The organism is Arthrobacter sp. NA-172 (assembly GCF_043952055.1).
Lineage (GTDB): Bacteria > Actinomycetota > Actinomycetes > Actinomycetales > Micrococcaceae > Arthrobacter.
The window spans coordinates 743318-800988 of the sequence record NZ_JBINOT010000001.1; the positions used below are offsets into that span (position 1 = coordinate 743318).

At 63.9% G+C, this 57671-nt stretch carries 47 protein-coding genes, 9 pseudogenes and 1 riboswitch; of the genes and pseudogenes, 16 read left to right on the top strand and 40 right to left on the bottom strand.

Annotated features, from left to right (window positions below; translation table 11 throughout):
• Positions 1 to 152 precede the first annotated feature (152 nt).
• From aceE to fabF, 6 genes are all read left to right on the top strand, one after another.
• Positions 153 to 2936, top strand: a complete 2784-nt coding sequence (aceE, locus tag ACF0H6_RS03765) for a pyruvate dehydrogenase (acetyl-transferring), homodimeric type (protein ID WP_395248513.1) — start codon at positions 153 to 155, stop codon at positions 2934 to 2936.
• Between the two features lie 206 nt (positions 2937 to 3142).
• Positions 3143 to 4387 carry a PucR family transcriptional regulator gene (locus ACF0H6_RS03770; protein ID WP_395248514.1) on the top strand — a complete coding sequence of 415 codons (1245 nt, stop codon included), beginning with the start codon at positions 3143 to 3145 and terminating at the stop codon, positions 4385 to 4387.
• Between the two features lie 88 nt (positions 4388 to 4475).
• Positions 4476 to 5405, top strand: coding sequence for an ACP S-malonyltransferase (locus tag ACF0H6_RS03775; protein WP_395248515.1), 930 nt, complete (start codon positions 4476 to 4478; stop codon positions 5403 to 5405).
• A complete protein-coding gene (locus ACF0H6_RS03780) occupies positions 5402 to 6463 on the top strand; it encodes a beta-ketoacyl-ACP synthase III (protein WP_395248516.1) in 1062 nt (353 codons plus the stop codon). Before ACF0H6_RS03775 ends, ACF0H6_RS03780 begins: the two co-directional genes overlap by 4 nt.
• Before the next feature lie 108 nt (positions 6464 to 6571).
• Entirely contained in the window at positions 6572 to 6814 is a 243-nt protein-coding gene (locus ACF0H6_RS03785; RefSeq protein WP_395248517.1) for an acyl carrier protein, read from the top strand.
• Positions 6815 to 6952: 138 nt separating this feature from the next.
• The gene (gene fabF / locus ACF0H6_RS03790; protein ID WP_395248518.1) at positions 6953 to 8188 is read left to right on the top strand and encodes a beta-ketoacyl-ACP synthase II; all 1236 of its coding nucleotides are present in this window, start codon (positions 6953 to 6955) and stop codon (positions 8186 to 8188) included.
• A gap of 184 nt (positions 8189 to 8372) precedes the next feature.
• On the opposite strand, the gene ACF0H6_RS03795 is transcribed toward fabF, so the two are convergent.
• The 6 genes and pseudogenes from ACF0H6_RS03795 to ACF0H6_RS03820 form a co-directional block, all read right to left on the bottom strand.
• Positions 8373 to 8876, bottom strand: coding sequence for a DUF3145 domain-containing protein (locus ACF0H6_RS03795; RefSeq protein WP_265980849.1), 504 nt, complete (start codon positions 8874 to 8876; stop codon positions 8373 to 8375).
• 304 nt (positions 8877 to 9180) lie between these two features.
• Positions 9181 to 10107 (bottom strand): tyrosine recombinase XerC, encoded by a 927-nt coding sequence (locus tag ACF0H6_RS03800; RefSeq protein ID WP_395248519.1) that lies wholly within the window; start codon positions 10105 to 10107, stop codon positions 9181 to 9183.
• A 176-nt stretch (positions 10108 to 10283) separates the two neighbouring features.
• A complete protein-coding gene (locus ACF0H6_RS03805) occupies positions 10284 to 10694 on the bottom strand; it encodes a hypothetical protein (RefSeq protein ID WP_395248520.1) in 411 nt (136 codons plus the stop codon).
• A 32-nt stretch (positions 10695 to 10726) separates the two neighbouring features.
• Positions 10727 to 11953 carry a DNA-processing protein DprA gene (gene dprA, locus ACF0H6_RS03810; protein ID WP_395248521.1) on the bottom strand — a complete coding sequence of 409 codons (1227 nt, stop codon included), beginning with the start codon at positions 11951 to 11953 and terminating at the stop codon, positions 10727 to 10729.
• A gap of 11 nt (positions 11954 to 11964) precedes the next feature.
• A complete protein-coding gene (locus tag ACF0H6_RS03815; RefSeq protein ID WP_395248522.1) occupies positions 11965 to 13506 on the bottom strand; it encodes a YifB family Mg chelatase-like AAA ATPase in 1542 nt (513 codons plus the stop codon).
• A pseudogene (locus tag ACF0H6_RS03820) lies at positions 13507 to 13864 on the bottom strand (YraN family protein).
• 318 nt (positions 13865 to 14182) lie between these two features.
• Between ACF0H6_RS03820 and ACF0H6_RS03825 the strand changes: the two are divergent.
• Together ACF0H6_RS03825 and ACF0H6_RS03830 are read left to right on the top strand one after the other, a co-directional pair.
• Complete coding sequence (locus tag ACF0H6_RS03825; RefSeq protein ID WP_395248523.1) at positions 14183 to 14767, top strand: dihydrofolate reductase family protein; 585 nt, start codon at positions 14183 to 14185, stop codon at positions 14765 to 14767.
• Positions 14768 to 14812: 45 nt separating this feature from the next.
• Complete coding sequence (locus tag ACF0H6_RS03830; protein ID WP_395248524.1) at positions 14813 to 15361, top strand: dihydrofolate reductase family protein; 549 nt, start codon at positions 14813 to 14815, stop codon at positions 15359 to 15361.
• Here the strand turns inward: ACF0H6_RS03830 and ACF0H6_RS03835 are convergent.
• From ACF0H6_RS03835 to ACF0H6_RS03845, 3 genes are read right to left on the bottom strand one after another with little or no spacing between them, the layout of a single operon-like run.
• A complete protein-coding gene (locus ACF0H6_RS03835) occupies positions 15358 to 16239 on the bottom strand; it encodes an SDR family NAD(P)-dependent oxidoreductase (protein WP_395248525.1) in 882 nt (293 codons plus the stop codon). The two genes, ACF0H6_RS03830 and ACF0H6_RS03835, sit on opposite strands and share 4 nt — an antisense overlap.
• Positions 16240 to 16285: 46 nt before the next feature.
• Positions 16286 to 17305 carry an MFS transporter gene (locus ACF0H6_RS03840; protein WP_395248526.1) on the bottom strand — a complete coding sequence of 340 codons (1020 nt, stop codon included), beginning with the start codon at positions 17303 to 17305 and terminating at the stop codon, positions 16286 to 16288.
• On the bottom strand, positions 17206 to 17889 hold the full coding sequence (locus ACF0H6_RS03845) for an MFS transporter (RefSeq protein ID WP_395248527.1): 684 nt from the start codon (positions 17887 to 17889) through the stop codon (positions 17206 to 17208). Before ACF0H6_RS03845 ends, ACF0H6_RS03840 begins: the two co-directional genes overlap by 100 nt.
• Positions 17890 to 17959: 70 nt before the next feature.
• Between ACF0H6_RS03845 and ACF0H6_RS03850 the strand changes: the two genes are divergently transcribed.
• The gene (locus tag ACF0H6_RS03850; RefSeq protein ID WP_395248528.1) at positions 17960 to 18433 is read left to right on the top strand and encodes a MarR family winged helix-turn-helix transcriptional regulator; all 474 of its coding nucleotides are present in this window, start codon (positions 17960 to 17962) and stop codon (positions 18431 to 18433) included.
• 186 nt (positions 18434 to 18619) lie between these two features.
• On the opposite strand, the gene ACF0H6_RS03855 is transcribed toward ACF0H6_RS03850, so the two are convergent.
• The 12 genes and pseudogenes from ACF0H6_RS03855 to ACF0H6_RS03910 form a co-directional block, all read right to left on the bottom strand.
• The gene (locus ACF0H6_RS03855) at positions 18620 to 18964 is read right to left on the bottom strand and encodes a DUF2469 domain-containing protein (RefSeq protein WP_028267525.1); all 345 of its coding nucleotides are present in this window, start codon (positions 18962 to 18964) and stop codon (positions 18620 to 18622) included.
• A gap of 80 nt (positions 18965 to 19044) precedes the next feature.
• On the bottom strand, positions 19045 to 19788 hold the full coding sequence (locus ACF0H6_RS03860) for a ribonuclease HII (protein WP_395249871.1): 744 nt from the start codon (positions 19786 to 19788) through the stop codon (positions 19045 to 19047).
• The gene (gene lepB / locus ACF0H6_RS03865) at positions 19788 to 20762 is read right to left on the bottom strand and encodes a signal peptidase I (protein WP_395248529.1); all 975 of its coding nucleotides are present in this window, start codon (positions 20760 to 20762) and stop codon (positions 19788 to 19790) included. The genes ACF0H6_RS03860 and lepB (ACF0H6_RS03865) overlap by 1 nt, the downstream gene beginning before the upstream one ends.
• Positions 20763 to 21440 carry a signal peptidase I gene (gene lepB / locus ACF0H6_RS03870; RefSeq protein ID WP_395248530.1) on the bottom strand — a complete coding sequence of 226 codons (678 nt, stop codon included), beginning with the start codon at positions 21438 to 21440 and terminating at the stop codon, positions 20763 to 20765. It lies immediately after the preceding gene.
• Between the two features lie 79 nt (positions 21441 to 21519).
• Positions 21520 to 21879 carry a 50S ribosomal protein L19 gene (gene rplS, locus ACF0H6_RS03875; protein ID WP_395248531.1) on the bottom strand — a complete coding sequence of 120 codons (360 nt, stop codon included), beginning with the start codon at positions 21877 to 21879 and terminating at the stop codon, positions 21520 to 21522.
• 280 nt (positions 21880 to 22159) lie between these two features.
• Positions 22160 to 22984: a tRNA (guanosine(37)-N1)-methyltransferase TrmD gene (trmD, locus tag ACF0H6_RS03880; protein WP_395248532.1), complete on the bottom strand. Its 825-nt coding sequence runs from the start codon at positions 22982 to 22984 to the stop codon at positions 22160 to 22162.
• The gene (gene rimM / locus ACF0H6_RS03885) at positions 22985 to 23548 is read right to left on the bottom strand and encodes a ribosome maturation factor RimM (protein ID WP_395248533.1); all 564 of its coding nucleotides are present in this window, start codon (positions 23546 to 23548) and stop codon (positions 22985 to 22987) included.
• Between the two features lie 128 nt (positions 23549 to 23676).
• The gene (locus ACF0H6_RS03890; protein ID WP_028267532.1) at positions 23677 to 23919 is read right to left on the bottom strand and encodes an RNA-binding protein; all 243 of its coding nucleotides are present in this window, start codon (positions 23917 to 23919) and stop codon (positions 23677 to 23679) included.
• A 1-nt stretch (position 23920) separates the two neighbouring features.
• Complete coding sequence (gene rpsP, locus ACF0H6_RS03895; protein ID WP_284984616.1) at positions 23921 to 24343, bottom strand: 30S ribosomal protein S16; 423 nt, start codon at positions 24341 to 24343, stop codon at positions 23921 to 23923.
• Positions 24344 to 24537: 194 nt separating this feature from the next.
• Positions 24538 to 24982, bottom strand: a pseudogene (locus tag ACF0H6_RS03900) (hypothetical protein).
• A gap of 135 nt (positions 24983 to 25117) precedes the next feature.
• Complete coding sequence (locus tag ACF0H6_RS03905) at positions 25118 to 25990, bottom strand: VOC family protein (protein ID WP_395248534.1); 873 nt, start codon at positions 25988 to 25990, stop codon at positions 25118 to 25120.
• A gap of 77 nt (positions 25991 to 26067) precedes the next feature.
• Positions 26068 to 27159, bottom strand: coding sequence for an amidohydrolase family protein (locus ACF0H6_RS03910; protein WP_395248535.1), 1092 nt, complete (start codon positions 27157 to 27159; stop codon positions 26068 to 26070).
• A gap of 77 nt (positions 27160 to 27236) precedes the next feature.
• Positions 27237 to 27344: riboswitch (TPP riboswitch) on the top strand.
• Here ACF0H6_RS03910 and thiC point away from each other — a divergent pair.
• Positions 27340 to 29170: pseudogene (thiC, locus tag ACF0H6_RS03915) on the top strand (phosphomethylpyrimidine synthase ThiC). Its footprint overlaps the riboswitch before it by 5 nt.
• Here thiC and ACF0H6_RS03920 read toward each other — a convergent pair.
• Together ACF0H6_RS03920 and ffh are read right to left on the bottom strand one after the other, a co-directional pair.
• Positions 29171 to 29920, bottom strand: coding sequence for an alpha/beta hydrolase (locus ACF0H6_RS03920; RefSeq protein ID WP_395248536.1), 750 nt, complete (start codon positions 29918 to 29920; stop codon positions 29171 to 29173). It lies immediately after the preceding pseudogene.
• Between the two features lie 62 nt (positions 29921 to 29982).
• Positions 29983 to 31549: pseudogene (gene ffh, locus ACF0H6_RS03925) on the bottom strand (signal recognition particle protein).
• A gap of 151 nt (positions 31550 to 31700) precedes the next feature.
• Here ffh and ACF0H6_RS03930 point away from each other — a divergent pair.
• Positions 31701 to 33101 (top strand): glucose-6-phosphate dehydrogenase, encoded by a 1401-nt coding sequence (locus ACF0H6_RS03930; protein ID WP_395248537.1) that lies wholly within the window; start codon positions 31701 to 31703, stop codon positions 33099 to 33101.
• A 101-nt stretch (positions 33102 to 33202) separates the two neighbouring features.
• On the opposite strand, the gene ACF0H6_RS03935 is transcribed toward ACF0H6_RS03930, so the two are convergent.
• Positions 33203 to 33541: a P-II family nitrogen regulator gene (locus ACF0H6_RS03935; RefSeq protein ID WP_028264639.1), complete on the bottom strand. Its 339-nt coding sequence runs from the start codon at positions 33539 to 33541 to the stop codon at positions 33203 to 33205.
• Positions 33538 to 34879, bottom strand: a pseudogene (locus ACF0H6_RS03940) (ammonium transporter). Before ACF0H6_RS03940 ends, ACF0H6_RS03935 begins: the two are co-directional and overlap by 4 nt.
• 223 nt (positions 34880 to 35102) lie before the next feature.
• On the opposite strand from ACF0H6_RS03940, the pseudogene ACF0H6_RS03945 reads away from it, so the two are divergent.
• A pseudogene (locus tag ACF0H6_RS03945) lies at positions 35103 to 36325 on the top strand (MFS transporter).
• On the opposite strand, the gene ftsY reads toward ACF0H6_RS03945, so the two are convergent.
• From ftsY to coaD, 7 genes are all read right to left on the bottom strand, one after another.
• Positions 36322 to 37545: a signal recognition particle-docking protein FtsY gene (gene ftsY / locus ACF0H6_RS03950; protein WP_395248538.1), complete on the bottom strand. Its 1224-nt coding sequence runs from the start codon at positions 37543 to 37545 to the stop codon at positions 36322 to 36324. The pseudogene ACF0H6_RS03945 and the gene ftsY overlap by 4 nt on opposite strands.
• Before the next feature lie 20 nt (positions 37546 to 37565).
• The gene (smc, locus tag ACF0H6_RS03955; RefSeq protein WP_395248539.1) at positions 37566 to 41150 is read right to left on the bottom strand and encodes a chromosome segregation protein SMC; all 3585 of its coding nucleotides are present in this window, start codon (positions 41148 to 41150) and stop codon (positions 37566 to 37568) included.
• A 147-nt stretch (positions 41151 to 41297) separates the two neighbouring features.
• Positions 41298 to 42323, bottom strand: a complete 1026-nt coding sequence (mutM, locus tag ACF0H6_RS03960) for a bifunctional DNA-formamidopyrimidine glycosylase/DNA-(apurinic or apyrimidinic site) lyase (protein WP_395248540.1) — start codon at positions 42321 to 42323, stop codon at positions 41298 to 41300.
• A gap of 6 nt (positions 42324 to 42329) precedes the next feature.
• Positions 42330 to 43079, bottom strand: a complete 750-nt coding sequence (gene rnc / locus ACF0H6_RS03965) for a ribonuclease III (protein WP_395248541.1) — start codon at positions 43077 to 43079, stop codon at positions 42330 to 42332.
• Between the two features lie 24 nt (positions 43080 to 43103).
• Positions 43104 to 43307: a 50S ribosomal protein L32 gene (gene rpmF, locus ACF0H6_RS03970; RefSeq protein ID WP_028264646.1), complete on the bottom strand. Its 204-nt coding sequence runs from the start codon at positions 43305 to 43307 to the stop codon at positions 43104 to 43106.
• 32 nt (positions 43308 to 43339) lie between these two features.
• On the bottom strand, positions 43340 to 43867 hold the full coding sequence (locus ACF0H6_RS03975; protein ID WP_395248542.1) for a YceD family protein: 528 nt from the start codon (positions 43865 to 43867) through the stop codon (positions 43340 to 43342).
• 131 nt (positions 43868 to 43998) lie between these two features.
• Positions 43999 to 44499 (bottom strand): pantetheine-phosphate adenylyltransferase, encoded by a 501-nt coding sequence (coaD, locus tag ACF0H6_RS03980; RefSeq protein WP_395248543.1) that lies wholly within the window; start codon positions 44497 to 44499, stop codon positions 43999 to 44001.
• Between the two features lie 249 nt (positions 44500 to 44748).
• On the opposite strand from coaD, the pseudogene ACF0H6_RS03985 reads away from it, so the two are divergent.
• Positions 44749 to 45863, top strand: a pseudogene (locus tag ACF0H6_RS03985) (aminotransferase class I/II-fold pyridoxal phosphate-dependent enzyme).
• A gap of 2 nt (positions 45864 to 45865) precedes the next feature.
• Positions 45866 to 46654 carry a spermidine synthase gene (locus ACF0H6_RS03990; RefSeq protein WP_395248544.1) on the top strand — a complete coding sequence of 263 codons (789 nt, stop codon included), beginning with the start codon at positions 45866 to 45868 and terminating at the stop codon, positions 46652 to 46654.
• Between the two features lie 25 nt (positions 46655 to 46679).
• On the opposite strand, the gene rsmD is transcribed toward ACF0H6_RS03990, so the two are convergent.
• The 4 genes and pseudogenes from rsmD to thiL all read right to left on the bottom strand — a co-directional run bounded on the left by rsmD (position 46680) and on the right by thiL (position 51623).
• On the bottom strand, positions 46680 to 47246 hold the full coding sequence (rsmD, locus tag ACF0H6_RS03995; protein WP_395248545.1) for a 16S rRNA (guanine(966)-N(2))-methyltransferase RsmD: 567 nt from the start codon (positions 47244 to 47246) through the stop codon (positions 46680 to 46682).
• Between the two features lie 51 nt (positions 47247 to 47297).
• Positions 47298 to 49559 carry an ATP-dependent DNA helicase RecG gene (locus tag ACF0H6_RS04000; protein WP_395248546.1) on the bottom strand — a complete coding sequence of 754 codons (2262 nt, stop codon included), beginning with the start codon at positions 49557 to 49559 and terminating at the stop codon, positions 47298 to 47300.
• Positions 49549 to 50587: pseudogene (locus ACF0H6_RS04005) on the bottom strand (DAK2 domain-containing protein). Before ACF0H6_RS04005 ends, ACF0H6_RS04000 begins: the two are co-directional and overlap by 11 nt.
• Positions 50588 to 50609: 22 nt before the next feature.
• Complete coding sequence (thiL, locus tag ACF0H6_RS04010; RefSeq protein ID WP_395248547.1) at positions 50610 to 51623, bottom strand: thiamine-phosphate kinase; 1014 nt, start codon at positions 51621 to 51623, stop codon at positions 50610 to 50612.
• A gap of 153 nt (positions 51624 to 51776) precedes the next feature.
• On the opposite strand from thiL, the gene ACF0H6_RS04015 reads away from it, so the two are divergent.
• Positions 51777 to 52283 carry a DUF3515 family protein gene (locus ACF0H6_RS04015; RefSeq protein ID WP_395248548.1) on the top strand — a complete coding sequence of 169 codons (507 nt, stop codon included), beginning with the start codon at positions 51777 to 51779 and terminating at the stop codon, positions 52281 to 52283.
• A 2-nt stretch (positions 52284 to 52285) separates the two neighbouring features.
• On the opposite strand, the gene ACF0H6_RS04020 is transcribed toward ACF0H6_RS04015, so the two are convergent.
• The 4 genes and pseudogenes from ACF0H6_RS04020 to murA all read right to left on the bottom strand — a co-directional run bounded on the left by ACF0H6_RS04020 (position 52286) and on the right by murA (position 56672).
• Entirely contained in the window at positions 52286 to 53494 is a 1209-nt protein-coding gene (locus tag ACF0H6_RS04020; protein WP_395248549.1) for a D-alanine--D-alanine ligase family protein, read from the bottom strand.
• Between the two features lie 2 nt (positions 53495 to 53496).
• Positions 53497 to 54550 (bottom strand): annotated as a pseudogene (locus ACF0H6_RS04025) (NAD(P)H-dependent glycerol-3-phosphate dehydrogenase).
• A complete protein-coding gene (locus ACF0H6_RS04030) occupies positions 54547 to 55335 on the bottom strand; it encodes a lysophospholipid acyltransferase family protein (RefSeq protein WP_395248550.1) in 789 nt (262 codons plus the stop codon). Before ACF0H6_RS04030 ends, ACF0H6_RS04025 begins: the two are co-directional and overlap by 4 nt.
• An 11-nt stretch (positions 55336 to 55346) precedes the next feature.
• Positions 55347 to 56672 (bottom strand): UDP-N-acetylglucosamine 1-carboxyvinyltransferase, encoded by a 1326-nt coding sequence (murA, locus tag ACF0H6_RS04035; RefSeq protein WP_395248551.1) that lies wholly within the window; start codon positions 56670 to 56672, stop codon positions 55347 to 55349.
• 743 nt (positions 56673 to 57415) lie between these two features.
• Between murA and ACF0H6_RS04040 the strand changes: the two genes are divergently transcribed.
• Positions 57416 to 57667 carry a hypothetical protein gene (locus ACF0H6_RS04040; protein ID WP_395248552.1) on the top strand — a complete coding sequence of 84 codons (252 nt, stop codon included), beginning with the start codon at positions 57416 to 57418 and terminating at the stop codon, positions 57665 to 57667.
• The last annotated feature ends 4 nt before the right edge of the window (positions 57668 to 57671 follow it).

Sequence of the window (57671 nt, forward strand, 5' to 3'; positions counted from 1 at the left end):
AAGACTTTGGCTGCAGGGCAACCGCCCGCCGCGAATAGCGCAGCTTGAGCTCATGAGAACCTGCCCGGCGCACATGACCGGGCTGTTGTAACCGATATGTCGCACACGCCGCGTTCATGACGGGCAGTTACCCTGCCGGACCTGAGGCGACGATGAATGCGCCAAAAGAGAGGTTGGACGTGGCTGCAGGAGAAGAGACCTCACACATCCTTAGCGGGTTGACTTCCCAGCTGCCTGATCGTGATCCGGAAGAGACTGCCGAGTGGGTTGAGTCTTTGGATGCGTTGATCAGGGAGCAGGGCACGGAGCGGGCGCAGTTCATCATGCGCAGCCTGCTTCAGCGGGCGGGGTCCCAGTCGGTGGGGGTGCCGATGGTGACGACCACCGATTACGTGAACACGATCCCGGCGGACCAGGAACCGGAGTTCCCTGGCAACGAGGAGTTCGAGCGCCGGTACCGGGCGTACATGCGCTGGAACGCGGCCGTGATGGTCCACCGGGCGCAGCGGTCCGATATCGGGGTGGGCGGGCACATCTCGACCTATGCCGGGGCCGCGACCTTGTACGAGGTCGGCTTCAACCACTTCTTCCGCGGCAAGGACCACCCCACGGGCGGGGACCAGGTGTTCTTCCAGGGACACGCGTCCCCGGGCATGTACGCCAGGGCGTTCATGGAAGGCCGGCTGTCCGAGGAGGACCTGGACGGGTTCCGGCAGGAAAAGTCCAAGGAAGGCCACGCTCTCTCGTCCTACCCGCACCCGCGCCTGATGCCCTCGTTCTGGGAATTCCCGACCGTGTCCATGGGCATCGGGCCGATGAACGCGATCTACCAGGCCCAGTCCAACCGCTACCTGCAGGACCGGGGCCTGAAAGACACCTCGGGCCAGCAGGTCTGGGCGTTCCTGGGCGACGGGGAAATGGACGAGCCCGAGTCCCGCGGCCTGCTCCAGCTCGCCGCGAACGAGAACCTGGACAACCTGAACTTCGTGATCAACTGCAACCTCCAGCGCCTGGACGGCCCGGTCCGGGGCAACGGGAAGATCATGCAGGAACTCGAAGCGTTCTTCCGCGGCGCGGGCTGGAACGTGATCAAGGTCGTCTGGGGCCGGGAATGGGATGACCTGCTGGCCAAGGACACCGACGGGTCCCTGGTGAACATCATGAACGAAACCGTCGACGGGGACTACCAGACCTACAAGGCCGAATCCGGCGGGTTCGTCCGGGAACACTTCTTCGGGAAGACCCCGGCCACCAAGGACATGGTCGCGGACCTCTCCGATGACCAGATCTGGGGCCTCAAACGCGGCGGACATGACTACCGCAAGGTCTACGCCGCGTACAAGGCAGCGACCGAGTTCAAGGGCAAACCCACCGTGATCCTGGCCAAGACCGTCAAGGGCTACGGACTCGGACCCCACTTCGAGGGCCGCAACGCGACCCACCAGATGAAGAAACTCACCATGGCAGACCTCAAGGCCTTCCGTGACCACCTGCGCATCCCCATCACCGACGAACAACTCGACACCGACCTCTACCGGCCCCCGTACTACCACCCGGGCATGGACGCCCCGGAAATCAAGTACATGATGGACCGCCGGGCCGCGCTGGGCGGATCCGTTCCGGAACGCCGCTCCACCCACGTGCCCGTGGTGCTGCCGGAGGACAAATCGTACGAGGTCGCCAAACGCGGCTCGGGCAAGCAGCAGGCCGCCACCACCATGGCCTTCGTGAGACTCCTCAAGGACCTCATGCGGGACAAGGGCTTCGGGAACCGCTTCGTTCCGGTGGTGCCGGATGAATCCCGCACCTTCGGCATGGACGCGTTCTTCCCCACCGCGAAGATCTACAACCCCAAGGGCCAGAACTACCTCTCCGTGGACCGGGACCTCGTCCTGGCCTACAAGGAATCCCCCCTGGGACAACTCATCCACCCCGGCATCAACGAAGCCGGAGCCGTCGCGGCCTTCACCGCTGCCGGCACCGCCTACGCCACCCACGGCGAACCCCTCGTGCCGATCTACGTGTTCTACTCCATGTTCGGCTTCCAACGCACCGGAGACTCCTTCTGGGCCGCCGCGGACCAAATGACCCGCGGCTTCATCATCGGAGCCACCGCAGGACGGACCACCCTCACCGGCGAAGGACTCCAACACGCCGACGGCCACTCCCCCCTGCTCGCCTCCACCAACCCCGCGGTCCGCACCTACGACCCCGCCTACGGCTACGAAATCGCCCACATCATGCGCGACGGACTGAACCGCATGTACGGGCCGGACTCCGAAGACCGCAACCTCATGTACTACCTCACCGTCTACAACGAACCCATCACCCAGCCCGCGGAACCGGAAAACCTGGACACCGAAGGCGTCCTCAAGGGGATCTACCTGCTGAACCCGGCCGAGCCAGCTGGCCTGGACGATAAGCGACCACGGGCTCAGATCCTCGCCTCCGGCGTCTCCGTCCCGTGGGCACTGGAAGCCCAGCGGATCCTGGCCCAGGACTGGGGCGTCTCCGCCGACGTCTGGTCCGTGACTTCCTGGAACGAACTCCGACGCGACGGACTCGCCGCCGAAGAACACGCCTTCCTGAACCCCGGCGAAGAACCCCGGACCCCCTTCGTCGCCCGGCAACTCGCCGGCGCCACGGGACCGGTCATCGCCGTCACCGATTACATGAAGGCCGTCCCGGACCAGATCCGCCAATTCATCCCCAACGAATTCGCCTCCCTCGGCGCCGACGGCTTCGGATTCTCCGACACCCGCCAAGCCGCACGGCGCTTCTTCAAAAACGACACCCACTCCGTCGTCGTGAAGGCACTGCAGCTGCTCGCCCGCCGCGGCGAAGTAGATGCCCAGGCACCGGCGCAGGCAATCGAAAAGTACCGTCTTCTCGATGTCAATGCCGGCACCACCGGCGGGGCCGGCGGCGAAAGCTAAGCTTCGGTCGAGCAAAACGAACGCAGCGCCCGACGGCGGTCCGCACCAAACGGTGCGGGCCGCCGTCGGGCTTTAACAACCCCCGCAGTGTTCCCACCACCGAAGCACAGCGCCGAGCGGCCCAGGAAGTCGCGTGACGTGTACCAATCGCAGTTGTAGCCTTCGCACAAATGGAGCTTGTGGATGATGGGCCGTATGCTCAAGGAATGTCAGAGCCGATTCAAACCCCCGCAAAACGTAAAGCGGCTGCGCGTGCGGTATCGCCGGAAAAGGCGGAAACCCTGAAACGGCTGCGTGCCAATGTGGGCCAACTGTCCACCACCACCATGCGGAAGCTCGAAAAATCGCTGCCTTGGTACAGCCGGCTCAGCTCCGACGAACGCTCGGCCCTGGGCTTGGTTGCCCAAAACGGAATCGCGGCTTTCGTCACATGGTACGAACGCCCCAGCTCGCCGTCGTGGATCCTGACGGACGTATTCGGCAATGCTCCCACCGAGCTGACCCGCTCCATCAGCCTGCAAAAAGCCCTGCAGTTGATCCGGATCGTGGTGGAGGTGGTGGAGGACCAGGTGCCCGTGATCGCGCCCGAGTCCGATCAGCCTTCCCTCCGCGAAGCAGTCTTGCGCTATTCGCGCGAGGTGGCGTTCGCCGCCGCGGACGTCTACGCCCGCGCAGCAGAATCCCGCGGATCCTGGGACACCCGGCTCGAAGCCCTGATTGTCGACGCCATCCTTCGCGGGGAGAATACTGACGCGCTGCGCTCCCGAATAGCGGCCCTCGGGTGGAAGGCTCAGGAGCGCTTCACCGTGATGGTCGGAAATTCACCGTCGGAACCGAGCGCCAGCTACGTGAGCGAGTTGCGCCGGACCGCCGGACGCTACGCCGAGGACGCGTTGGTTGGCATCCAGGGCGATCGCCTGATCCTGATTCTGGGTGGCCTGCAGGACCGAGACACTGCCTATGTGAAGCTGAGCGAGTTGTTTGCCCCCGGTGCTGTGGTCTATGGACCGGAGGCCGGTTCCCTGCTGGAGGCAAGCAGTTCTGCCCAGGCCGCGTTTGCCGGCCTCACGGCAGCCAAGGCTTGGCCTTCCGCTCCGCGACCGGTGGCCGCGGATGATCTGCTCCCGGAACGCGTCGTCTCGGGCGACGATGCTGCGCGCCGTTCCCTTATCAAGAACATCTACCGGCCGCTTCTTGCGGCTTCAAACGGGCTCGTTGAGACGCTCAGCACCTATTTGGAGCTCGGCCATTCCCTCGAAGCAACGGCCCGCGAGCTGTTCGTCCATGCCAACACGGTGCGGTATCGCCTCAAGCGGGTCTGCGACGTTACGGGATGGGATCCGCTCCTCCCCCGTGAGGCTTTTGTGCTCCAGACAGCCTTGGTTGTAGGGCGGCTTTCGGCTCAGCCGAAGGTCACCCCGGAGCGTCACGGTTCCCGATCGGCGGGTTGAACCGTTGTAGACTTCCTACAAACTGACCCAGTGAGCTTGGTGCATGCAAACACCGGTAGTTCACGCGGCAATTTGGAAAGCTGGTTACGTGCTTGCAATCGTCTGCCCTGGACAGGGCTCCCAGACCCCTGGATTTTTGGCCCCTTGGCTGGAGCTCCCTTCCGTAGAAGGCCATTTGGCCTCCCTGAGCGAAATCGCAGGCATCGACCTCAAGGCCCACGGCACCACCTCCGATGAAGAGACCATCAAGGACACCGCCGTCGCGCAGCCGTTGATCGTCGCTGCCGGACTTGTGGCTGCGACGTCGTTGTTCGACGTCGAACTCAGCACCCTTCCGATCGTGCTTGCCGGCCACTCTGTCGGTGAGATCACGGCCTCGGCTCTTGCCGGTGTCCTCAGCGAAGAAGAAGCGATGACGTTCGTCCGCGAGCGTGCCAACAACATGGCCGCTGCGGCCGCTGTGATGCCCACCGGGATGAGCGCCGTCGTCGGCGGTGACCCTGCCGAGGTGCTGGCCGCAATTGAGGCCGCGGGGGCAACTCCCGCGAACGTCAACGGCGCCGGGCAGACCGTTGCCGCAGGCACCTTCGAACAACTTCAGGCACTCGCTGACAACCCGCCGGCGAAGGCCAGGGTCATCCCGCTGAAGGTGGCCGGGGCGTTCCACACCTCCCACATGGCTCCGGCCGTGAGTGCGCTTGAAGCACTCAGGCCTTCACTCAAACCACAGGCCCCCACGGTCCCCCTGCTCTCGAACTTCGATGGCCGGGAAGTCACGGACGGTGGCGCCGCCGTCGAAAGCCTCATCGCCCAGGTCTCCCGCCCGGTGCGTTGGGACCTCTGCATGGAGAACTTGCTCCAGCGCGGCGTCACGGGACTCATCGAGCTGGCCCCGGCCGGCACGTTGGCAGGCCTGGCCAAGCGCGGCATGCCGGGCGTCAAAACCGTAGCCGTCAAGACCCCGGATGACTTGTCCGCGGCACTTGCACTCTTCGCAGAACTGGAGGGAGAAGCATGAGCACCCCCGTACTCAAGCAGGCACCGACCAACGAATATTCACGCATCGTAGGCATCGGCGCATACCGCCCGGACATCATCGTCACCAACGACGATGTCTGCCAATGGATCGATTCCTCGGACGAGTGGATCCGTCAACGTACCGGAATCGTGACGCGTCACCGCGCCGCAGCCGATGTCAGCGTCATCGACATGGCCGAGGGAGCTGCCCGCGAAGCACTCAAGCACGCCGGCATCGAAGCGTCCCAGCTGGGTGCAGTCATCGTTTCAACCGTCACGCACCCTTATGCCACGCCTTCCGCGGCCGCGGCCCTCGCTGACCGTTTGGGCGCGACGCCTGCGCCCGCGTTCGACATCTCCGCCGCATGTGCCGGCTACTGCTACGGCATTGCCCAGGGCGATGCCCTTGTGCGTTCAGGCGCAGCCGAATACGTTCTGGTAATCGGCGCCGAGAAGCTCTCGGATGTCATCGACAATCACGAGCGCACCATTTCCTTCCTCCTCGGCGACGGCGCCGGCGCCGTGGTCATCGGCCCGTCCGCTACGCCCGGGATCGCCCCCTCGGTCTGGGGATCCGATGGCAGCAAGTGGAACGCCATCGGCATGACCCACTCCCTCGACGACGTGCGGAAGCTCGGCGAGACTGCACGCCATTCGGACGAATCCGACGATCAGGCCATCATCTCGGCAACGCAGGATATTTGGCCGACGCTCCGCCAGGACGGCCAGACGGTGTTCCGCTGGGCTGTCTGGGAAATGGCGAAGGTTGCCCAGCAGGCATTGGACGCCGCCGGAATTGAAGCCAGCGATCTGGCAGCTTTTGTCCCGCATCAGGCGAACATGCGGATCATTGATGAGATGGTCAAGAAACTCAAGCTTCCTGAGACGGTAGTGGTTGCGCGCGACATCGCGGATGCGGGCAACACCTCAGCAGCTTCCATTCCGCTGGCAACCCACCGCCTCCTGCAGGAGAACCCAGGCCTCAGTGGTGGCCTGGCCTTGCAGATCGGCTTCGGCGCCGGCCTGGTGTTTGGCGCCCAGGTCATCGTGCTTCCGTAGTCCCGGACCACGCCTACTTTCCAATTGAATAGAGCTTGAGACCCAAACCGTGTCCGCGGTTTGCCCCATTTCCGGCAATAGCCGGCACAACAAGAAAAGGAGCCAACAATGGCTAGCAACGAAGAAATCCTGGCCCTGGCTGAAATCGTGAACGAAGAGACCGGCCTCGCCACCGAAGCCGTCGAGCTGGACAAGTCCTTCACTGAGGACCTGGACATCGACTCCATCTCCATGATGACCATCGTCGTCAACGCCGAAGAGAAGTTCGGCGTGCGCATCCCGGACGAAGAGGTCAAGAACCTGAAGACCGTCGGCGACGCCGTCAACTTCATCTCCAACGCGCAGGCCTAGTCTGGCCTCAACTGTGCCGGACTTCGGGTGCGCCCTGTTGCATCCGAAGTCCGGCACAGCTGCTTTATCTTCTTAAGTTTTTCCGCCTCCCCAGTGAGAACAGCATGTGGGTTGGCTGATCCGACAGAGAGTGATCGCATGGCACGCAAAGTAGTCATAACCGGTCTGGGCGCCACCACGCCCATCGGCGGCGACGTCCCCACGATGTGGAAGAACGCGCTCAAAGGGGTCTCCGGTGCCCACACACTCGAAGACGAGTGGGTCGCCAAGTACGACCTTCCGGTCCACTTTGCCGCCAGGTGCTCGACGCCGGCGCTTGAGGTCCTGAGCCGCGTCGAAGCCAAGCGCATGGACCCGTCCACGCAGTTTGGCGTCATCGCCGCGCGCGAAGCTTGGGCCGACTCGGGCATCACCGAGATCGACCACGACCGTCTTGCAGTTGCATTCGCAACTGGCATCGGCGGCGTGTGGACGCTCCTGGACGCCTGGGACACTCTCAGGGAAAAGGGTCCCCGCCGGGTCCTGCCCATGACGGTCCCAATGCTGATGCCCAATGGTGCCGCCGCCGCTGTCAGCCTTGACCTTGGCGCGCGTGCCGGTGCCCACACTCCGGTTTCTGCTTGTGCCTCCGGCACCGAAGCCTTGCACATGGGCCTCGACCTCATCCGCTCAGGCAAGGCCGACGTCGTCGTGTGCGGTGGCGCCGAAGCCGCCATTCACCCGATGCCCCTCGCCGCCTTCTCCTCGATGCAGGCGCTGTCCCGCCGCAACGACGATCCCGAGCACGCTTCGCGGCCGTATGACCGCGACCGTGACGGTTTCGTCATGGGCGAAGGCGCCGGCGCCCTGGTCCTGGAAGCCGAGGAGCACGCCATCGCCCGCGGTGCTCGCATCTACGCCGAGCTCGCCGGTACCTCTGTCACTGCCGATGCCTACCACATCACCGCACCGGACCCCGAAGGCCTGGGCGCGACCCGGGCCTTGAAGGCCGCCATGTTCGATGGCCGTATCCAGGCCGAAGACATCGTGCACATCAACGCCCACGCCACATCCACCCCCGTGGGTGACAAGCCCGAGTACACGGCGCTCCGTGCCGCCCTGGGCGCCCACGTAGACAATGTGGCGGTATCTGCCACCAAGTCCCAGATGGGGCACCTGTTGGGTGCTTCAGGGGCCGTGGAAGCGGTACTGACTGTGCTGGCTGTGTACGAGCGTCAGGCTCCGCTGACCATCAACCTCGAAAACCAGGATCCGGAGATCCCGCTCGACGTCGTCACGTCCGCTCGCACTTTGCCCGCCGGTGACATCGTTGCGTTGAGCAACTCGTTCGGCTTCGGCGGCCACAACGCCGTCATCGCCGTCCGTAGCATCTGACAGCAGCTGGCGGTTTAACTTACGGATTGACGGAACGCTTCGACGCAAGGTTCGACGCAGAGAGGAGGGCCCCACCGCACGGTGGGGCCCTCCTCTCTGCTATGGAAAGACCTGACTATGGTCCTCGGCCTGGGGCTTGGGCCGGCTGTTTAGTTTGTTTAGTTGCCTTAGTTGGCTTAGTTGGTTAGCCGACTTGGTGGAGCCAGCGAACTGGTGCACCCTCAGCGGCATGCCGGAAGGGCTCGAGTTCTTCATCCCAGGCCTCGCCGAGGGCCAAAGAAAGCTCGTGATAGACAGCCGCGGGGTCTCCTGCTGCCGATTCATAGGCGTAGCGGATCCGGTCCTCGGTCACCATGATGTTCCCGTGGACGTCGGTGACGGCGTGGAAAATGCCGAGTTCCGGCGTATGCGACCAACGCGCACCGTCCACGCCTTGGCTGGGCTCCTCCGTCACTTCGTAGCGAAGGTGCGCCCACCCGCGCAGAGCCGACGCCAGTTGGGCCCCCGTTCCGGGGACTCCCGCCCAGGACAGCTCGGCCCGGAACATTCCAGGCGCGGCCGGTTGAGGGGTCCACTCAAGATCGGTCCGCTTGTCAACGACCGATCCGATGGCCCACTCAACGTGAGGGCACAACGCAGTAGGGGCCGAATGCACGAACAAAACACCCCGGGTTGTTGCAACAGACATTCCATCCTCCATAGCTGTAGGTACGTCTTCCCCAACGACCTCTGCTTGCTCTGCTTGGATGAAATTTTACTGCGCGGGTGCCGCGTCTCTCCGGTTGCCCTACCTATCTATGATTTTCACTGTCCACGACTTTTTGCGCAGTACATGATTTCTCGCGCAGTTGAAGAACGTTCAAGTTTGAGTTGAAAGTTCCCCGACATTGCTTTCATTTTGCCGTACGGACTGGAATTACGCCAGTGCGATTCACGGACGGGCGGATTTCCTCCCTTGGGACTCATCGAAGTGCTGCATGGTTTTCAGGTCCCTAAGCACGGGGATGGGCTTGCTGATAGCTCTTGCGAAGCCGGTCCACAGAAACGTGGGTGTAGATCTGGGTTGTCGCGAGGCTGCTGTGTCCCAGAATTTCCTGAACCGCACGCAAGTCCGCCCCACCGTCGAGCAGATGGGTGGCCGCGGTGTGGCGCAGCGCGTGGGGCCCTTTCGCCGCGGTATCCCCCAGCGCCGTGAGGAGGCGGTTGACCACCGTGCGCGCCTGGCGTTGGTCGATCCGGTTACCCCTTGAACTGAGAAAGAGTGCCGGTCCGCTGCGCTCAGTCACAAGCTGCGGACGGCCACGGCGAAGCCAGTCGTCGACGGCGAGCGCAGCCGGCACCCCGTAGGGCACCGTCCGTTCCTTGTTTCCTTTACCGAGCACGCGAAGAGTCCGGCGGTCCTGATCGAGATCATCGATATCCAAGCCGGCGAGTTCGCCGACCCGGATCCCCGTGGCGTAGAGAAGTTCGACGACGGCACGGTCTCGCAACGACATGGCGGAACCATCTTCGGCCGCCTCGGAAAGGTTTTCGAAGATTCTTGAAACCTGCTGCTGATGAAGCACGCCGGGAAGCGTGTGGTCGCGTTTGGGGGCTTGGAGACGGAGGGCAGGGTCGGCGGTGATCAACTCTTCCCTCAGCGCCCAGGAGGTGAAAGCACGGGCCGTAGCGGCATGGCGGGCGAGAGTCGCCCTCGACCGGCCGGCTTCACTCTGTGCACCCAGCCAGCGACGTAGAGTGCCGAGCTCCAACGCCGCCAACGATTCCACGCCTTCCGCGCCTGCGAAGCGCAAGAGACTCTCGACGTCCGCGATGTAGGCCCTCACTGTGTGGGCGGACCTAGCGCGTTCGCCCTCGAGGTAACGACGGAAGTCCTCCACGGACCCGGCGAGCACTTCGGGGAGCGGTTTCTCTTGCACCCTTACTACTGTGCCAGCCGCGGGGCAGGGTGGGTGGCATCGCCACGTCGGTTCCCTCAGCGATGCCGATGCCGTTCGCCACCTCCCGGCCGCTTCCGAGCATTCTTCAAGACAAGACGGATTCATTGTGAATCTCGAAAAGCGCCTCCCAGGCCTGCTGCTGGGCCTGGGTCATATCAGGCAGTTGAACCGGCAATTGCTCTCCTGGCCAGATTGCGTGCGGCCGCCAGCTCGCGAACGCCGACGCGTTCCGAGAGGTCTGCGGCCAGGGCCAATATGGGGACTTCATTGAAATCGAAACCGATGCCGCCGTCGTAGGCGTGCAGTACGACATTGGCCGGGGTGCCCGGTGGCGGATCGACGAGAAGATAGTCATCCATCACCGCGGGAGCCACAGAATCGCGGACGTAGACCTCGGCCTCGTTGCCGGCGAGCAGCCCAGAGCTGGGATGAGATACCCCGGACAACATGACGCGAGGGTCGTTACGTAAGTCCGCGAGGTCGGCCTGGTTGATGTCCAGCTCCACCCGGCGGGCCCGCCGGGGAAGCCACGCCTTCAGTAGAGGCAACGGATCCTCGAGAGCCATCAGCCGCCCGATACGTTCATTCAGCCGCCTTTTCAAGCACGCTTCCCGGACCGCTTCCACGCACCACTCACCGATACCGCCAAGCCCAGCAATCCGAGCCGTCCCAGGCCAGCCCTGACGGACTCTGGGCTGAGTCCTGCGACAACTGAGAGCTTCTCTACCGAGCTTGTGGAGCGGACGGGCAGCGCATCCAACAAGATCAGGTCTTCGAGCGTGAGTCCGTCGTGGTCGGAGGCAGCTGTCTCCTTTTCTCCGGCGAGCCCTTCACCGCTGGAACCCGCCAGTTCAGCGATCTCGCCGACATCCGTGACGCATACTGCCCCGCCGTCCCGGAGTAGCCGGTGGCATCCTGCTGAGTTGGCACTGTGAATGGACCCTGGGACCGCGGCGACTGCCCGGCCGATGGATTCGGCATGATGAGCTGTATTCAGTGCACCCGAACGCCAGCGGGCCTCCACCACTACAGTCACAGCTGCGAGCGCTGCAATGATCCGATTCCGCTGGAGAAACCGATAACGGGTTGGAGCAGATCCCGGGGGCACTTCTGCGATGACCGCGCCTTGGTTGGCCACCGCACGCAGCAGATCTTCATTCCCGGAAGGGTAGTACCGGTCCACTCCGCCCGCCATGACGGCGATGGTGGGCATGTTGTTTGTGCCACCGGACAACGCACCGCGGTGGGCATGGGCGTCTATCCCGTACGCGCCGCCAGACACGACCGTAAATCCGCGCTGGCCCAGCCCGTAAGCGAAGTCACCTGTCACGGAGGCCCCGTAGCTGGTGCTGTCCCGCGAGCCCACAAGTGCTACGACCCGCCGCTCTGGCGGAAATTCCAGTTCGTGCCCCCGCCACCACAAACACATCGGTTCATGCAGGCCCAGATCGGCCAGCTGCTCGGGCCACATAGGATCACCCGGGATCATCAACCGGCCACCCAGTCGTTGCATGGTGGCCAGATCCCGCTCGGGAGCCAGATCCGGGATTCGCGGAGCCCACCTGCGCAATGCCGCAGCCAATCCGGCACCGGCGGCGGAAATCCCGCTATCAACCAGCAATGACGTGACTTCCTGCTCAAGGTCGGATCCGAAAGCGAGCTCACCCGTGGCTATCCTGAGACCGTCAACGGCCCCCGCGGCCTGAACCAGGGCGAGCCCGCACGCATCTTGCGGCTCCATCAGCCGCGACAGTGCTGCCCGGGCAACGCGCTCTCCAGCCTGGCCGGGCGGGTTCAGGGCAGCTTGCGGATCGGGTTCGGTCATGATGTGTCCTTTCATGCGGCTGCAACCGCCTGACGCAAGCCGAGAGCCTGCCCTATGTCGTCGTTATGGGGCTGGTCCCGATGACCTAGATCCGCGAGGGTCCAGGCCAAGCGCAGGACACGGTCGTAGCCCCTCGCGGTGAGGATTCCGCGCTCCAGCGAGGTGTCCAGAATCTTCGTGGTCGCCGGGGGCAGGCGCAGTTCGCCTCGCAGGACACGCCCCGGGACCTGGGAGTTGGTTTCCATGCCGAACCGCAGTAGGCGTTCGCGTTGCCGGGAACGGGCGGCGTCGACTCTAGCCGCCACAGTAGCTGTGTCCTCCTCCGCACCGGACTGCCCAAAGTCCGCAAGGGATACCCGTTCCACCTGAAGCTGGATGTCCACCCGGTCCAGCAGTGGTCCAGACATACGCCCGAAGTAGCGGCGCCGCATCACAGGAGTGCACGTGCAATCAACGCCCTTTCCCGTGGCCTTTCCACAAGGGCAGGGATTCGCGGCAAGGACCAGTTGGAAGCGTGCGGGGTAGGCCGCTGTACCCGCTGAGCGGTGTATGACCAATTCCCCGCTCTCCAGGGGTTGCCGCAGGGCGTCCAGGACGCGGCGCTCGTATTCCGGGGCCTCGTCAAGGAACAGGACGCCACGGTGGGCTCGAGACGCCGCTCCCGGCCGTGGCAGGCCGGAGCCGCCACCAATGATGGCAGCTGCCGTCGCACTATGGTGGGGATTCTCAAATGGCGGGCGCCGCAGCAGCCGCACCGAGTCAACGTGCACGGCCGAGAGGGAATGGATCGCCGTAACCTCCATCGCCTCCCGATCACCAAGATCCGGCAGGAGCCCCGGAAGCCTCTCCGCAAGCATGGTCTTGCCCGCCCCCGGCGGCCCGCAAAGCAGGACATGGTGCGCCCCGGCCGCCGCAACTTCCAGGGCACGCCGGGCATCACCCTGCCCGGAGACATCGCAAAGATCCGGAACAACCCGCAACTCGGCATCCCCACCTCCCGTGGCTTCACCATCCGCCGGATCGTAGTCCAGCGCCAAGTCCTGCGGATCAGCCCCGAAATCGAACGCAAGGCGCGCCAAGGTCTTGTAACCGCGGACCAAAGCCCCGGGAACCAGCCGCGCCTCGGCGACGTTCGCCTGGGCCACCACAACCTCGTTGTGTCCCGTTTGAACCGCGGCCATGACTGCCGGCAGGATGCCGCGAACCGGCCTCAACCTGCCATCCAGCCCCAACTCGGAGATGAAGACCGCGCCTTCCGTCGAACGAATATCACCAGCAGCGCGCAACACTGCCATGGTGATCGCAAGGTCGAATCCCGAGCCGCGCTTCGGAAGCGACGCCGGAATCAGGTTTGCCGTGATCTTTCGACGGCTCAACGGAATGCCCGAATTCTGGGCCGCGGAGCGAATGCGTTCCTTGGCTTCATTCAGGGACGCATCCGGCAAGCCCAGGATCACGAAGTTCGGGAGAGTTTGACCAATGTCAGCCTCGACCTCAACGATGTAGCCGTTCAGGCCCAGCAGCGCCACGGAATAGCTCCGGCCCACGCCCACCTAGCCCACACCCCTGAGGTGCTCAAGCCGCGGCTCGCCCACGCCGTCGTCGACGACTCCCACGACATCAACCCGGCGGCGCAAGGCTCGCAGCTCATGCTCGCGGCACCACGACAGGGCCAGACGGTGCAGCCGCGCAAGCTTGGCCTCATCGACAGCTTCGAAGGGATGCCCAAATGCCAGATTCTTCCGGGTCTTGACCTCGGCAATCACCAAAGTGTCGCCGTCAAGAGCCACGATATCTATCTCGCCCTCGGAGCATCTCCAATTGCGATCAACAATCCGCATTCCCTGGCTTTTCAAGGAACCCGGCAGCCAGCGTTTCACCGTGCCGGCCCAACAAGTCTTTGGCTTTCATGACCACCTCCGCTACTAGCGTGGAGGTGCGGACAATCCAACGACAGGGCCCAGTTTGGCTATGTGGGAAACTCGCTCAAAGAGGCGATGTGGAGGAAAAGTTGAGCAATTCCCATCGCGCGTCGAACCTCGGTCACATCAAGTTAGGAGGCCCTCGTGGCCGGGCGCCTGCTTGGCGGCAAGTCAGCCACAGTTCCGTCCATACCCAGCCAAGGTCAAGCGTGCTTCACTTCTTAAGATGCATATCGTGTAATCAGCCGGCCCGCCGGACTCCCCCGGTACGCGTCCCACCCCACCAAATCAGAATCAGGAGACCATCATGACTGCCATCTACACCTGGGACGTGTTCACCACCCTCGACGGCTTCGGCTCGTACAACGTCCACGGCGACTGGGGCGGTTACTGGGGCAAACAAGGTCCCGAGTTCCTGGATCGCCGCGCCGCGCAGTACGGCGAGGAACTGCGGTTGGTCCTCGGCGCGAACACGTTCCGGATGTTCCAGCGGTTCCTCGGAACGCTCACCCGGGATTCAGAAGCGACCGACCCCGTGAACACCAGGATGAAGCACCAGCCCACGACCGTGCTCTCGTCCACCCTGGAAGAGCCTCTCGACTGGCCCGATGCGACTCTGGAACGCGGCGACGCCGTCGATGTAGTCGCACGGCTCAAAGCTGAATCCGAGATCCCGCTACGCTCGCACGGCAGCCTCTCGCTGAACCGTACCCTCATGGCCGCGGGCCTCGTCGACCGGCTTCAGGTGACGATCTTCCCGGTGATCAGCGGCCAGACCGGAGACGCACCGATCTTCGCCGGTGCCGCCGACTTCGACCTGGAACTGATCGAAAGCTGTACCCTCGACGGCCGCACCCAGGAACTCCTCTACCATCCCAACCGGCATCACTGACAAAACACCGCGAGGAGAATCACCATGGGCAAAACCGTCCTGTACATGTCGATGTCTCTTGACACCTACATCGCAGGTCCCGACGACGGCCCGGACAACGGGCTCGGAACAGGCGGTCTCCGACTTCACGAGTGGCTGGGCGAGCCCGTCTCCGGCTATCCCCACTTCGACCCGCCGGGGGCCAGCGGGCAGGTCCTCGCCGAGTCAATGGCGACCGGCGCGGTCGTCGTCGGCCGCAAGACCTTTGACTACGCCGGCCACTGGGGCGGCGACCACCACGGCGTGCCCATCTTCGTGCCCACCCGTGGCCCCTTGCCCGAGCCGCAGAGCGGCTGGGTCCACTACGTTCACGACCCGGCCGCAGCGGTCCGCGAGGCCAAGGCGGCCGCCAGCGACCGGGACGTGATGGTGCACGGAGCCGGGCTCGCCCAGTCGCTTCTCCGCGAGGGCCTGCTCGATGAACTGGAGATCCATCTGATCCCGGTGCTGCTCGGTGGGGGGCTGCGGCTGTTCGGAACAGAACGCGTCGAACTGGAGCTGACGCGTGTAATCGACGCACCCGGCGTCACGCACATGCACTACCGGGTGGCTTAGCGCCTCCTGGGATCGTCGGCTTGGGCTTGGAGGAGCTGTTCGGTCGCGCCCCAGAGCTTGGCACGTGTCGCGGCGTGGTCCGCCGGCGGGGTCGGGCTGATCTGTTGCGGACCTCTGACGGTCCAGTATTCACCGGTCCTTGACCCGAATGCGGGATCCGTCGCCATCGTCACGATGAGACCTGCACCGCGAGACGGATCGCCGACGCGTAGGAGCTTCAGGACTCGCTCGATGGCAGGAGCGCCGGGCACCTCGCGTCCGAGGCCGGTGACGTTGAAGCCGGGGTCGAGGCAGTTCGAGGTGATTGCCGTCCCTTCGAGGCGGCGGACGAGCTCGAGCGTGAACATGATGTCGAGGAGCTTGCTGCGGCCGTAGTGCTCGGATGAGCCACGACGGGTGAACGGGACGACCCGGGTGAGGTCGTCCGGAATCTCGAGTGTGCCGTGGCGGCGGGACGCCTCGGAGGCGACGGTCACGACGCGGGCGGCAGGAGCCGCCATGATCGCGGGCAGGAGCGTTCGGGTGAGCAGCCAGGGTGCGAGGTAGTTCACCGCGACCATCTCGGAGTAGCCGTCGGGGCTGGTGCGGGACTCGAAGGCGTGCACCCCGGCGTTGTTGATGAGCACGTCCACCTTCGGGTGGTCGCGAGCGATCTGCTCTCCCACGCGACGGACATCGGCTATGCGTGCGAGATCGGCCTGGTAGAGGTGGAGCTCGGCTCGTGGCACCGCCGCAAGGATCCGCTGCCTGGTCTGGTCTGCCTTGTCGGGGTTGCGCGCAGGCAGGACCAGCCGCGCTCCTTGCTTCGCGAGTTCGATGGCGGCAAGTTGGCCGAGGCCGCTGGTGGCCCCGGTGAGGACGATGGTCTTGGTCAGCATGTGCGGGTCTTCCTGGTGAGCGTTGGCTGCGGCGTGGTCGGAGGGTTCAGTCGACGAGGAAGGGGTGCTCGGCCTCGACGAGTTCGGCATCCCCCTCGTGAAGGGCGCGCGACCGGACGACGAGCGCGACTGCTGCGCCGAGGACGCAGATCCCGGCGGCGATGAGCATGGTCGCGTGCATCCCGGTCAGGAACGCGTCATGGGAGAGGCGGGTGATGACGTCTAGGACGTCGACAGGGGATCCGGGCGGGACCGGGGCGACTCCCCCGGCCACCGCGGTACTGCCGAGCTTCTCGAGCGGGGCGGTGAGCTGGCCGGGCAAGCCGGAGGCGTCGAGGCGGCCGCCGAACGAGGCAGCGGTGACGGCGGCCATAATGCCTCCTAGTACGGCGACCCCGAGTGCCGCGCCGAATCGGCTCGCGGTCTGCTGGACGCCGGAGGCGGGCCCAGCGAGCTCGACGGGCGCGTTCCCGACCGTGGCGTTGACGGTGCTAGTGACGAGCAGGCCGAGCCCGAGACCGACGAGCGCCAGTCCCGCCGCCATCAGCGGATAGCCGCCCCCCGCCTGCGGGAAGGAGAGCGAGACCAGCCCCGCCGCCAGCAGCACGCTCCCGATCACGAGCGACCAGCGGTCCCCGATCCGGCCGATCACACGTCCGGAGACGATCGCGGAGACCAGCATCGCGATCCCGAGAGGCAGCAGCCAGATCCCGACGGTCGTCGCTGGGATCTTCTGGATCTGCAGCCAGAACAGCGAGACAAGGAACAGTCCACCGTTGAGGGCGAAGAACGCCAGCACGCTGAGCACCGACCCGGCCGCAAATGACCTGTCGGCGAACAGAGACAGCGGCACTAGCGGATCGGCGGCGCGCCGCTCGACCAGGAGGAACGCGACGAAGGCGATGACCGAGACCGCGAACAGGATCAGCGTGCTGGGCGCCGCCCACCCGGTGGCGGGCGCGTCGATCAGCGCGTACACGAGCGCCGTGAGGGCGAGGACGAGCAGGACCGTGCCGGCGTAGTCGAAGCGGCCGGAGGTCGGGATCCGCACCTCCCGGAGCAGCACCAGCCCCAGGCCAGGCAGACGATCGCGACCGGGACGTTGACGAACATCGTCCCCCGCCATCCCAGGTACTGCACGATGAGTCCGCCCAGGATCGGACCGGCGGCGATCGAGAGCCCCTGCACGGAGTTGAAGATGCCGATCGCGGTCGGCAGGCGGTGCTCGGGGAAGTTCGCCCGCAACAGCGACAGGGCGTTGGTGGTGAGGAAGCCGCCGAAGACGCCCTGCAGCGCGCGGAGCGCGACGATGAGGACGACCGGGGTCACGAAGCCCGCGAGCAGCGAGGTCAAGCCGAACCCTGCGATCCCGATGAGGAACACTCGTCGGCGGCCGAAGCGGTCGCCGAGCTTCCCGGCCAGCACCAGCGTTCCCGTCAGGCCAAGCAGGTAGGCGCTCGTGATCCACTGCAGGTCGCCCAGGCCGATCTTCAGATCGCTTGCGATGTCTCCATTGGCGACGGCGAGGATCGTCGTCGCCAGGCCCGGCATCAAGGCCCCGAGGGTGACCGCGATCAGCGAGAGCCAGCCCGCGCGTTCAGTCAACGGCGAAGGCGAAGCATCGAGCGTAGTGGATGGACGACTCGACATGGGGCTCCTCGACGACGGGACGGACCACTATATAGTGGGGATATCCCAACCATATGGAAGTGATGGAGAAATGTCCACTAAATCGGAGGCGTCGTCCGTCGATCCGGAGCGTCGGAAGCGAGAGCTGGCCCTCGGCGTCGAGCTCAATGCCCTGCTCAGCGCGTCCCGCGCGCTCACCGAGCGCAGCGCCGCGGCGTTCCACCCCGAGCTGCAGCCCGCCGCGTTTCACCTCGCCCGATGGCTCCATGCCTACGGACCGGCGAACCCGAGCACGATCGCCGGGGCGGTGGCCATGGACCGCAGCTCGACGAGCAACCTCATCGGTCAGCTCAAGCGACATGGACTCCTCGTGAGCGAACCCGATCCGAAAGACCGCAGGAGCGTCCTCGTGGCGCTCACCGCCGAAGGCGTCGAGCGGGTGACGGAGGCCCTCGATCTGCGCGGCTCGACCTTCTTCGCGCGCACCGCGTCCTGGTCATCCGAGGAACTCGTCTCCTTCACCGCGCTGCTGCACAAGTTCAACGCCGCAGACGAGAGCCACTGATCATCCGTCGCGCCAACAGCATGTGCTGGATCTGGACGAACCCGCTGCTTGGCTCCTCGGCGGCGTCTGGTGTCCACTCGCCGGCGATCAGGCACTCTGGAGGTGCGGAGAATCCAACGACAGGGGCCAGTTTGGCTATGTGGGAAACTCCGTCAGAAAGACGATGTGGAGGAGAAGTGGAAACTCCTAGTTGCCCAGGTTTCCAAGGTCGCCGAGGTCGCCGTCTTTCGGCAGGGAAAGTTCCTCGTTGCGCGGCAGTTCCTCGACGTTGACGTCCTTGAACGTAATGACCCGCACGTTCTTCACGAATCGGGCCGAACGGTAGACGTCCCAGACCCAGGCATCCTGCAGCGTCAGATCGAAGTAGACCTCGCCGTCGGCGCTGCGAGCCTGCAGGTCAACGTGGTTTGCCAGATAGAACCGGCGTTCGGTCTCGACAACGTAGCTGAACAAACCAACGACGTCGCGGTATTCGCGGTAGAGCTGCAGCTCCATGTCGGTTTCGTAGTTCTCAAGATCCTCGGCACTCATAGATCCATCTTGCACTATAGAGCGGTCACGCGCCGCCACGGCTGGGCGGGCGGCATCCAGGCCGGGGAAAAGATGGGGGGCTAGATCAGGTTCCAGCTGGTCCGGTGGTACGGCGTTGGACCCGCCAAGCGGAGAGCATCCCGGTGGAACGACGTCGCGTAGCCCTTGTTCTCGTTCCAGCCGAAGGCCGGGAATTCCTCATGCAATCCGACCATGATCCGGTCCCTCGCCACCTTGGCCAGCACACTGGCGGCCGCTACGCTGAGGCAGCTCATGTCGGCCTTCACGCGGGTGTGAACGGGCGCCTCGCACGCCGGCCCGGCGGCCTCTGCGTCGGCGTCGAACAAGGAACCTTGGGTCTGCGGCGACAGCCAGTTGTGGCTCCCATCCAGCAGGACCATGTCCGGGTGCACGCCTGCGGCCAAGATCTCGAACCAGGCACGCGTGCCGGCGAGGCGCAAGGCCCCGATAATTCCCAGCGCGTCGATCTCCGCCGAACTTGCGTGGCCAACTGCCGAGCAAAGGGCCCAGGCACGGACCAAGGGTTCCAGCCGCTCGCGGTCCTCGGGCTTGAGAAGCTTGCTGTCACGGACATCGGCCAGCAATCCGTGGTCCCGGAGGTCGACGACGGCGATTCCCACCGACACCGGTCCGGAGAGGGCTCCCCGGCCTACTTCATCGACACCGGCGAGGAGCGTGACTCCAGGAGCCAGGAAACTCCGTTCGACGTCTAGCGTCGGAAATTCAGGAGCTTGCTTTGTCCGCGCAGCGGGTTTTCGCTGCGTTCGAACCCGCGTTGCCGCTCCTGTCCCCACGGAAGCCATCATTTACCCGCTGGAGCCGTGGGCGAAGCCGTGTTCTCGGGCGACGGCGCCGGAACGTTGCGGAAGACATCCGAGTGGTTGTCGAGGACCTGCCAACGGGTGACCGGCCAGGCAATGACTGTGGCTTTGCCCTCCACGTCCGAGATGTTGATGAAGCCACCATTGACAGCCTGGTGTTCGCGGGAATCGGCCGAATTATTTCTGTTGTCACCCATGACCCAAATTTTCCCAGCCGGCACCACAACATCAAAGGACTTGGCCAAGGGAACCTGGGCAGGGTTGATATAGCTTTCGTCCAGAACCGTGCCATTGACGCTGACCCGGGCCGAGCTGTCACAGCAGGAGACCGTGTCCCCCGGCAGGCCGATCACACGCTTGACGAGGTGCTGATTGGTTTCATCCGGGAGCAACCCGACGAAGACCATGCCGTCCTGGAACCACTTGAACGGCCCGGGCGCTGCCTTTTGCGTGGGCGGCAGCCATCCCTGCGCGTCCTTGAAGACGACCACGTCGCCACGTTGCAGTGCGAAAGGCTGCGGGACCAGCAGGTTAACGAAGATTCGGTCGTCGACGTCAAGCGTGTTGACCATGGACTCCGAAGGGATGAAGAACGCACGGAAGAGGAAGGTCTTGATGAGGAAGGACAGCACGATGGCGATGACCACCACGGTGCCGATTTCCCGCAGCCAGGCAAGGAGCGGACTGCCGTTGGTTTTGCCGGCGGCTTCAGACCCGTTGCTTTCGCCGGACCCCGGCCGTATACCTTGCCGCAAACCGCGCCGCGCCGCCCGGCGCGGAGACTCTGATTCAGCGGGAAGAGCAGCCTCCGGGGCCACGTGCCCTTCGTGGGCCGGCACCGTGCGAGCCGGATCGGCGTCGTCGGCTGCAAGTTCCTTGGCGGGAGCAGACGGTCCGTCCAGGAGCCGGGCGTCGTCGTCGTGCCGTTCTGGCGTCCCGGGAGTTGTCTCCGGCATCTATTGTCCGTTCTTCGAGGTTGTACCGGCCTGCGCAGGGCGAGGCAGTTCTGCAAATCTATCAAGCGGCCAGATAATCCGGACCGGACGCCCGATGACACGCTCCAGCGGCACCATTCCTCCACCAGGCGCGCCCAGCAGACTGCGGGAATCGGCGGATCGTGAACGGTGGTCCCCCATGAGCCACAGTCGATCATTGGGGACAATGACATCGAATTTCTGCTCGCTCGGCGTGTCGCCGGGATACAGATAGGGTTCCTCAATCGGCTGACCGTTGACTGTGAGTTTGCCGTCTGTGTTGCAACACGTGACGTGGTCACCGGGAAGGCCGATGACGCGCTTGACGTAGGTGGTGTCACTTCCCGTTAGGCCCAGCCAATGGCCGGTTGCGGCCACTGCGTCGGCCAACGGGCCTTTCCCGCTGTTCAGAGGCGCAAAGGTACCCCTGCCATCAAAAACCACGACGTCCCCGCGGCGGATAGGGTCTGCGGCGAAGTCGGTTCGCGACACCAGAATACGGTCCCCTGTGCCCAGAATCGGCTCCATGGACTCCGACGGGATGAAGTAGACGTCGATCCACAAGGACCTGACAAGGCCGCTGATGGCCACGGCCAGGACGAAGGCGAGCAAAACAAAACGCCAGCCCTGTTTCCGGGGCTGGCGTCTTGCGTGGTCCATGATTCGTTTCCTGTTGCGTTGCGGATTTCTCCGGCGCAAACCGGACACGAATCCAGGGACCCGCTGTTGGTCGAAAGACCTACTTGGCGGTGGTGAAGTCGCGCTTTTCCTTGATCTTCGCGGCCTTACCGCGCAGTGCGCGCATGTAGTAAAGCTTGGCGCGACGGACGTCACCCTTGGTGACGACCTCGATCTTTTCGATGATCGGGGAGTGTACCGGGAAGGTACGCTCTACGCCGACACCGAAGGAAACCTTACGGACGGTGAAGGTCTCGCGAACGCCGTCACCCTGGCGACCGAGGACGAAGCCCTGGAATACCTGGACACGGGTGTTCTTGCCTTCGATGATGTTCACGTGAACCTTGATGGTGTCACCCGCGCGGAACGCGGGAACATCGCTACGCAGCGAAGCTGCATCTACGTTATCGAGGATATGCATTGATCCACTCCTGGTGAACGCCACAGGTCATCCACTTTGGGTCACGGCGGGCAAGCCCGGGGCGCATGGCCATCCGGAAATTACCGCCGAAGATTTTCAAAGCCCGGTCCCACCACTGATTGGCAGTTCCGGGTTGTCAGGCTGTTGGCTACGCTCCCCCTGTGGCAGGTGCGAACCCAGTAGACACAAGGGTTAATTCTGCCATACGCCGGGAGTTCCGGCCAATCCCGCCTGCGCGGCCCGGCTGCCACAGCAAAGCTTGCGCTCGACGGCCGATCGCTCAGGCCGGAAGGTCGCCGTCCGGGCGTCGCCGCAACTGGCCGTCGACGACGTCGTACCCCAGTTCCCCGAAAGCCGAACGGTCCGCGCGGGTCAGCCTGCCGGCGTCGAACTCCGGCAACAAATCGGGGCGTCGCTCTGCCGTGCGGCGGTACTGTTCGTGGCGGCGCCACTGCGCGATTTTGCCGTGGTTGCCGCTCAGGAGGACGGCTGGCACCTCACGGTCCCGCCACGAGGAAGGCTTCGTGTAAACCGGGTACTCCAGCAGGCCGTCCGAGTGGGATTCCTCCACCAAGGATTCGGGGTTGCCGACGACGCCGGGAAGCAAGCGACCGATGGCCTCGACCATAGCCAGGACTGCGACCTCGCCACCGTTGAGGACATAGTCGCCCAAGCTGACCGGACGGACCGTGAAGTGCTCGTCCGCCCACTCGATGACGCGTTCGTCGATGCCTTCATAGCGGCCGCAGGCGAAAACGAGCTGCTCTTCTTCAGCGAGCTCATACGCAAGGGCCTGGTTGAAGCGCTCCCCCGCGGGCGACGGGACAATCAGGACCGGCTTCTTCGTTGGCTCGTCTTGGGAATTCGCGGGCATTTGGGAAGCAGCAATGGATTCCAAGGCCTGGGCCCAGGGCTCGGGCTTCATGACCATGCCTGCTCCCCCACCGTACGGGGTGTCGTCCACAGTGCGGTGCTTGTCCGTGGTGAAGGTCCGCAGATCATGGACATTCAATTCCAGGAGCCCGTCTTGGCGGGCCTTGCCTATGAGGGAAAGCTCAAGGGGCGCCAGGTACTCGGGAAAGATGCTGACGACGTCGATGCGCATTTAGGCGTCGCCCTCTGTTTCGGTACCTTCCGCGGATTCATCCTCATCGGAGGCACTCGTGTTCAGCTCGAAAAGGCCCGGCGGAGGGGTGAGCAGCACGTACCCTGCCTCGATGTTGACCTCGGGCACGATCTCGTCGACGAAAGGCACCAGGATTTCCTTGCCGTCCGTCCCTTCAATGACCAGGAGATCCTGGACAGGCATGGTGTTGAGCCCGGTCACCTTGCCGACGGATTCCGAACCGACACGGGCGTCCAAGCCAACGAGCTCGTGCTCGTACCAGCCTTCGTCATCATCCTCGTCCAGCTCTTCGGTCTCGATGAACAGCTTGGCGCCCCGGATTTCCTCGGCCTGGTTGCGCGTGGAGATCTCTTCGAAGCCGAGCAGCAGGATGTCCTTGTTCCACCGGGCGCTGCTGATGGTCAAAGGACCGGCTTTTGCTGGCTCCACCACGAATTCGGTCCCTGGGACAAAACGATCGCCGGGCGCGTCGGTGAGCACCTGGACGGTGACCTCGCCGCGGATTCCGTGGGGCTTGCCGATTCGGGCAACCTGGAGCTGCATGGGGTTCCTCTGATTTCTTCGCTGAGCCGGCTACGGGACCTCGGCTGGAGTTTGGTGGTAAAACAATCCGGCCCCTCCACCATAATCTGGTGAAGGGGCCGGATCTAAGACAAGTATTGCTGAGCGCGTTACCGGCGACGGTCGGTGTCGACGACGTCGACCCTGACCTGCTCGCCGCCTGCCAGTGCCGCAATCACAGTGCGCAATGCGCGTGCGGTGCGACCCTGGCGACCGATCACCCGTCCGAGGTCGTCCTGGTGAACACGCACCTCGAGGGATTCCCCGCGGCGGTTGTTCTTGGCACTGACCTTGACGTCCTCAGGGCTGTCAACGATCCCACGGACCAGGTGCTCGAGCGCTTCTGCCAGCAATTTACTCAGCCTCGGTGGTCTCTGCTTCAGCGTCAGCGGGAGCTTCAGCGGCTTCCGACTGCTTGGCCTTCTTGGTGATGGCTTCCGGGATGATGACGGAACCCTTCTCCGGAGCAACGAAAGCAGGCTTGGCGACCTTGGTCTTCAGCGTGCCTTCCTGGCCCGGGAGACCCTTGAACTTCTGCCAGTCACCGGTGATCTTGAGGATCGCAGCAACCTGCTCGGTCGGCTGGGCGCCGACGGACAGCCAGTACTGTGCACGCTCGGAGACAACCTCGATGTACGAGGGCTCTTCGGTGGGGTGGTACTTGCCGATTTCTTCAATCGCACGGCCATCGCGCTTGGCGCGGGAGTCCATGACGACGATGCGGTAGTACGGTGCGCGCATCTTACCGAAGCGCTTAAGGCGAATCTTTACGGCCACTTTTGTGGTCACTCCTGTTTCTGAAACGGGGTTGAGCCCGTCGTTCTGCACCCGTGGGGCGGGCCATACTTGAGGGTTCCAAGGACAAGATGCACACACGGAGAGAGGGGCCGCGCGGATCGAGTACCTGTCCATTGTGCCAGATGGCGGACAGTATTTCGAACTACGCTCCCGTATGGCGGGTTGGTTCCGGGTTACTGCCCGGCGGACCAGACGTAGAGACCGGCGCGATCGGCCTTCTCTACATCGCTGGCGAGTGCCGCCAACTGCTGGACATACATGCGGGACTGCTGGGAATCGAAGGGCATGTCTTCCTGGGCCGCCCAACTTTCGGCAACGTCGTCGAGGACGCTTCCTTCACCTTCAGTCTCATAGCTGAGAAGTTCGGACAGGGCACGGACCATGGCTTCGGGGACGCCCAGCAATGCATCACTGGTCACATCCACCAGGGCGAGCTCGTAGTCGGCCCCCGCCGCGTGTACTGCAGTGCCGGCCAGGTCCGCCCAACTGTTCTACTTCAAAATCACTGATTCCAGGGATCCGTACTGCGGCGCCGGAGACATCGCCGCCCTTCTCCAGGGCGGATGCCCTTTGGAGTGCTTCCTCGTGGGTGGCAACAAAGATTTCAGCAAAGCCCATGAAAACTACCCTCATTCATTCGTGCCAACGGTGCTGCGGCGCGGCTGCAGAGACTGCCGCCGAGCCATCAGTGCCAAGTCTAACTTGCGAGGGGTCCCCGGCTGAGCGGAGCGAAGTTGGGGAGCAAGTTGGACGCTAGCGGACGGCGACCCGCAGCCGGTTGCGCCACGGGTCCTCGAAGCGCAACTCCTGGCCGGTGTGGTGGGACGCAATGCCGGCGACCTTGAGGCGGTCGGCGAGCGCGCCAACGTCGTCGCCTGACGGCACCTCAATGACCACTTCGCCGAGGCCCAGCGTGTCCTTGCGGGGACCAGCACCGCGGCTGTTCCAGACATTCATGGCCATGTGGTGGTGGTAGCCGCCCGCGGAAACGAACAGTGCCTGCCCGTGCCAGCCGGCCGTCTTCTCGAAGCCCAGAGTATCGACATAGAAATTCTGAGCGATCTGCACATCACCCACCTGGAGATGGACATGCCCGACGCCGGCGCCCGACTCGTGCTGGCCGGTCACGGCAGCCTCGCTCAGGTACTGCTCAAGGTAACGCTGTGGCGGGAGGGGCAGGCTGTCCATGACGACCGATGTACCGTTCCACTCCCAACCTTCCCGGGGCTTGTCGTAGTAAAGCTCGATGCCGTTGCCCTCGGGATCGGTGAAGTAGAAGGCCTCGCTGACCAGATGGTCTGCGCTACCGACGAAGGCCTGGGGTTCGTACTGCGCGGCGGAGGCAACAGTGGCCGCGAGTGAGGATTGGTCCTGGAACAGCAAAGCCGTGTGGAACAGCCCGGCCTCGCCGCGCGAGGGGATCTGGAGTCCGGCGGCAGGGGCGAGGTGCACCAGCGGCGTACCGACACGGCCGAAGTAAAGGCCGCCATCCTGTTCGGCAACGACATCCAGCCCCAACGCCCGCTGATAGTAGTCGCTCATGAGCTTCATGTCCCCCACTTTGAGCATCACCGTGCCCATGGTGAGTTCGGCAGGAAGGAGATCCTGGCTGGATGTGGTGGTCATGTGAAACTCCCGATTCTTGTGGCGCCGCCCTTCGGCAACCTCTATATATCTAAATTACTTGAAGCTTCAATTTATTCCTAATGACCGCCGCCTGAAATGCGTCCCCTGAGCACGTGGCGCTCAGGTTTCAGGACAACCTCAAGGGACACGCGCGGATCCTTCGCGTAAACCACGACGTCGGCACTGGCGCCTTCTGTGATGGCACCGGCACCCAGCCACTCGCGGGCAGACCAGCAAGCGGCATCGAGGGCAGCGGCCGCCGGCAGGCCCGCCTGGTGCAGTTCCAGGATTTCCTGACCGATGCGGCCGTGCTTGATGACGCTGCCCGCGTCGGTCCCGGCGAATACCTGCACCCCGGCGTCGAACGCCTCGCGGACCCGCTCATACCGGCGTTCCCACAGCGAGGTCATGTGGGTGGCGTAGCGCGGGAATTTCGCCTCGGCCTGCCTCGCGATGTCCGGGAAGGTCCCGATGTTGATGAGCGTGGGGACGATCGGCACTCCTTGCTCCAGGAGTCGCGGAATATGGTGCGGCAGCAGGCCGGTGGCGTGCTCGATGCAGTCGATGCCGGCGTCGAGCATGTCATCGATGGTTTCTTCGGCGAAGCAATGAGCCGTCACCCGGGCTCCCTCGTCATGCGCGGCCGCGACGGCATCCTTGACGAAAGCTGCCGGAAAAGACGGACCGAGGTCCCCGGCCAGGCGGTCAATCCAGTCACCAACGATCTTGACCCAACCGTCTCCGGCGCGGGCCTGCTTGCGCACGGCTTCCACCAGCCCCTCGGGTTCAACCTCCTCGGCCAACCCACGGATATATCGCCCTTTCCTCGCGATGTGACGGCCCGCCCGGATGATCCGGGGCATGTCCGGCCGCCGTTGGAGCCAGCGCGTATCACTTGCGGAACCGGCGTCGCGGATCAGGAGGGTCCCGGCGTCGCGGTCTGCCGTTGCCTGCAGACGCGCAGTCTCGTCGTCGACCGCTCCGCCTACCCCTAATCCCACATGGCAGTGCGCGTCCACGAGTCCGGGCAGCACCCATCCGTCCAGCACAACGTTCGGCGGGGCGACGGGCCGGACAAACGTCAACCGTCCGTCGACGGACCACAGGCCACGCTGCTCTTCTTCCGGCCCGATGAGCACGGCACCGCTGAACTCGATGATTTCTGGCATGCATCCAGCCTAGACTTCGGCCACGTTACGGGCTCGGTCACATCTGACTGGAACACTTCGGGCTGTGATAGCTTCGTCTACGACCACACGGGGGCCCTTGCAAGGGCTGAGATCGGGCTGACGCGGCCTGCGACCGTTGAACCTGTCCGGGTAATGCCGGCGAAGGAAGTGAGCAGTCCCTTGAGCACCAAAGAAGCACAGCAAAGCCCTACCCAAAACGAAGCGGTCCCCAACGTGACCCAGTCCCTCAAGTCGCATTCCCTCGCGTTCATGGAAGACGCCGGGACGGGAATCAGGGTGCCGGTCACTGAAATCGCCTTGGAACCATCGCCCAACGGCGAGGCAAATGCGCCCTTCCGGGTGTACCGGACCGCCGGGCCCGGCAGCGATCCAGTCAGGGGCCTCGAACCATTCCGTGGCGAGTGGATCGAATCCCGTGGCGACACCGAAGTGTACGGCGGCCGCGAACGGAACCTGCTCGACGACGGCAAGTCCGCCGTACGCCGTGGCGCCGCCTCCGCAGAGTGGAAGGGCGCACAACCGGTGCCCCGCCGCGCCGTCGTCGGCAAGACAGTCACCCAGATGCACTACGCCAAGCAGGGCATGGTGACCCCCGAAATGCAGTTCGTTGCGCTCCGCGAAAACTGTGATGTTGAACTGGTCCGCAGTGAAGTCGCCGCCGGCCGGGCCATCATTCCCAACAACATCAACCACCCGGAGTCCGAGCCGATGATCATCGGCAAGGCGTTACCTGGTGAAGATCAACGCCAACATCGGCAACTCCGCCGTGACCAGTTCCATCGCTGAGGAAGTCGACAAGCTGCAGTGGGCAACGCAGTGGGGCGCGGACACCGTCATGGACCTCTCCACGGGCGACGACATCCACACGACGCGCGAGTGGATCATCCGCAACTCCCCCGTGCCGATCGGTACCGTGCCCATCTACCAGGCCCTCGAGAAGGTCAACGGCGAGGCCAACAAGCTCACGTGGGAAATCTTCCGCGATACCGTCATTGAACAGTGCGAGCAAGGCGTGGACTACATGACCATCCACGCGGGGGTGTTGCTGCGGTACGTACCGCTGACGGCGAACCGCGTGACCGGCATCGTGTCCCGCGGGGGCTCCATCATGGCTGGATGGTGCCTTGCTCATCATGAGGAGAACTTCCTCTACACGCATTTCGATGAGCTCTGCGAGATCTTCGCCAAGTACGACGTCGCGTTCTCGCTTGGCGACGGACTACGGCCAGGCGCGACGGCGGACGCCAACGACGCTGCCCAGTTCGCCGAACTCGACACGCTGGCTGAGCTCACTCAGCGGGCCTGGGAGTTTGACGTCCAGGTCATGGTCGAAGGTCCGGGCCACATTCCTTTCCACCTGGTACGGGAGAACGTGGAACGCCAGCAGGAACTCTGCAAGGGCGCCCCGTTCTACACGCTGGGCCCCTTGGTCACCGATGTGGCCCTTGGTTACGACCACATCACTTCGGCCATCGGCGCAACGGAGATTGCCCGCTATGGAACCGCGATGCTCTGCTACGTGACCCCCAAGGAGCACTTGGGTTTGCCGAACAAGGACGACGTCAAGACCGGTGTGATCACGTACAAGATCGCGGCCCACGCTGCCGACCTCGCCAAGGGTCACCCCGGAGCACATGAACGTGACGACGCGTTGTCCAAGGCCCGCTTCGAATTCCGCTGGCGTGACCAGTTCGCGCTGTCACTGGATCCGGTGACCGCAGAGTCCTTCCATGATGAGACGCTTCCGGCAGAACCCGCCAAGACCGCGCATTTCTGCTCGATGTGCGGGCCGAAATTCTGCTCCATGCGTATCAGCCAGGACATCCGTGACGAGTACGGTTCGGCGGATTCCCAAGCAGCTATCGCAGAAATGTACAGCGGCATGCGTGAGAAGAGCGAGGAATTCCTGGCTTCCGGCGGCAAGGTGTACCTTCCGGAGCTGGAGGTTCCCGCAGGCAAATCAGCAGCGAAATCAGGAAGCCTGAGCTGATCAGGAAGCTTGGACTGATCCGGCGCGGCTGACATCCGCAATGAAGGAGCGGATCATCCGGTCTCCTTCAACTGAGTCATGAGGCCGGTGTCCTCCTGCCGCGACGCGGTGGAGGGCACCGGTGTCCTGCAAATAGGCCGCGATTTCTTCGTAGAGGGGTTCCCAGCCGCCGGTCAGGACAAGCGTTGGAACGCCCGGCACAAAGTGGAGGGGCGCTTCCCACGGCGGAGCCTGCAACCGCAGCCGCCGAGCGGTGCGCCGGGCCTCAGGGGTAGTGAGGACTGCCGCCTCCGAGGAAAACGCCCGGCGGACGAATTCACGCTGGTAATCCTCGTCGCTGAGCTCGTGCCGGACCTGGAACAGTGGCTCCATCAGCGCCCGGTAGGCGGCGGTGGCCGGAAGTTCCGCAGTCAAGGAAAGGCAGCCGGGTTCCACGAGCACAAGGGAGCGGACCAGATCCGGCCTCTGCACGGCAGCCAACATGGCGGAAATCGCACCTTGGGAGTGCGCCACAATGTGGCCGCCAGGGGCTGCGCCGCGAGCTGTTGGATCCGCATGCGCACCGAGACACTCCAGCACGATGTCCACGTCGGCGGCGACATTGGAATCCAAGGGCTCGGCCTGCGCGTCAAAACCGTGGCGTTTCAGGAAGAGCGCGTCATAGTTCAACGCCATGCCATGTTGCTTCGGCCAGGCGGCAGCGCCGAATGTGCCTGCTCCATGGACGAACACAACGCGCTGTTTTTGCATCCCCCAAGCCTATGGCACCCGGCTGACATCCCAACTAACTGCCAGTCAGTTGGGTGGAACGTCTACTTGCCGAGGAACTTGTCGAAGCCCTTGGGCAGGTTCAGCTGCGAGGGATCGAAGTCGCCGCCGGGCTGACCGAAGGCCGCACCCGTCGAGACAGAGTTCGCCCGCTTTTTCTCGGCGTCGCGCAGTTCCTGGGCAGCCTTGGCCGGGTTGCCGGAACGGGCCTTCTTCTTCGGCGCATTCTTTGCGGCCTTGCGGGCAGCCCCGCCGAGGCCGGGCATACCCGGCATCCCGGGCATCCCGCCGCCCTGCGCCAGCTTCTTCATCATCTTCTGGGCCTGCGCGAAGCGCTCCAGGAGGCCGTTGACCTCGGAGACGTGGACGCCCGAGCCACGGGCGATGCGGGCCCGGCGGGAACCGTTGATGATCTTCGGTGCCACGCGCTCGTGCGGGGTCATGGAGCGGACAATCGCCTCAACCCGGTCGATCTCGCGCTCGTCGAACTGCTCCAGCTGCTGACGGATGTTCTGCGCACCCGGCATCATCATCAGCATTTTCTTCATGGAGCCCATGTTGCGGATCTGCTGCATCTGGGCGAGGAAGTCGTCCAGGGTGAAGTCTTCCTGGTCGGCGAACTTCTTCGCCATCCGGGCAGCTTCGTCCTTGTCCCAGTTCTTCTCAGCCTGCTCGATCAGCGTCAGGACGTCACCCATGTCAAGGATGCGCGAAGCCATACGGTCCGGGTGGAACAGCTCGAAGTCGTCGAGGCCTTCGCCCGTGGACGCGAACATGACCGGCTTTCCGGTGACGGACGCGACCGAAAGGGCCGCGCCGCCGCGGGCATCGCCGTCGAGCTTCGAGAGCACGACGCCGGTGAAGTTGACGCCCTCGTCGAACGCAACCGCCGTGTTCACGGCGTCCTGGCCGATCATGGAGTCGATCACAAACAGTACTTCGTTCGGGATGATCGCCTGGCGGATGCGGCGTGCCCTGGTCCATCATTTCGGCGTCGACGCCGAGGCGGCCCGCGGTGTCCACGATCACGACGTCGTGCAGCTTCTGGCGCGCTTCATCGACGCCGCCACGTGCGACGGCGATCGGATCGCCCGTGGGGACGTCCATGTCCGAGGTGGTGCCGGGATGCGGCGCGTAGACGGGGACGCCGGCGCGTTCACCGACGATCTGGAGCTGCGTCACCGCGTTGGGACGCTGAAGGTCGGCTGCAACGAGTACGGGGCTATGGCCCTGGGCTTTGAGCCACTTCGCCAGCTTGCCGGCGAGGGTGGTCTTACCGGCACCCTGCAAGCCGGCGAGCATGATGACGGTCGGGCCGGTCTTCGCGAGGCGGATGCGTCGGGTCTCACCGCCGAGGATCTCCACGAGTTCCTCGTTGACGATCTTGACGATCTGCTGGCTGGGGTTCAGGGCTGCGGAGACTTCAGCGCCCAGGGCACGCTCGCGGATACGCCCGGTGAACTCGCGGACTACGGAAACGGCAACGTCCGCGTCCAAAAGGGCGCGGCGGATCTCCCGGACGGTGGCGTCGACGTCGGCCTCGGTAAGGCGGCCCTTGCCACGGAGATTCTTGAAGGTTGCTGTCAACCGGTCAGAGAGTGAATTGAACACGCGCCGCGCACTTCTTTCAATGGTCTACGAATGGTGGCCATTCCGGCACACCAACAACTTGACGATTCATGCCCCCAACAAATCTGACTCAACTTGGGGACTCGACTATCTAGGGTACCAAGACCCGCCTTCAAGATGGCATGCTGGCACAGTGACCAGCAAAACAACAGTAAAAACGTTGCTCATCCTAGGCGCCTCCGGAGATCTGACGGGCCGCTTGCTGTTGCCGGGCCTTGGCCGGCTCGTAGCCAGCGGCCTCGCGGACGGCCTCAAGCTTGTGGGCGCGGGTTCCGATCCGTGGACTTCCCAGCAATGGGCAAAACGGGTGCAGAATGCCTTTGAAGAGTCCGGGAAAGGCGCCAACGCCGCGGGCAAGAAAGCAATTGCGGCCCTCGAGGACGGCACGGAATACCATCAGCTGGATGTCACGGGGGACGGTGAGCTGGGAACGCTGCTTGCCGGGCTGGAAGCACCCGTTGCTGTCTATTTCGCTTTGCCGCCCCACATCAGCCAGAAGGCGTGCCAAGTCCTGACCGCCAAGGAGCTGCCGCCCGGGACCCGGCTGGTGATGGAGAAGCCGTTCGGATCCGGCCCGGAGTCCGCAGAGGAACTCAACCAAACCCTCGCTGCCCTGGTTCCGGAAGACCACATCCACCGGGTGGATCACTTCCTCGGCAAGGCCACCGTATTCAACATCCTGGGCCTCCGCTTCGCCAACAGGTTCCTGGAACCCGTGTGGAACAGGGACCACATCGAAAAAGTGGAGATCATCTTCGACGAAGACCTTGCCCTCGAAGGGCGTGCGCGCTACTACGACGGAGCGGGCGCCCTCAGGGACATGATCCAGAGCCATTTGCTGCACATCATGGCGTTGCTCGCCCTCGACGCCCCCTCCAGCATCGGCGAGCGCGATCTCCGCGACGCGATTTCAACGGTGCTGCGCGCGAGCAGCATCACCGCACCCTACAAGAAGTCCACCCGACGGGCGCGGTACACCGCCGGCCGGATCGGCGACCGGGATGTGCCGGACTATGTCGCGGAAGCGGGCGTGGACCCTGCCCGGGAAACGGAAACGCTCGCGGAAGTTGAAGTGGGGATCGATAACTGGCGCTGGAAAGGCGTTCCCTTCATCCTGCGCTCGGGAAAGGCTTTGGGTGTGGCGCGGAAAGAGGCCATCGTCACCTTCCGGCCCGTTCCACACTTGCCCACCGGATTCGAGGGCGTGGACTCCCCCAACCAGCTGCGCATCGGCTTCGGTCCTGACACCCTGCAGCTCGACGTCGACGTCAACGGTCCCGGAAGCATCTTCACGCTGGATCGCGTGACGCTCAACGCGGAATTAAATGGCTCCGATCTGCTGCCCTACGGCGAGGTGTTGGAGGGTGTCATTACCGGCGATCCCCTGCTTTCAGTCCGCGGCGACACCGCCGTCGACTGCTGGCGGATCATTGAGCCGGTGATCAAGGCCTGGGCCAAGGATTCCGTGCCGCTCGAAGAGTACGACGCCGGCGGACCCGGTCCCGCGGACTGGCCCACCGCCGTCGAGCGCTAGTCCAGCCGCGTTCCTTCGGAAGCGCACACGCAAGCGGGGCCGGGTACCTTTCCAGGTGCCCGGCCCCGCTTGTTTGCGTCTGTATTTGTGCGACTGGTGCCTTAGATGGCCGCTGCGCCTCGCTCGCCCGTGCGGACACGGACAGCTTCGTAAACGTCCACGGTCCAGACTTTGCCGTCGCCGGCCCGGCCTGTGTTCGAGGAAGCGATCAGTACATCGAGGATGTCGTCCGCCTGCTCATCCGTGGCCAGGACCTCCACGCGGATCTTGGGAAGCAGGTCCACGTTGTACTCGGCCCCGCGGTACACCTCGGTGTAACCCCGCTGCCGACCATAACCGCTGGCCGCGCTGACCGTCAGTCCCTGTACCCCGTATGCTTCGAGCCCCTCCCGGATGGCGTCGAGCTTCTCCGGGCGGACGATCGCAGTGATGAGTTTCATGCCTGGACACTCTCCTTGCCTTGTGCGGGTGCTTCGGCGGCTGATTCAGACTCGGCCGATGCCTTGCCGGTGATGAGGTCATGAAGGGGCTGGAAGCTGCCGCCGTGGCCGCCGACGCCGAACTCGTATGCCGTTTCGGCGTGCAGGCTAAGGTCTGCGCCGGCAATCTCCTGGCGTTCCGAGATACGGAAGCCCATGAACTTGTGGATCGGGTAGGCGATGATGAACGTCATGACGCCGGTGAAGATGATCGAGCAAAGTGCCGCGAGGGACTGTGCCACCAGCTGGGTGGTACCGCCCCCGTAGAAGAGGCCCGCCGGACCCTGGGTCGGGGTGGCAAGGAAGCCGATAGCCACGGTGCCGATGATGCCTGACACCAAGTGGACGCCCACGACGTCGAGCGAGTCATCGTAGCCAAGCTTGAACTTCAGGCCGACCGCGAGGGCCGAGGCAACGCCGGCTGCCACGCCGAGGGCAATGGCGCCCAGCGGAGAAACGTTGGCACATGCGGGGGTGATGGCAACCAGGCCGGCGACGACGCCCGACGCCGCACCAAGCGAGGTGGGGTGGCCGTCACGGATACGCTCCACGACGAGCCAGCCGAGCATGGCGGCTGCCGGTGCTACGAGCGTGTTGATCCAGATCAGGCCGGCTTGCTGCACGGTTGCCGCTGCACCGGCGTTGAAGCCGAACCAGCCGAACCAAAGGATTGCTGCACCAAGCATGACCAGCGGAACGTTGTGCGGGCGGTGGTTCGGGTCCTTACCGAAGCCCTTGCGGTTGCCGATGATCAGGACGAGGATCAGGCCTGCCACACCGGCGTTGATGTGCACCACGGTGCCGCCGGCGAAGTCGATCACAGGAGCGAAGGTCTGGCCGAACCAGCCGGTCGCCGAGAAGAGACCGCCACCCCAGACCATGTAGGCCAGGGGCGCGTAAACCAGCGTGGCCCAGATCGGGGTGAAGAGCGTCCAGGCAGAGAACTTAGCGCGGTCCGCAATGGCACCGGAGATGAGAGCGACAGTGATGATCGCGAAGGTTGCGGCGTATCCAACGTGCAGGAGGTCTGCCGGATCAGTGAAGTTGTGCAAGCCGAAGTGGCTGAACGGGTTCGCGAAGATCTGGAAGAAGTTGTCCGTGTTGCTGGTGGACATCGATGCGCCCCACAGGACCCAGACGAGAGTAACTGTGCCGATGGCGATGAAGCTCATCATCATCATGTTCAAGGCGGCCTTGGCACGGGTCATGCCGCCATAGAAGAATGCCAGGCCCGGGGTCATGAACAGCACGAAGGCTGAAGCGACCAGGAAGCCAAACGAGACCGGCGGTGAAGTCCATGTCTACGTCCTCTCTGCTTTAGATGCGGGCTGAGCCGCCTGTCCCAACGCATTTGCGTTCTATGTAAGAGTTTTGCGGGGCCGTGTTTCACCTGCGAAGGTTTTAGATTGCGGGCCTGTTACAAGAACTTCTCGAACGTAAATGGTGCATATCCCCCTTGTTACGGATATGTTTCGTCAGTTCCACCTGCACCACGCCCCACTACCCGGAGGACTCCGACACGATGACAGCAAGCCCCAGATCCCGCGCAAATCCAGGGAACCGGGCCCCGAAGGCTGAGATGCCACGTGACATCAAGGTGATGTTGGCGGCAGCTTTCCTGATTGCTTTGGGTTTTGGCCTGGTAGCCCCCGTGCTGCCGCAGTTCGCCACGACGTTCGACGTCGGCGCTACCGCGGCCGCGGTCATCGTGAGCATCTTCGCCTTCATGCGCTTGGTATTCGCACCGGCAGGGGGGCTCCTGATAAGCCGGTTTGGCGAACGCACTGTGTACATTTCGGGGCTGCTGATCGTGGCGGCGTCGACGGCGGCATGCGCCTTCGCCCAGAACTATTGGGAGCTTTTGGTGTTCCGGGGCCTCGGCGGAGCCGGCTCAGTGATGTTTACCGTTGCCGCGATGGGCCTGTTGATCAGGCTCGCCCCTCCCGAAAACCGCGGGCGAATCTCCGGCGCGTACGCCTCGGCCTTCCTGATCGGGAGTGTGCTTGGCCCCGTGGTGGGTGGGCTCTTGGCCGGGTTCGGCCTCCGTGTCCCGTTCCTCGCCTACGCGGGCGCCCATGGTTCGTGGCAGCTTTGGTGGTGCGAACCCAACTGCGGGGCAGTGCCACTGCAACGAGCCAAGGTGGTTCCGCAGGGCCAGCGATGCAAATGAAGGAGGCCTTGGGCGACTCTGCGTACCGGGCCGCACTGTTTTCCAGTTTCAGCAACGGCTGGGCGACCTTCGGAGTGCGCATGGCTACTGTGCCCTTGTTCGCGGTGGTTGTCCTCGCCGCCGGCCCCGGGTCTGCGGGTTGGGCGCTCGCAGTGTTCGCCGGAGGCAACGCGCTTGCCCTGACCTTCTCCGGCCGCTTGGCTGACAATTTCGGCCGCAAGCCCATGATGTTACTGGGTCTGGTGGTTACTGGCCTCGCTACAGCCACCATCGGTTTGACTGGCAACCTTCCCGCGTTCTTCGCGGCATCTGCGGTGGCTGGTTTCGGCTCAGGCCTGCTCAACCCTGCCCAGCAGGCCGCCGTCGGGGACATCATCGGCCGCGGCCGCTCGGGCGGCAAGGTGCTTGCAGTCTTCCAGATGGCTTCCGATGCCGGAGCGATCGTGGGACCTGTCCTGGTTGGCCTCCTGGCAGACGGATTGGGCTATGGCTGGGCGTTCGGCGCAACCGGCGGCATACTCTTGCTGGCCGCCGCCGGTTGGTCTCTGGCGCGCGAACCGATGCGGCGGGCTTAGTTCAGCAGCGCGTCGACGAAGGCTTCGGCTTCGAAGGGGGCGAGGTCGTCCGGACCTTCGCCCAGGCCCACAAGCTTGACTGGCACGCCGAGGGCCCTTTGGATCGCGACGACGATGCCGCCCTTGGCGGTGCCGTCCAGCTTGGTGAGCACGATGCCCGTGATGTTCACCACCTCGGCAAATACCTTGGCCTGGTTCAAGCCATTCTGGCCGGTAGTCGCATCCAGCACCAGCAGGACTTCGTCTACTTCGGCAAGCTTCTCGATGACGCGCTTGACCTTGCTGAGCTCGTCCATCAGGCCGACTTTGTTCTGCAGGCGGCCGGCGGTGTCGATCATGACCACGTCCACTTCCTGCTCAATCCCGGCCTTGACGGCCTCGTACGCGACAGAGGCGGGGTCCGCGCCGTCGATGTCTGACCTCACGGTTGCGACGCCGACCCGCTGGCCCCAGGTGGCAAGCTGCTCTGCGGCGGCCGCCCGGAAGGTGTCTGCGGCGCCCAAAAGGACGTCCTTGTCCTCGGCGACGAGAACACGAGCCAGCTTGCCCACCGTGGTGGTCTTGCCGACGCCGTTGACGCCCACCACGATCATGATGGCGGGGTGATCGCCCTTGCGCTCCACGTTCAAGCTGCGGTCCATGCCAGGGTCCACGAGCTTGATGAGTTCCTCGCGCAAGAGGGCCTTGACGTCCTCGGGACTGCGGGTGCCTTGGACCTTCACCCGGGCACGCAGCGCATCGACCAACTGCATTGTGGGCTCCGTGCCGAGATCGGCAAGGAGCAGCGTTTCTTCGACCTCGTCCCACACGTTCTCGTCGATCTTGTCACTCGACAGGAGCGCAAGAAGTCCTTTGCCGAGGATGCTGTTGGACTTGACCAGCCGGGCACGAAGCCTGTTGAGACGGCCCTCCACCGGCGCAGGGGTCTCCACCTGGATGACTTCGAGTCCGGCGGCGTCGTCAGGAACCTCGGCCTCCGGTACAGCAAGATCGCCGGGTTCGACGACGATGCCAGGGGCACTTCGTTCCGGCGCCGACCCCGGGGCGTCATCAACGATCGTTCCGCCGCCGGCCGACGCCGAGTCAACAGGATCGTTGGCGTCGCGCGTTCCAGCGTAGGTCGAGGAGGACTTCCGCGCCTTGAGCAGGACAGGAATCAGCCCTCCGACCACCACGATGGCAGCGAGAATGGACAAAATAATGGGGAGGAGATCGTTCACCCCCCTAGCTTCTCACAAAGCTAGACCTCGGCACCGAGCCTCTGGCTAATGACCGTGGACACGCCGTCGCCCCGCATTGTCACGCCGTAGAGGGCGTCCGCGACCTCCATGGTCCGCTTCTGGTGGGTGATGACAATGAGCTGGCTGGACTCGCGCAGTTCCTCGAAAATCGTGATGAGCCTGCCTAAGTTCGTGTCGTCAAGCGCGGCTTCCACTTCGTCCATGACGTAGAACGGAGAAGGCCGCGCCTTGAAAATCGCCACGAGGAGAGCCACAGCTGTCAGCGACCGTTCGCCACCGGAAAGCAAGGACAGCCGTTTGACCTTCTTGCCCGCGGGCCTGGCCTCGACCTCTATGCCGGTAGTGAGCATGTCGTCAGGATCCGTCAACACAAGTTTGCCTTCCCCGCCCGGGAAGAGCCTCGCGAAGACGTGGTCGAACTGTTTGGACGTATCGGCGAAGGCTTCAGCGAAGACCTGCTGGACCCGATTGTCCACTTCCTTAATGATGTCCAAAAGGTCCTTGCGGCTGGACTTCAGGTCTTCCAGCTGCGTGCTCAGGAATTGGTGCCGTTCCTCAAGAGCCGCGAATTCCTCAAGTGCCAAGGGGTTCACCTTGCCGAGCGCGGCGAGGTCCCGTTCGGCTTTCCTGAGCCGTTTTTCCTGCTCCGCTCGGACAAATGGAATGCCCTCGACGACCGCATTTCCGTCCTCGTCCACCGGGGCGCGGAGTTCGGCCCATTTGTCCGTGGCTGCCGCCGGAACCGGAACAGGCTGCTCCGGACCAAACTCGGTCACGAGTTGCTCTGCGGACAGGCCGAGTTCCTCAATGGCACGGGATTCCAACGCTTCGATTCTGAGCTTTTGCTGGGTGCGCGCGAGTTCGTCACGGTGGACCGAATCCGTCAGGCCGGCCAGCTCCAGCGCCAAAGCGTCATTGGTGCTCCGGATCTCGGCAAGGTCCTTCTCGCGCTGCTCGCGGACAGCTTCTGCGTGGTCGCGAGCGCGGGCGGCCAGGTCCACCGAAACATCGACGAACCCCACTGTCTGTTCGACGGCGGAGGCGACTGCCGCGGCACGCTCGGCTTGGGCCTTGCGCCGCACAGCCCGGCGGGCGACTTCCTCACGCGCACGCCGTTCGCTCGCGGCGGCCCGTTCCAATGATGCCGCCCGGTTGCTGGTGGCAGCGAGCTGTTCTTCAGCACTTCGAAGCCCGAGCCTGACTTCCATCTCGTGGGACCGCGCCTCGCTGGCGGCCCGGGACAGGGCATCGCGATGCTCCGTGGATGGCTCTTCTTCCTGGGGGGCTTCTTGTGCCGCGGCCAGCCGTTCCGCCGCAAGCTCCAGGGACTCCTCGGCCACCGCGATGTTCAGCTCGGCCTTGGCCAAGGACTCCGCCATACGGTCGCTTTCAGCCACGGCGCTTCGCAACTGGGAATTCAGGTGGCCAAGCCGTTCCGCGACGGCAGCCAGCCGGGCATCCGAGTCGTGAAGTTTGTCCAGCGCCGCGTTCGCCCGCTCCTGGGCGTCGGCCCGGCGCGCTTCGGCGCCGGCCAGGGCGAACTTCCCCCGTTCAAGACGCGTGGTGAGCTCGGCAAGGCGGGCTACGGCGTCGTCCACTGCGGCTTGGACTTCAAGGACCGACGGCGCCGTGGCCGATCCGCCGTCCACCGTCAGGGCACTGAAGACATCCCCTTCGCGGGTTACGGCAGTAAGATCCGGGTTGCCGGCAATGAGGCTCGCCGCCGCGCCGAGGTCATCGACGACGGCGATGAGCGCCAGGAGCGCCAGTGCGCCCCTGGCGTCCGGGCCGTCGGCTTGGACCAACTCGGCAGCCCAGCGTGCACCCTCCGGCAGCAAAGGCAGCTCGATCGCCGGAGCAGCAGAGGGCGACGCTGAGGCCAGCAAAAGGGAGGCCCGTCCGGCGTCGGTATCCTTCAGCAGTTGCATCGCGGCGACAGCGCCTGCAGTGTCAGCCACCAGCACGGCATCCGAAGCCCTGCCAAGGGCAGCGGCCACCGCCGTTTCGTAGCCGGGTTCCACTGTCAGGAGGGAAGCCAACGAACCCAAGACTCCGCTGTGTCCCGAGGACAGGATCCGTGAAGAGCCATCCTTCCGGTTGAGGCCCAGCTGTAAAGCGTCCCGACGTGCGGTCAGCGCATCGCGTTCCCGGATTTGTTCACGTTCGGCAGCTTTCAGCGCGTCGATCTCGGCGTTGATCTCGTCAAGAAGGGCTGTGGCGTCCTCGTATTCCGCGTCGAGGCTCTCTTCGCCATCCTCGACGCCGGCCACCTGCGATTCGAGCGCCGTGAATTCGCTTTGCGCGTGGCGGCGGCGTTCCTCGCCGGCAGACAGCGATTCCCTGAGCCTGCCACGCTCGGCTTCGGCCGCCTCCGCCCGGGACCGTGCCGCAGCCAACTGGCCTACGAGCTTCGCGAGGCCTTCGCGCCGGTCGGCGGCTGCCCGCAGCACCGCCGTCAACCTCTTGTCCTCGGCGGCGGCCAGATTCTCCGCTTCCTGCTTTGCCGTGGTGGCTTCGAGAAGCTTTGCCTGTTTCGCCAGAATGTCGTGTTCCAGCTCGGATTGTTCCTGCCGTACCCGGGCAGCCTGCCGGTCCAGATGCTCCGGGTCGCGGCCGGCTTCCGGGGCAGCGTCCACGGCTCCGAGGAGGCGGCGACGCTCCGTGGCGAGCGATCCGAGGGCCCTCAGACGGTCCCTTGTTGCGGACAATTGGTACCAATCGTCCCGCGCGGCGTTCAGGCGAGGTGTGGCCTCAGCCGCGAGTTGCTCAAGACGAAGCTGCCGTTGGCGGCCCGCGCCCAGCTCGGATTCAACCGCCTCGCGGCGTTCCTTCAGCGCGGCTTCATCTGCGACGTCCTTCTCGAGCGCCTTGGTGAGCTGGACGAGTTCATCGGCCAACAGCCGGGACTTCGCGTCCCGAACATCGAACTGGACGGTCTGGGCCCGGCGGGCAACTTCAGCTTGTTTGCCAAGGGGCGTGAGTTGCCGGCGGATCTCTGCTGTGAGGTCGCCAAGGCGTTGCAGGTTTGCCTGCATGGCCTCGAGTTTGCGGACTGTTTTTTCTTTGCGACGCCGGTGCTTGAGGATTCCTGCGGCCTCTTCGATGAATCCGCGGCGGTCCTCAGGGGTGGCGTGCAGGACCCGGTCCAACTGCCCTTGACCCACGATCACGTGCATTTCCCGGCCAAGGCCCGAATCGGAGAGCAGTTCCTGGATGTCCAGGAGGCGGCACGGAGAACCGTTGATGGCGTACTCGGATCCGCCCGTCCGGAAAAGGGTTCGGGAAATCGTGACTTCGCTGTATTCGATCGGCAGGGCGCCGTCGGCGTTGTCAATCGTCAGCGAAACATGCGCGCGGCCCAAAGGCGGCCGCCCTGACGTCCCGGCGAAGATGACATCTTCCATCTTGCCGCCGCGCAGGGTCTTCGCACCCTGTTCACCCATGACCCACGCAAGGGCGTCAACCACATTGGACTTGCCCGAACCGTTGGGACCAACAACGGCGGTGACGCCGGGCTCGAAGTCGAACGTCGTGGCCGACGCAAACGACTTGAATCCCCGGACGGTCAAACTTTTCAGATGCAAGGTTCTTCGGATCTCCTGAGTGGCTGATTTCCCCTTCTCAATCTACTGCCCGACGGCGGAAATCCGCGGATTTGCGGTCGCAGCCGAGGATATCCGTCGACCGGCAATGGAAAACCCCCAACGGAAAACCGGCTTCGGTGAACCCTGCTACCAGCGGCCGTGGCGCGGCTTCGGCTGGCAGACCGGGCAGGTGTATGAGGAACGGTTCATGAATTGCTCGCGTTTGATGACGCCAGGCAGCCCAAGAGCGGCGCAGCGCCTGCATGGTTCGCCCGCCCGGCCGTAGGCATCAAGGGAGCGGGCGAAGTATCCCGAATCTCCATTGACGTTGACATAGAGCGAATCGAAGCTGGTCCCGCCGGCAGCCAGGGCGTCGCCCATGACTTCCTTCGCGGCATCGACGACCCTCAGCGCATCAGCCCGCCGGAGGGTATCCGTCGGCTTGGCATAGTGGAGCTTGGCTCGCCACAGGGCTTCATCGGCGTAGATGTTGCCTATCCCGGAGATGACCACTTGATCCAGCAGTGCGCGTTTGAGCCCGGTCCTACGGCTTTTGACCTTGCGGTAGAAGTCGTCAAACGAAAAATGTGGATCCAGTGGGTCACGGGCAATGTGGGATGCTTCTTCAGCAATTTCCGGCAAGGGCGTCTCACCCTGGCCCCCGGGGCCGCCGTCGCGCGTGGGTATCAGCGAAGTGACAAACAAGCCGCCAAAGATCCGCTGGTCCACGAACCGCAATTCCTCGGGCATGCCCTCGGAGCTGCTGAGGCTGAGACGGACTTTGAGATGCTTCTCGTCGGGAACATCGGGGTCCTGCATGAGTAGTTGCCCGCTCATTCCGAGGTGCGCCATCAGGGCGACGCCGGGCAGGGCGCCGGCACTGTTTTCTGTACTTGCGCCGGCCCTGGTTTCTGTACTTGTTTCTGTACTTGTTTCTGTACTTGCGCCTGTGCTGCGGGGTTCCTCAGTCCGAAGGGGCATCCACAGGAACTTGCCGCGCCGGACAACGTCCAAAACCGTGGAGTTCTCAAGGTTGCCGATGAAGTCCTCGGTGCCGAGCACGTGGCGGCGGATGGATCTGGGGTCCAGGACATCCACGGACGTGATGGTCCGGCCCCGCACCCAGCGCGCCAGGCCACGGCGGACCACTTCGACTTCGGGCAGTTCCGGCATGGTGCCTCAGGCGCTGTGGGCCGGATCAGCAGGGGCACCGGCAGTGGTGTTCAGGGTGGCCTTGGAGTTCAGTGTGGCCTTATTGTCCAGGGTGCGCCAAGCATCTGCGGCAGCTTCCTGCTCCGCTTCCTTCTTGGAGTGACCCGTACCTTTGCCGTAGGGGGTGCCACCGATCTGCAGCACTGCCTGAAAGGTGCGCGCGTGGTCCGGACCGGAGCCCTCCACCGCGTAGTAAATGGATCCAAGCTGACGGCTCGCCGCAAGCTCCTGGATGCTGGTCTTCCAGTCGGTGCCGGCACCAAGGGCTGCGGCGTCCTTCAGCAAGGGACCAACAAGCCGCATGACCAACTGCCGGGCGGTCTCGATGTCATTGGAAAGGTAGGTTGCGCCGATGAGCGCTTCCATGGTGTCCGCGAGAATTGATGCCTTGTTCTTACCGTCGGTGAGCCTTTCGCCCTGCCCGAGGTAGATGAATTCGCCGATGCCGAGGTCCCGGCCAATACCGGCCAAGGCGCGGGTGCTGACGACGGCGGAGCGTCGCTTGGCGAGTTCGCCTTCAGGCAACGACGGGTTGTCCCGGTAGAGGGAATCGGTCACGGAAAAGCCCAGAATGGAGTCGCCAAGAAATTCGAGGCGCTCATTAGTGGGGATCCCACCGTTTTCATACGCGTATGAACGATGTGTCAGAGCAAGACGAAGCGTCTCGGCGTCAATAGAGACACCGAGACGCTTCAGAAGCTCTTCAGTTGAAGACATCCTTTGTCAGCCTACGTGGCGGATTTAGACGTCTGCGACCTTGCGTCCCTTGTATTCAAGGAACAGCGCAGTGCCGGCAGAGTCGGTAACGACCTTTGCCTGGTGCGGCAGGCTGTAAACAACCTGGCCGTTTTCGATGGTCTTGACCAGGTTGGGGGCAGTTGCCTTCCACTGGGCACGGCGGGCGCGTGTATTCGCGCGAGACATTTTCCGCTTGGGAACAGCCACGGCTATCTCATTTCTCTTTTAGTCAACACTTACTAATCAGTTTGCCGGTCAGTCTTAGCCAGTTCAGCTAGGGCAGCCCAGCGAGGATCCAGGACCTCGTGGTGGTGCCCCGGCTCGTCTTCCAGACGCACTCCGCATTCGGAGCAGAGGCCCTGGCAGTCTTCCCGGCACACCGGCTGGAACGGCAGCATGGTTACAACTGCGTCCCGCAACACCGGTTCAAGATCGATTAGATCGTGCTCGACTCGACGTTGCTCTTCATCGTCTTCTCCGTCCGAAAGCTGAACGCCCTCATAGAAGAAAAGTTCTTGCACATTGGCCTCAAGGTCATACGCAAGGGGATTCAGGCATCGTCCGCATTCGCCCTTGATTTCGGCGAACACGGTTCCAGATACCAGAATTCCTTCGTGTACGGCCTCAAGCCTCAGGTCGAGCTCGATATCCGAGCCTTCCTGAACGCCAATGAGTGCCACACCAAGGTCACTTGGCGCGGGTACATGTTCAGTGAGTGTCCGCATGCTTCCTGGACTACGTCCGAGGTCCTTGACGTCCAGCGTCAAAGGCGAACTTACATCTCGCTTAATGAGAACTCCTGTAGAACATATGACCGACGTACCATCTTAGCCTGAACGCGTGAGCGGACTCAAACCGGGCCAATTTCAGCGCGTTCCGCCCGAGGTACCGAACCAGCTTACCCGTTGCGGGGCTCCCCTGTTGCCGACTCGCCAGCCAACAGCCTCTTGAGTACCGACTTGGGCACGAAATCGGAGACATCACCACCCAGAAGCGAGATCTCCTTGATGAGAGTCGAGGACAGATGCAGGTAATGGGCCTCCGCAGGAAGAAATACAGTCTCGACGCCGGCCAACTGGCGGTTCATGGTGGCCATGGGGAGCTCGTAGTCAAAATCGGAGGACGAGCGCAGGCCCTTCACGATCGCCGATATTCCCCGGTGCCTGCAGTATTCAGCCAGCAGGCCCTCCCCCATGGGCTCCACGATGATGCCCCGCAAAGAGGCCAAGGTCTGGCGCGCCATGTCCATGCGTTCTTCCAGGCTGAAGCGGTACTTCTTCGCATAGTTGGTGGACACGGCAACGACAACTTCATCGAACAAGCCGGCGGCCCTTGCGATAACTTCCAGGTGTCCATTGTGGATGGGGTCGAAGGAGCCAGGGCACACTGCGCGTCTCATGGTTCGAACCTACCCCATCCAGAGCCGCGGACACTATGGCGATACCATGGCTGGAATGGCGGGCCGGATGAGCCGGATGCCAGCACCCAGGAAGGCATCCCAACAGTGACGAGCCCGGCCCCTCTCAGCGAGAACCCGTCCGCCGCTCCTGCGCCACGCCCCGCCGTCGGCGCGCCTTGGCAACGTGCCGCCAGCGGCGCCAACCTGCTGTCCCCGGACGGCAGCCTCGGAGTGACCATCTTCGAGGAGATGACCACCCTCGCAATGTCCACCGGGGCCATCGACCTGGGCCAGGGGTTCCCGGACGAGGACGGGCCCGCGGAAATCAAGGCAGCCGCGCAAGCGGCCATCACGTCCGGGGCAAACCAATACGCGCCGGGCAAAGGCACCCCCGAACTTCGCGAGGCCATCGCCGCGCGCCAGGAACGTTTCTACGGGCTGACTCCTGACCCGCAGACCGAGGTCATCGTCACCACCGGGGCCACTGAGGCAATCGCGGCCTCACTGCTCGCATTCATCGAGCCCGGCGACGAGGTCCTGACCTTCGAACCCTTCTATGACTCGTACGGCGCCATCATCGGGCTGGCAGGCGCCAAGCATGTGACCGCTCCCCTGCTTGCGCCGGATTTCATGCCGGACATCGATGCCTTGGAATCCGCATTCAGTGAGCGCACCAAGGTGGTCCTTCTCAACAACCCGCACAATCCCACCGGCGCGGTCTTCCCGCGCGCGGTTCTTGAACGCATCGTCGAACTCGCCGGGAAATACGACGCCGTGATCCTCAGCGATGAAGTCTACGAGCACCTGACTTTCGGAGTGCAGCACCTTCCCATCGCGAGTATTCCGGGTGCCGCAGAACGAAGCATCACAATATCCTCGGCCGGAAAGACGTTCTCTTTCACCGGCTGGAAAATCGGCTGGCTCAGCGGTCCGGAACACCTCGTGGCCGCGATCCGCACTGTCAAACAATTCCTGAGCTACAGCTCCGGCACACCCTTCCAAAGCGCGATCGCCGTGGGCCTGGCTTTGCCGGATGAGTTCTACACCGGCATAGCCGCCACCCTCCAGCACAAGCGGGACATCCTGGCGCAGGGGCTGCAGGCCGCTGGCTTCGGCGTTTACACCCCGCAGGGAACGTACTTCATCAACGTGGATACCGCGCCGCTGGGTATTGAAGACTCCGTGGGCACCTGGCACGTCGGCTGCCAGGCCTGGTGGGGGTCGCCGCCATCCCCGTCCCGGTATTCTGCCACCCCGAAGGTGCGGAACGGACGCGCAGCCTTCTCCGATTCGCGTTCTGCAAAAGGACCGACGTGTTGGAGGAAGCAGCCGCCAGGCTGGCCACCCTGCGGGACAAACTCTGACTGTGACGAGCGATCAAAACCACGAGGGACGCCGTTTCCTGCGGACCACCGGACAGCATGCCGCGATCGAAGCCGCTGCACTGATCGACGGCGCCTACGTGCTGCGAATCGGCGACGCCGAACAGTCCCACGTCAATCTCGCGGACCCGGCAGAGATCTTCTACGAATACCTGCGCCGGATCGGCCATGTAGTGGATCTCGCGGCGCCTCGCGGCCAAGCCATCGCCGCCCTCCACCTGGGTGCCGGGGCGCTGACCCTGGCCCGGTACATCGAAGCGACGAGGCCTGGCTCGGAACAGCACGCGGTGGAACTCGAACGCGAGTTGCTGGACTTCGTACTCCAGAAATTGCCCATGCCGGACGGCACCCGCCTGGCTACGCATATTGGCGACGCACGCGAAACCCTGGCCGAGCTGCCCCGGGAACTCATGTTCGACGTCGTGATCCTGGACATTTTCTCCGGTCCCGAGGCTCCCGCGCATATTGCCTGCCAGGAATTTTACGAGGAAGCCGCGGCGCGCCTGCGGCCTGATGGAGTGTTGATTGTCAACGTAGGCGACGAAGCAGCACTGACGTTGGTTCGCAGCCAGGTCGCCGCGATGCGTCGGGCGATGCCCGACGTGGCTGCCTTCGCCGAGAGCGGCATGTTTGCAGGGCGGTACCCCGGGAACATCATCCTGGTGGGGACGCGATGGCCCTGGCCGGCCGGCTGGACAGCCGAACTTCTGGCGCGGGGGCCGCACCCCGCAGCCGTGTTGAACGGAGTGGAACTGGACCGCATTTCGGACTAGCGCCGCATTTCAAGCTAGGACCGCCCTAGATCGGTTCGGCGAACCAGAGCTTCGTTTCGCCGTATTTCTTCTCGGCGAACCGTTCCAGGGTGTCCGGCCAGTCCGGTTCAGGAGACCGCGACGAACGCTCGACGACCACCACGGCCCCCTCGTCCAGGTGGAAAGCCAGCTTGGCGAGCACTGCTTTGAGGGCGGGCTCGTCCAGCGGGTACGGCGGATCCAGGAACACGAGGTCCCACAGGACGTCGTCCGCCGCCCGTTCAAGGAAAGATTCCACCTTGGAGCGGTGGACAGAAACAGTCCTGCCTCCCAAAACCTGGTTGGCCATATCCGCGTTTCGCTGGCAAACCTCGGACGCGCGGGCATCAAATTCCACGAGTTCGGCCGTTCGCGCGCCCCGGCTGGCGCTTTCGATACCGAGCGAACCCGAGCCGGCATACAAATCCAGAACCCGGGCGTCGTCGAGCGCGTTGAGTGCTTCGAGCCGGGAGAACAAGGCTTCCTTGACGCGATCGGTGGTAGGCCGCGTCGCGTTTCCCGGGACGCTGACCAGCGGGTTGCCGCCGACCACCCCGGCAATGATCCGGCTCACCGGCATTCTCCTGGGGTGTGACGCCCAGGTGCACTGTCCGGCGTGGATTCCTTAGCCGCGTTCAAGGAACGCCTCCTTCTCGGGGTTGAGATATTCGTCAATTGCCGCAGCGAGGGCTTGTTGGCCCTCAAGCAGGGGGTCGTTCGCCACCAGCCATTGGGCGTCGGTGCGGGCGCGGGCGATCACGTCCTCGTGTTCCAAGACCCGCAACAGCTTGAGAGTGGAGCGTCCACCGGATTGCGAGGCACCCAGGATGTCACCTTCGCGGCGCAATTTGAGGTCTTCCTGGGAAAGCTCGAAGCCGTCAGTGGTGGAAGCAACAGCGTCAAGGCGCCTGCGGCTTGGATGACCGGGCTCAAGCGTGGTGACCAACAGGCACGTGCCCGGAAGCCCACCGCGGCCCACGCGCCCACGCAATTGGTGGAGTTGGGAAATGCCGAAGCGATCAGCATCCAGGATCACCATCAGCGTGGCGTTATGGACGTCCACTCCCACCTCGATGACGGTCGTGGACACGAGCAACTGCGTCTGGTTTGCCGTGAACGAGGCCATGGTTTCAGACTTGAGCGCCGGATCCTGCCGTCCATGCAGGGGTTCCACCCGGACGCCGCGTAAAGCGGGCTCCTGACTCAGCGTTTCGACGACGGCTGTCACCGAGGCGAGCTCCCGCGCGGGGCCCTCGTCGGAAAGTTCGGCGTCGCTTGGTTCCGCTTCGCCGGGGCTGAAGTCGCCGTCGTCGTCCTCTCCGATCTTCGGGCAGACGACGTAGACCTGGTGGCCGGCGTCGATCTCTTCCCGAGAGCGTTTCCAGATCCGACCAGCCCAGCCCGGGTTTTCTGCAAGTCCGACGACGTGGGTGGAGATGGGCGCCCGGCCCGCCGGTAGCTCATCCAACACGGACGTTTCGAGGTCGCCAAAGACCGTCATGGCCACAGTGCGCGGAATCGGGGTTGCCGTCATCACCAACACGTGGGGCGGCCGGTTGGCCTTGGCGCGCAGGGCGTCGCGTTGCTCCACCCCGAAGCGGTGCTGCTCATCCACCACGATCAGGCCGAGGTCCTGGAAGGAGGTCTTGTCGCTCAGCAGGGCGTGGGTACCGATCACAATGCCGGCGTTACCCGAAGCTGCGTCGAGCATCGCTTGCTTGCGGGCCGCCGTGGGCATGGAGCCCGTCAGCAAGGTGACCTGGACCGGCCCCGGGCCGCTTCCGGGATCCTGGCCCAGCATCCCGGCACCGCCGAACAAGCCATCACGGGCCAGCGAACCCAAAGTCCGCCGAATGGAGTCAAAGTGCTGGGCCGCAAGGACCTCGGTGGGTGCAAGCAGCGCCGCCTGCCCGCCGGCGTCCACCACCTGCAGCATCGCCCGCAAGGCCACGATCGTCTTTCCGGAACCGACTTCACCCTGCAGGAGACGGTTCATTGGCGAGTCCTGTGCCAGCTCGTGGGAAAGCGTCTTCCCTATCGTTGCCTGGCCGGCAGTCAGCGTGAACGGCAGCTGGCGGTCGAACGACGCAAGGAGGCCATCTGCCACGGGCCTGCGCGCGGTTGCCTCTTCTGCTGCCAGCTGGGCCCGCCTCCGGGCCAAGGCTGTCTGCAGCACCAGGGCTTCTTGGTAGCGGAACCGGTCCCGGGCGCGCTGCCAGTCCGTCGCAGTTTCAGGTGAATGGATCAACCGGTACGCCTGCCTCACCTCAAGGAAGTTCTCCCTTACGGCAATGTCCGCGGGCAACGGATCGGCGATGCTGTCCACATCGATGGTGTCCAGGAGCGTGGTGATCACCTTGTGGATGGACCAGCTGGTGAGCTTCGCGGTGGCCGGGTAGACCGGGATGGGTATGGCTGCAAGCTTCTCCGGGTCGGCAGAGCCGGCAACGTCGGGATCCTCGTCAAGCAACATGAAATCCGGATTGGTCATGCCAAGGGATCCGCCGTAGCGGCTGACCTTTCCGGAAAACATGACCCTGCGCCCGGGTTGGAGTTCGCTGCGGGCACGGAAGCCGTTGAAGAAACTGATCTTCAAGGTTCCGGGAATCTGCTCCCCACTGGCCTCATCCGTGACCACGACGTCCGTCAACGATCCGCGCCTGGCGCGCATTTGCCGGGTGGAATTGGACAGCACCCTGGCGATGAGGGTGGCCTCTTCATCCAAAGGCAGCTTGCTGATGGGAGTCAGCTCCCCGCGGCTGAGGTAGCGGCGAGGAAAGTAGTTCAGCAACTCGCCGACCGTGTCCAAGCCGAGGTGCTTCTCTATGACGGAAGCGGAGCGTTTGCCGATCCTTCGCTCGAGGGGAAGCCGGAGCTCAGGATTCATGCCCGTGCTGGCCTGCCGGGAGGCCAGGGTCGCGGGGCATCGACAGCTGGCTGACGGAGATGTCGGTGGGATCGCCGAGCGAGCGAATGACGGCTACCGCGGTCTCCGCTTCCAGAACATGGACGTGGACACGCCAGCGGTAGCTGATTTCTGCTGCCTCATCGTCATCGTCATCGTCGTCATCCCTGCTGGCCGGGCTTGCCACCTGGCCGACCGTGCCCACCTGGCTCATGATGACCGAGTCGCCGAGTTCATCCAATCGCTGACGCAGGGTGGCAGCGGCCAGGGGTGAGAGGCTGATGGTGCACATGACTTCGACGCCGTCATCGTGCGGCATTCCGGCGTGGATGTGTGGATCCTGCAGGTCATAGCCGTGAAGGCCATCCAGGAAGCTCGTCCTGAAGCGCCTCGCCGAGCACAGCCGAACGCAGGCAATCCAGGATCAACAACATGCCCACCCCGCCCGCGTCTACTACGCGGGCAGCATGCAGCGGAGGAAGCTGATCCTCGGTCCGCACCACGGCTTCCAGCGCGGCATTGACGGCGGCGTCGAGAGCCTGGCCCAATGCCTGGTTGCTGTCATCGCCGTTGTGCGCCGTATCGCATTCGCCCGCGGCCCGTGCGGCAGCTTCGAGGACAGAAAGCATGGTGCCCGGCACCGGCTCGCTCAAAGCTGACCACGCCCGGATCTGGGCTCGGTTCAAGGCTGTGGCCAGCAGGGGCGCGCTCAGCCGGGTGTGCCCGACCAGTGGTTCGGCGGCCGCGCAAAGAAAGACGGCAAAAAGTGTTCCGGAGTTTCCGCGGGCTTGTTCCATGGCCGCCCGGCCTGCCGTGGCCAGGACTGCACCGACGTCGTTTATTGGTTCTTCGCTGCCGGAAATCTCGGCAAATGCCGCAGCAGCGGCGCGGACCGTGAGGTACAGGTTGGTGCCGGTATCGCCATCGGCAACGGGGAAGATATTGATGGCATTGAGCCGGTCGCTATGGTTTCCGAGCGTCGTCTCCGCTTTCCCCAGCCACCGCTTCATGGCGTGCGCATTGGCGGCAATCTTAGTCTGCAAAGTGATCCCATCCCACGGTGTCAGCGGGCATTCCCGCTATCCGGACGCCGGTGTGCTGTCCTTCGGCAACGGCCTGGACTGAGCCTATCGCAGTGAAGCAGGAAGGTAGCTGAACATTTGCTGGAAATGTCGCCAGCAGGCCATGGTCCTCTCCCCCACCAAGAATCCAGTCCATGGGATCACGGCCAAGGAGCGCCGACGCAGCTTCCAAAGGGGCGGCGAGGGACTTGAGCGCTACGGGGTCGAGGTCGAGTGCGACCCCGCTGGCTTCGGCGAGGCGTACGCCGTCGCGTAAAAGCCCGTCGGAAACGTCCATCATGGCGGTTGCTCCGGCTTTGGCACCTTGGGGTCCTGCGGCGAGCGGCGGTTGAGGCCGGCACTGGTTGTCCACGAGCCCGCGCTGGGCTGGATTCAAGTCTCCGAAAGGTACGGTGCTTTCGAGCAGGGCCAAACCGGCGGCCGCGCGGCCAAGTGTTCCAGCAAGCGCCACGGTGTCCCCCGGCCGGGCTCCGGAACGCAAAACGGCGGGAAGCCCGTGCATCGTTCCTATGACTGCGACCGTCACGGCAATTTCCCTGCCGCGGCCCAGATCTCCGCCCGCAACTGAACAATCCGTGGCCCCGAGCCCAACGATGCCGCCGGCCAGGCCATCCGCGAAGTCCTCAACCCACTGCACGGGAGTTGCGGGCGGCATCGTCAAGCTGACGACGAGGGAGAGTGCCGTTCCACCCATCGCGTTGATGTCACTGAGATTCTGCGCTGCCGATTTCCAACCGACGTCATATCCCGTGGTCTTGTAGCCGTTGTTCCACTGCAGGCGGAAGTCCTGGTCCTGCGTCTGGGTGTCAATGGAGATGAGGGTGCGGCCATCGGGAGCGGCGACGACGGCGGCGTCGTCGCCCGGTCCGAGCAGCACGCTGCCGCTGTGGTGTAGTCGCGGAAAAATACGCGCGAGGAGCTCACCTTCGGAGAGTTCGGCGACGGTCTGTTGTTCTGAGGACACAGCTCTACGCTATCGCGAACCGCCGACAACAAAGGGTCCGTCCCCTGGCAGCAGTGGCTTGACTGGCGCGCCTCGACGAGGTGTGGGATGCTGCCCACCCCCGTCCGAACCCCTCCGAATCAGAGTTCGCGTATGCCGCGATAGGCTTGATCAATGCAACAAACGAAACCCGCTGTGTACGTCCGCGCCCTTTGCTCCCTGACGGCCGCCGCGGTTTCGGTACTTACCCTGTCGGCATGCGCCCCGGTAGTAGACGTCCAGCCTGCGGCCGATGCCGCGAATGCTGCCTGCGCGCCCATGATGGTGTCGCTTCCGGACACGATCGGCACCTCCGCGCTGCGGAAGACCAACAGCCAAGCCACCGCCGCATGGGGCGATCCGTCCCTGTTGATCCTGCGTTGCGGCGTCAACGTTCCTGGTCCCACCACGGACCGCTGCGTTACGGTGAACGACGTCGACTGGGTCATCAAGGAGGGCGACCCTGTGTGGACCCTGACCACTTACGGACGCGAGCCCGCCACCGAGATCCTCATGGACCCGAACAAGATCAGCTCCGCCACGGTCCTTGCCGATCTGGCGCCTGCCGCCGCGAAAATCAAGGCCGTCCGCAAATGCGTTGGCCAGCCTGAGCTGCTGCAGAACCTGCCCACAAGCAAGTAGCCCTAACGCAGGCCGGTTTTCCGGTTGAGCGCGAGGTAGATCAGCTCGTCGATCAAATCGGAGTAGTCCAGCCCGGAAGCTGCCCACATCTGCGGATACATGCTCTTGGGCGTGAATCCGGGCATCGTGTTGATCTCGTTGATGATCAGTTCGCCATCGGGTGTGTAGAAAAAGTCAACGCGGCTCAATCCCTCGGCACCGACCGCGTCAAACGCAGCCGCAGCGAGCTCACGGACGCGGGCAATGGCCTCGTCCGGAATATCGGCAGGGCAGCTGAGGGCAGCCGCGCCGTCTTCCACATATTTGGCATTGAAGTCATAGAACGCGTGGTCGCCCGGAGCGACGGCGATTTCGCCCGGCATGGAGGTGCGCGGCGCGTCAGTACCGCGTCCTTCAAGGACGGCGCATTCAATTTCACGGCCAACAATCCCGGCTTCGATGACCAGCTTGAGGTCGTGCCGACGCGCTTCCTCGATGGCAGAGTCCAAACCATCCATCGAATCCACTTTGGAAATACCCATCGATGAGCCGGCGCGTGCGGGCTTCACGAAAACCGGAAAACCGAGACGGTCCACACGTTTGCGCACGGCTTCGGCGTCGTTGCTCCACTCACGGTCGGTGACAGCGACATATGGTCCCACAGTAAGGCCGGCGGCCTCGAAGACGACCTTCATGAAGTGCTTGTCCATCCCGACGGCGGACGCCAGGACTCCGGCTCCCACGTAGCGTGTGTCCGAAAGCTCCAAGAGACCTTGAACGGTGCCGTCTTCACCCCACGGGCCGTGCAGGAGCGGGAACACGACGTCCACGGAACCTAGTTCCTCAGGCACTTCGTTGGGTGCCGTGACGATCAGTTGGTGAGTCCCGCCCACCTCGGCAAGGGTGACGGTCCTGCCGGAAGCTGCCACCTCGGGCAACGCCGAGGCGCTCAGGGACCACTGGCCGATGTCAGCGGAGGGGATCACCCACTGGCCGGACTTCGCGATCCCGATGGGTACGACGTCGTACTTGACCTTGTCGATCGCGCCCATGACTCCGGCAGCCGTCACGCAGCTGACCGCGTGCTCGCTGGAGCGGCCGCCGAAAAGCAAAGCGACGCGCGGCCGACGGCGTTCGGCGGGGTGAGCGGGAGCGGTTCCGGCGGGAGTCGTTCCGGCAGGAGTCGTTCCGGCAGTTCCAGCAATTCCGGCAGTCAAGGATTCTTCGGTCACAGTCAGTAATCGCCTTCGGACTTCAGGGAGCGGGCCAGGAGCCTGGGCCCCAGTTCATCAACGGATAGTTTGCCTTCGAGGACGGCTACCACGGCCGCGGTGATCGGCATTTCGACGCCGAGTTTTCCGGCTAGTTCGTAGACAGCGTACCCGGATTTGATGCCTTCCGCGGTCTGCGTCATGCGCTCGGTCACTTGCTCAAGGGTCAGGCCTTCGCCCAGCAGGCGGCCCGCAGTATGGTTACGGGACAACGGGGAAGAGCAGGTGGCCACAAGGTCTCCCAACCCTGCAAGACCGGCCATCGTGCGCGCTTCCCCGCCCAAGGCAAGGGCCAATCGCGATGTCTCCGCAAGGCCCCGGGTGATCACCGAGGCCTTGGTGTTGTCGCCCATTTGCTTGCCTTCGCAAATGCCGACCGCGAGGGCGATCACGTTTTTCACGATTCCGCCGATTTCGACGCCGACCACGTCGTTGCTCGTGTAAGGGCGGAAGTACGGCGCTGTGCAGGAGTGCGCGATTGCGGAGGCAGTGGCTTCGTCGCTGCATGCCACCACGGAGGCCGTCGGTTCCTGGCGCGCGATTTCCATGGCGAGGTTGGGTCCCGAAACTACGGCCACCCGTTCCTGCGGGATGTCGAGTTCTTCGGAAATGACCTGGCTCATCCGTGAGTCCGTGCCGAGTTCAAGGCCCTTCATGAGGGAGACAACCACGGCCCCCGGGGCAACGAACTGCTTCCACTCGCGAAGCTGCGCACGGAGTGACTGCGCCGGCACGGCGAGAATAACGATTCCTGCACCGAAAAGGACCTTGGCCACGTCTGTTGATGCGGTAATGCATTCAGGCAGCGCGATGTCCTTCAAGTACTGCGCATTACGGTGCTCTGCGTTGATCTGATCAACCACGGCTTCCCGCCGGCCCCAAAGGCGGATGCTGCGTTCCACGCCGGTGGCCATCGCCGCATCGGCGACGACCTTCGCGAACGTCGTCCCCCAGGACTCCGGCCCCCAGCACGGCGACTACCGAGGCGTCGGCCACGAGTGCTTCGCCAGCGGTCACTTCTGACCGTCCGTGCCGTTGCGGTCAATAGATTCCGCGGTTTCGGACCCTCGGCTTTGGAAGCGGCCGTGTTTGGACTGGTTGTGGGCGGCAGGGTCCCAGCGTTCCGTGGGCGGTTCCTCGCCGCGCAAGGTAGCAAGAAGTTCCGTGATGGCGTCCATGATGATGTCGGTCGCCTCCACCAAGGTGGCCCGGTCAAGCGGCCTGCCCTGGAAGGCGCTGAGATCCACCGGGTCGCCCACCAAGACTCGGGAAGTCTTGCGGGGAAAGACATGAAAGCGCTTGGCATACCGCGGGAACACCTCGTGGGCGCCCCACTGGGCAATGGGAACCACGGGCGCACCGGTCTGGATAGCCAGGCGCGCAGCCCCCGTGTGACCCTTCATCGGCCACAAATCCGGGTCACGGGTCAAGGTGCCCTCCGGATAGATGATGATGGCGCCGCCCGCGTCCACCACTTCCTGGGCGGCTTTCAGCGAGCGGTTCGCGCCCGCCGTCGAGCGCTCTACCGGAATCTGGTTCGCGGTGCGCAACAAGCTTCCCAGGACGGGAGTTTTGAAGAGCCCGGCTTTCGCCAGGAAATGCGGCGGACGTTTCATGTTGTAGAGCATGTGCCCCACCACGATAGGGTCGATCTCGGTGCAGTGGTTCGGGGCGGCGATGAAGCCACCTGCGGGGAGCTTTTCAGTCCCCTCCCACTTTTTAGCCATGAGGATGTTCATGAGCGGACGCGCGATTCCCGCGAGAACGGCGAACATCGCACGGCTCTGGGCCGATTCCTTCAAGGTGTCCCCCGTTATTTAGAGTCGGTGAGGTCGAAATCGGCGCCGAGTCCGGCGAGCTTTTCGGTAAAGCGTTCGTAGCCACGGTTGATGATGTCGATCCCGGTCACCCTGGACGTACCGGTCGCGGCAAGGGCCGCGATGAGGTGACTGAATCCGCCGCGGAGGTCCGGGATATCGATGTCGGTGCCCCTGAGGGGGGTGGGCCCGGAGATGACGGCGGAATGCAGGAAGTTGCGCTGCCCGAATCGGCACGGCACGCTGCCGAGGCATTCGCGGTGGACCTGGATGGTTGCGCCCATGCGGGTCAGGGCATCGGTGAAGCCAAAACGGTTTTCGTACACGGTTTCGTGCACGATCGACACGCCTTCGGCCTGGGTCAGGGCGACCACCAAGGGCTGCTGCCAGTCGGTCATGAAACCAGGGTGCACATCTGTTTCGAGGACGAGCGGAGTGAGCTTGCCACCCGGGTGGTAGAAACGGATGCCGTCCTCGCGGATGTCCATGCCGCCGCCCACCTTGCGGTAGGTGTTCAGGAAAGTCATCATGTCGCGCTGCGATGCGCCTTCCACGAAGATGTCTCCACGGGTCACGAGCGCGGCAGACGCCCATGAGGCAGATTCGTTGCGATCGGGAAGGGCACGGTGGTCGTAGCCGCCCAGGCCCTTGACGCCTTCGATCCTGATGGTGCGGTCCGTCTGGACGCTGATGATGGCGCCCATCTTCTGCAGGACTGCGATGAGATCGATGATTTCCGGTTCCGTGGCGGCACCGCTGAGTTCGGTGATTCCCTCGGCGCGCGTGGCGCTCAACAGGACCTGTTCCGTGGCTCCCACCGAAGGGTACGGAAGGGAGATCTTGGCACCATGAAGTCCCTTCGGAGCCGAAATGTGGATGCCGCCCGGACGCTTTTCAACGACGGCGCCGAACTGGCGGAGTACGTTCAGGTGGTAGTCAATGGGGCGGTCGCCGATCTTGCAGCCACCGAGGTCTGGAATGAACGCTTCGCCGATGGCATGGATCAGGGGCCCGCACAGCAGGATCGGGATACGCGAATCCCCGGCATGGGCGTCGATTGCAGTGCTGGAAGCCGTTTTGGCGTTCTGCGGATCCAGGGTGAGGTCGCCAGTGACGGGATCCTTCTGGACAGTCACGCCATGGAGCTGCAACAGGCTGGTGACCACCTCCACGTCCTTGATCTCCGGGACGTTCCGCAGCACCGAGGGTTCGTTGCCGAGGAGCGAAGCCACCATGGCCTTGGGAACAAGGTTCTTGGCACCTCTGACGGTGACGCGGCCGGTCAAGGGGACGCCGCCGCGGATTGTCAGGACACTACTCATCTATACCGGTTTCCTCACGAGTTGATGCCCCCACACTTACGAAGGCTCCAGCTAAGCATAAAAGCTGACGTTACCGATTCGAAATGCGGGTGCATGGCTGATCCCGGAATTTCGCACGAGAAAGGGCTCGGCGCACCCTAAAAGGACCTACGCACCCGCTTATGATCCACGCACCTCGGGAGGACCGGGACGCCCGTTCGTGCTGGGGCCCCGGTCCTTAGCCGGTGCCATCAGTGACGTGAGCGAGCCTTGCGTGGCCCGTTCGTTCCCGTTGTCGGCGGGAGTTTTCCACATACGACGACGGCGGACTGGCCTCACGCTGCAACGCGCCTGAGGCTGGAGGCATGCTTCCCTTCCATCCTGATCCCTGAGTGACCCCGCATACCAACCCCGACGACGATCATGGAGCGCGCACTGTCGTGAGAATGGCCCGGCGCGGGGAACTGGTCCGGATCCGCCGGGGGACTGTACCTTCCGGCCAGCCGTTGGGTGGAGCTTGAGCCATGGGAGCAGTTCCGCACCCGGATCCAGGGCAGTCAACGACGCTGCTCGCACGCCGCCAGTCTTCTGCAATCAATCGGCCGCTGCATTGTGGAACCTTCCGCTCATCGAGGTGCCCCAGGAAGTAGACCTTGGTCAGGCCGGGCCCCGGTGGCGGCAGGTCGCGGAACGGCATCAGGCGCCGCCTGGGCGACCCGGAAACTTGTGAGGTTGTGATTCTGGACGGTCTGCATGTTACCTCGATGGACCAGACCGTCCGGGACCTGGCCGCCTTGCTGCCCTTCGCGGGATCCTTGCCAGCCGGGGACCGTGCTGCTTTGTTCTGGAAACGATCAGGGCGGACGTCTGAGGAATTCGGCAAAAGCGTCCTGACCCAGCTCGCTGCGCTCAGCAAAGCCAAGCAGCGACGGGTGCACAACGTCCTCCAGGCGACGCACCCAAAAAGGACCGGGGCACCCGTTCGTTCGGGAGCCCCGGTCCTTCCACGGTGCTGAATTG

Bases quoted from the DNA above. Each gene is read 5' to 3' on its own strand.
- ACF0H6_RS03805 (WP_395248520.1), bottom strand. From the start codon at position 10,694: ATGGCTCTCGAGGATCCGTTGCCTCTACTGAAGGCGTGGCTTCCCCGG.
- ACF0H6_RS04000 (WP_395248546.1), bottom strand. From the start codon at position 49,559: ATGAATCCTGAGCTCCGGCTTCCCCTCGAGCGAAGGATCGGCAAACGC.
- ACF0H6_RS03860 (WP_395249871.1), bottom strand. From the start codon at position 19,788: ATGGCTTCCGTGGGGACAGGAGCGGCAACGCGGGTTCGAACGCAGCGA.
- ACF0H6_RS03830 (WP_395248524.1), top strand. From the start codon at position 14,813: ATGTCGATGTCTCTTGACACCTACATCGCAGGTCCCGACGACGGCCCG.
- aceE (WP_395248513.1), top strand. From the start codon at position 153: ATGAATGCGCCAAAAGAGAGGTTGGACGTGGCTGCAGGAGAAGAGACC.
- trmD (WP_395248532.1), bottom strand. From the start codon at position 22,984: ATGCGCATCGACGTCGTCAGCATCTTTCCCGAGTACCTGGCGCCCCTT.
- ACF0H6_RS03905 (WP_395248534.1), bottom strand. From the start codon at position 25,990: ATGACCACCACATCCAGCCAGGATCTCCTTCCTGCCGAACTCACCATG.
- rimM (WP_395248533.1), bottom strand. From the start codon at position 23,548: ATGCAGCTCCAGGTTGCCCGAATCGGCAAGCCCCACGGAATCCGCGGC.
- lepB (WP_395248530.1), bottom strand. From the start codon at position 21,440: ATGGACCACGCAAGACGCCAGCCCCGGAAACAGGGCTGGCGTTTTGTT.
- murA (WP_395248551.1), bottom strand. From the start codon at position 56,672: ATGAGTAGTGTCCTGACAATCCGCGGCGGCGTCCCCTTGACCGGCCGC.
- ACF0H6_RS03825 (WP_395248523.1), top strand. From the start codon at position 14,183: ATGACTGCCATCTACACCTGGGACGTGTTCACCACCCTCGACGGCTTC.
- mutM (WP_395248540.1), bottom strand. From the start codon at position 42,323: ATGCCGGAACTGCCCGAAGTCGAAGTGGTCCGCCGTGGCCTGGCGCGC.
- lepB (WP_395248529.1), bottom strand. From the start codon at position 20,762: ATGCCGGAGACAACTCCCGGGACGCCAGAACGGCACGACGACGACGCC.
- fabF (WP_395248518.1), top strand. From the start codon at position 6,953: ATGGCACGCAAAGTAGTCATAACCGGTCTGGGCGCCACCACGCCCATC.
- ACF0H6_RS03795 (WP_265980849.1), bottom strand. From the start codon at position 8,876: ATGTCTGTTGCAACAACCCGGGGTGTTTTGTTCGTGCATTCGGCCCCT.
- coaD (WP_395248543.1), bottom strand. From the start codon at position 44,499: ATGAGACGCGCAGTGTGCCCTGGCTCCTTCGACCCCATCCACAATGGA.
- ACF0H6_RS03910 (WP_395248535.1), bottom strand. From the start codon at position 27,159: ATGCCAGAAATCATCGAGTTCAGCGGTGCCGTGCTCATCGGGCCGGAA.
- ACF0H6_RS03920 (WP_395248536.1), bottom strand. From the start codon at position 29,920: ATGCAAAAACAGCGCGTTGTGTTCGTCCATGGAGCAGGCACATTCGGC.
- ACF0H6_RS03845 (WP_395248527.1), bottom strand. From the start codon at position 17,889: ATGTCGAGTCGTCCATCCACTACGCTCGATGCTTCGCCTTCGCCGTTG.
- ACF0H6_RS03780 (WP_395248516.1), top strand. From the start codon at position 5,402: ATGAGCACCCCCGTACTCAAGCAGGCACCGACCAACGAATATTCACGC.
- rnc (WP_395248541.1), bottom strand. From the start codon at position 43,079: ATGTCTTCAACTGAAGAGCTTCTGAAGCGTCTCGGTGTCTCTATTGAC.
- ACF0H6_RS03850 (WP_395248528.1), top strand. From the start codon at position 17,960: ATGTCCACTAAATCGGAGGCGTCGTCCGTCGATCCGGAGCGTCGGAAG.
- rplS (WP_395248531.1), bottom strand. From the start codon at position 21,879: ATGCATATCCTCGATAACGTAGATGCAGCTTCGCTGCGTAGCGATGTT.
- ACF0H6_RS04015 (WP_395248548.1), top strand. From the start codon at position 51,777: ATGCAACAAACGAAACCCGCTGTGTACGTCCGCGCCCTTTGCTCCCTG.
- ACF0H6_RS03770 (WP_395248514.1), top strand. From the start codon at position 3,143: ATGTCAGAGCCGATTCAAACCCCCGCAAAACGTAAAGCGGCTGCGCGT.
- ACF0H6_RS03855 (WP_028267525.1), bottom strand. From the start codon at position 18,964: ATGAGTGCCGAGGATCTTGAGAACTACGAAACCGACATGGAGCTGCAG.
- ACF0H6_RS03935 (WP_028264639.1), bottom strand. From the start codon at position 33,541: ATGAAACTCATCACTGCGATCGTCCGCCCGGAGAAGCTCGACGCCATC.
- dprA (WP_395248521.1), bottom strand. From the start codon at position 11,953: ATGACCGAACCCGATCCGCAAGCTGCCCTGAACCCGCCCGGCCAGGCT.
- ACF0H6_RS04040 (WP_395248552.1), top strand. From the start codon at position 57,416: ATGGACCAGACCGTCCGGGACCTGGCCGCCTTGCTGCCCTTCGCGGGA.
- ACF0H6_RS03835 (WP_395248525.1), bottom strand. From the start codon at position 16,239: ATGCTGACCAAGACCATCGTCCTCACCGGGGCCACCAGCGGCCTCGGC.
- ACF0H6_RS03785 (WP_395248517.1), top strand. From the start codon at position 6,572: ATGGCTAGCAACGAAGAAATCCTGGCCCTGGCTGAAATCGTGAACGAA.